The 56108-nt window shown below is 60.3% G+C and carries 58 protein-coding genes and 1 other RNA gene (1 of these 59 running past the window's edge); 38 read left to right on the top strand and 21 right to left on the bottom strand.

Going from position 1 to position 56108, the window contains the following annotated elements; translation table 11 throughout:
- Positions 1-190, top strand: the 3' end of a protein-coding gene (gene gyrB / locus L1071_RS07760) for a DNA topoisomerase (ATP-hydrolyzing) subunit B (protein WP_246971533.1). It extends 2228 nt beyond the left edge of the window; the window shows 190 of its 2418 coding nt (coding positions 2229-2418); its start codon lies off the left edge, out of view; it ends in the stop codon at positions 188-190.
- Positions 191-369: 179 nt separating this feature from the next.
- Here the strand turns inward: gyrB and gmhB are convergent, their stop codons facing one another.
- The 3 genes from gmhB to glyQ form a co-directional block, all read right to left on the bottom strand.
- Positions 370-921, bottom strand: a complete 552-nt coding sequence (gene gmhB / locus L1071_RS07755; protein WP_246971520.1) for a D-glycero-beta-D-manno-heptose 1,7-bisphosphate 7-phosphatase — start codon at positions 919-921, stop codon at positions 370-372.
- Positions 922-1254: 333 nt separating this feature from the next.
- Complete coding sequence (gene glyS, locus L1071_RS07750; RefSeq protein WP_246971517.1) at positions 1255-3321, bottom strand: glycine--tRNA ligase subunit beta; 2067 nt, start codon at positions 3319-3321, stop codon at positions 1255-1257.
- Positions 3322-3323: 2 nt separating this feature from the next.
- Complete coding sequence (gene glyQ / locus L1071_RS07745; RefSeq protein ID WP_178998856.1) at positions 3324-4280, bottom strand: glycine--tRNA ligase subunit alpha; 957 nt, start codon at positions 4278-4280, stop codon at positions 3324-3326.
- A gap of 127 nt (positions 4281-4407) precedes the next feature.
- Between glyQ and rfaD the strand changes: the two genes are divergently transcribed.
- Positions 4408-5364 (top strand): ADP-glyceromanno-heptose 6-epimerase, encoded by a 957-nt coding sequence (gene rfaD / locus L1071_RS07740; protein WP_246971513.1) that lies wholly within the window; start codon positions 4408-4410, stop codon positions 5362-5364.
- Complete coding sequence (gene waaF, locus L1071_RS07735) at positions 5357-6388, top strand: lipopolysaccharide heptosyltransferase II (protein WP_246971503.1); 1032 nt, start codon at positions 5357-5359, stop codon at positions 6386-6388. Before rfaD ends, waaF begins: the two co-directional genes overlap by 8 nt.
- Here waaF and L1071_RS07730 read toward each other — a convergent pair.
- The 3 genes from L1071_RS07730 to L1071_RS07720 are packed head-to-tail and all read right to left on the bottom strand — an operon-like array spanning position 6381 to position 9843.
- Positions 6381-7955 carry a sulfatase-like hydrolase/transferase gene (locus tag L1071_RS07730; RefSeq protein ID WP_246971492.1) on the bottom strand — a complete coding sequence of 525 codons (1575 nt, stop codon included), beginning with the start codon at positions 7953-7955 and terminating at the stop codon, positions 6381-6383. The two genes, waaF and L1071_RS07730, sit on opposite strands and share 8 nt — an antisense overlap.
- Positions 7956-8011: 56 nt before the next feature.
- Positions 8012-8773: a glycosyltransferase family 2 protein gene (locus L1071_RS07725; RefSeq protein ID WP_246971478.1), complete on the bottom strand. Its 762-nt coding sequence runs from the start codon at positions 8771-8773 to the stop codon at positions 8012-8014.
- Positions 8761-9843 carry a glycosyltransferase family 9 protein gene (locus tag L1071_RS07720; protein WP_246971474.1) on the bottom strand — a complete coding sequence of 361 codons (1083 nt, stop codon included), beginning with the start codon at positions 9841-9843 and terminating at the stop codon, positions 8761-8763. Before L1071_RS07720 ends, L1071_RS07725 begins: the two co-directional genes overlap by 13 nt.
- 60 nt (positions 9844-9903) lie before the next feature.
- On the opposite strand from L1071_RS07720, the gene L1071_RS07715 reads away from it, so the two are divergent.
- Positions 9904-11031, top strand: coding sequence for a glycosyltransferase family 4 protein (locus L1071_RS07715; protein ID WP_246971471.1), 1128 nt, complete (start codon positions 9904-9906; stop codon positions 11029-11031).
- On the opposite strand, the gene L1071_RS07710 is transcribed toward L1071_RS07715, so the two are convergent.
- On the bottom strand, positions 11013-11717 hold the full coding sequence (locus L1071_RS07710) for a 3-deoxy-D-manno-octulosonic acid kinase (protein WP_246971468.1): 705 nt from the start codon (positions 11715-11717) through the stop codon (positions 11013-11015). The two genes, L1071_RS07715 and L1071_RS07710, sit on opposite strands and share 19 nt — an antisense overlap.
- Between L1071_RS07710 and L1071_RS07705 the strand changes: the two genes are divergently transcribed.
- From L1071_RS07705 to waaA, 3 genes are read left to right on the top strand one after another with little or no spacing between them, the layout of a single operon-like run.
- Positions 11716-12828 carry a glycosyltransferase family 9 protein gene (locus tag L1071_RS07705; RefSeq protein ID WP_246971454.1) on the top strand — a complete coding sequence of 371 codons (1113 nt, stop codon included), beginning with the start codon at positions 11716-11718 and terminating at the stop codon, positions 12826-12828. The genes L1071_RS07710 and L1071_RS07705 overlap by 2 nt on opposite strands.
- On the top strand, positions 12818-14248 hold the full coding sequence (gene hldE / locus L1071_RS07700; RefSeq protein ID WP_246971451.1) for a bifunctional D-glycero-beta-D-manno-heptose-7-phosphate kinase/D-glycero-beta-D-manno-heptose 1-phosphate adenylyltransferase HldE: 1431 nt from the start codon (positions 12818-12820) through the stop codon (positions 14246-14248). Before L1071_RS07705 ends, hldE begins: the two co-directional genes overlap by 11 nt.
- Before the next feature lie 24 nt (positions 14249-14272).
- Positions 14273-15565, top strand: a complete 1293-nt coding sequence (gene waaA / locus L1071_RS07695; RefSeq protein WP_246971447.1) for a lipid IV(A) 3-deoxy-D-manno-octulosonic acid transferase — start codon at positions 14273-14275, stop codon at positions 15563-15565.
- A 22-nt stretch (positions 15566-15587) separates the two neighbouring features.
- Here the strand turns inward: waaA and rpiA are convergent, their stop codons facing one another.
- Positions 15588-16259, bottom strand: coding sequence for a ribose-5-phosphate isomerase RpiA (gene rpiA, locus L1071_RS07690; protein WP_246971439.1), 672 nt, complete (start codon positions 16257-16259; stop codon positions 15588-15590).
- Between the two features lie 182 nt (positions 16260-16441).
- On the opposite strand from rpiA, the gene ilvA reads away from it, so the two are divergent.
- On the top strand, positions 16442-18007 hold the full coding sequence (gene ilvA, locus L1071_RS07685) for a threonine ammonia-lyase, biosynthetic (protein WP_281504501.1): 1566 nt from the start codon (positions 16442-16444) through the stop codon (positions 18005-18007).
- A gap of 428 nt (positions 18008-18435) precedes the next feature.
- On the opposite strand, the gene L1071_RS07680 is transcribed toward ilvA, so the two are convergent.
- The 3 genes from L1071_RS07680 to L1071_RS07670 all read right to left on the bottom strand — a co-directional run bounded on the left by L1071_RS07680 (position 18436) and on the right by L1071_RS07670 (position 19685).
- Complete coding sequence (locus L1071_RS07680; RefSeq protein WP_246971412.1) at positions 18436-19053, bottom strand: 5-formyltetrahydrofolate cyclo-ligase; 618 nt, start codon at positions 19051-19053, stop codon at positions 18436-18438.
- Between the two features lie 8 nt (positions 19054-19061).
- Positions 19062-19244: non-coding RNA, 6S RNA (ssrS, locus tag L1071_RS07675), on the bottom strand.
- A 120-nt stretch (positions 19245-19364) separates the two neighbouring features.
- Positions 19365-19685: a cell division protein ZapA gene (locus L1071_RS07670; protein WP_246971401.1), complete on the bottom strand. Its 321-nt coding sequence runs from the start codon at positions 19683-19685 to the stop codon at positions 19365-19367.
- Between the two features lie 210 nt (positions 19686-19895).
- Between L1071_RS07670 and L1071_RS07665 the strand changes: the two genes are divergently transcribed.
- The 18 genes from L1071_RS07665 to L1071_RS07580 all read left to right on the top strand — a co-directional run bounded on the left by L1071_RS07665 (position 19896) and on the right by L1071_RS07580 (position 36760).
- Positions 19896-20501 (top strand): UPF0149 family protein, encoded by a 606-nt coding sequence (locus tag L1071_RS07665; protein WP_246971398.1) that lies wholly within the window; start codon positions 19896-19898, stop codon positions 20499-20501.
- 66 nt (positions 20502-20567) lie between these two features.
- Complete coding sequence (gene pepP / locus L1071_RS07660) at positions 20568-21905, top strand: Xaa-Pro aminopeptidase (RefSeq protein WP_246971394.1); 1338 nt, start codon at positions 20568-20570, stop codon at positions 21903-21905.
- Between the two features lie 167 nt (positions 21906-22072).
- Positions 22073-23275: a 2-octaprenyl-6-methoxyphenyl hydroxylase gene (ubiH, locus tag L1071_RS07655; protein ID WP_246971371.1), complete on the top strand. Its 1203-nt coding sequence runs from the start codon at positions 22073-22075 to the stop codon at positions 23273-23275.
- Between the two features lie 20 nt (positions 23276-23295).
- Positions 23296-24528, top strand: coding sequence for a UbiH/UbiF/VisC/COQ6 family ubiquinone biosynthesis hydroxylase (locus tag L1071_RS07650; protein WP_246971358.1), 1233 nt, complete (start codon positions 23296-23298; stop codon positions 24526-24528).
- Positions 24529-24579: 51 nt separating this feature from the next.
- Positions 24580-24858, top strand: coding sequence for a type II toxin-antitoxin system RelE/ParE family toxin (locus tag L1071_RS07645; protein ID WP_246971356.1), 279 nt, complete (start codon positions 24580-24582; stop codon positions 24856-24858).
- Between the two features lie 11 nt (positions 24859-24869).
- Positions 24870-25157 carry a HigA family addiction module antitoxin gene (locus tag L1071_RS07640; RefSeq protein WP_246971344.1) on the top strand — a complete coding sequence of 96 codons (288 nt, stop codon included), beginning with the start codon at positions 24870-24872 and terminating at the stop codon, positions 25155-25157.
- Between the two features lie 117 nt (positions 25158-25274).
- A complete protein-coding gene (locus L1071_RS07635; protein ID WP_246897827.1) occupies positions 25275-25517 on the top strand; it encodes a type II toxin-antitoxin system Phd/YefM family antitoxin in 243 nt (80 codons plus the stop codon).
- Positions 25514-25777: a Txe/YoeB family addiction module toxin gene (locus tag L1071_RS07630; protein ID WP_246971333.1), complete on the top strand. Its 264-nt coding sequence runs from the start codon at positions 25514-25516 to the stop codon at positions 25775-25777. Before L1071_RS07635 ends, L1071_RS07630 begins: the two co-directional genes overlap by 4 nt.
- Before the next feature lie 180 nt (positions 25778-25957).
- Positions 25958-26494, top strand: coding sequence for a macro domain-containing protein (locus L1071_RS07625; RefSeq protein WP_246971321.1), 537 nt, complete (start codon positions 25958-25960; stop codon positions 26492-26494).
- A 310-nt stretch (positions 26495-26804) separates the two neighbouring features.
- Positions 26805-28538 carry a methyl-accepting chemotaxis protein gene (locus tag L1071_RS07620; RefSeq protein ID WP_246971319.1) on the top strand — a complete coding sequence of 578 codons (1734 nt, stop codon included), beginning with the start codon at positions 26805-26807 and terminating at the stop codon, positions 28536-28538.
- A 205-nt stretch (positions 28539-28743) separates the two neighbouring features.
- A complete protein-coding gene (locus tag L1071_RS07615; protein WP_246971307.1) occupies positions 28744-30951 on the top strand; it encodes an OsmC domain/YcaO domain-containing protein in 2208 nt (735 codons plus the stop codon).
- A gap of 512 nt (positions 30952-31463) precedes the next feature.
- Positions 31464-31691, top strand: coding sequence for a hypothetical protein (locus L1071_RS07610; protein ID WP_246971294.1), 228 nt, complete (start codon positions 31464-31466; stop codon positions 31689-31691).
- A gap of 149 nt (positions 31692-31840) precedes the next feature.
- Positions 31841-33412 (top strand): transposase, encoded by a 1572-nt coding sequence (locus tag L1071_RS07605; protein ID WP_246971291.1) that lies wholly within the window; start codon positions 31841-31843, stop codon positions 33410-33412.
- 195 nt (positions 33413-33607) lie between these two features.
- Positions 33608-34210, top strand: a complete 603-nt coding sequence (locus L1071_RS07600; RefSeq protein ID WP_246971275.1) for a hypothetical protein — start codon at positions 33608-33610, stop codon at positions 34208-34210.
- 82 nt (positions 34211-34292) lie between these two features.
- The gene (locus L1071_RS07595; protein WP_246971272.1) at positions 34293-34637 is read left to right on the top strand and encodes a hypothetical protein; all 345 of its coding nucleotides are present in this window, start codon (positions 34293-34295) and stop codon (positions 34635-34637) included.
- A 380-nt stretch (positions 34638-35017) separates the two neighbouring features.
- Positions 35018-35248 carry a GNAT family N-acetyltransferase gene (locus tag L1071_RS07590; RefSeq protein ID WP_246971269.1) on the top strand — a complete coding sequence of 77 codons (231 nt, stop codon included), beginning with the start codon at positions 35018-35020 and terminating at the stop codon, positions 35246-35248.
- A gap of 236 nt (positions 35249-35484) precedes the next feature.
- A complete protein-coding gene (locus L1071_RS07585; RefSeq protein WP_246971266.1) occupies positions 35485-35964 on the top strand; it encodes an OsmC family protein in 480 nt (159 codons plus the stop codon).
- A 160-nt stretch (positions 35965-36124) separates the two neighbouring features.
- Positions 36125-36760: a LysE family translocator gene (locus L1071_RS07580; RefSeq protein WP_246971261.1), complete on the top strand. Its 636-nt coding sequence runs from the start codon at positions 36125-36127 to the stop codon at positions 36758-36760.
- An 82-nt stretch (positions 36761-36842) separates the two neighbouring features.
- Here L1071_RS07580 and L1071_RS07575 read toward each other — a convergent pair whose 3' ends face one another.
- Entirely contained in the window at positions 36843-37007 is a 165-nt protein-coding gene (locus tag L1071_RS07575; RefSeq protein ID WP_343315523.1) for a hypothetical protein, read from the bottom strand.
- An 81-nt stretch (positions 37008-37088) separates the two neighbouring features.
- Between L1071_RS07575 and L1071_RS07570 the strand changes: the two genes are divergently transcribed.
- The 6 genes from L1071_RS07570 (at position 37089) to L1071_RS07545 (ending at position 40830) form a co-directional block, all read left to right on the top strand.
- On the top strand, positions 37089-37586 hold the full coding sequence (locus tag L1071_RS07570) for a GNAT family N-acetyltransferase (protein WP_246971258.1): 498 nt from the start codon (positions 37089-37091) through the stop codon (positions 37584-37586).
- A gap of 257 nt (positions 37587-37843) precedes the next feature.
- On the top strand, positions 37844-38092 hold the full coding sequence (locus tag L1071_RS07565) for a GNAT family N-acetyltransferase (protein WP_246971254.1): 249 nt from the start codon (positions 37844-37846) through the stop codon (positions 38090-38092).
- 82 nt (positions 38093-38174) lie between these two features.
- On the top strand, positions 38175-38627 hold the full coding sequence (locus L1071_RS07560; RefSeq protein WP_246971252.1) for an HIT family protein: 453 nt from the start codon (positions 38175-38177) through the stop codon (positions 38625-38627).
- Positions 38628-38744: 117 nt separating this feature from the next.
- Entirely contained in the window at positions 38745-39395 is a 651-nt protein-coding gene (locus L1071_RS07555) for a DUF2268 domain-containing putative Zn-dependent protease (RefSeq protein WP_246971249.1), read from the top strand.
- 70 nt (positions 39396-39465) lie between these two features.
- Positions 39466-40011: a nucleotidyltransferase family protein gene (locus tag L1071_RS07550; RefSeq protein WP_246971246.1), complete on the top strand. Its 546-nt coding sequence runs from the start codon at positions 39466-39468 to the stop codon at positions 40009-40011.
- 183 nt (positions 40012-40194) lie between these two features.
- Positions 40195-40830 (top strand): LysE family translocator, encoded by a 636-nt coding sequence (locus tag L1071_RS07545; RefSeq protein ID WP_246971230.1) that lies wholly within the window; start codon positions 40195-40197, stop codon positions 40828-40830.
- A gap of 181 nt (positions 40831-41011) precedes the next feature.
- Here the strand turns inward: L1071_RS07545 and L1071_RS07540 are convergent, their stop codons facing one another.
- The 9 genes from L1071_RS07540 to gpmI all read right to left on the bottom strand — a co-directional run bounded on the left by L1071_RS07540 (position 41012) and on the right by gpmI (position 51486).
- Entirely contained in the window at positions 41012-42112 is a 1101-nt protein-coding gene (locus L1071_RS07540) for an ABC transporter substrate-binding protein (protein WP_246971227.1), read from the bottom strand.
- The gene (locus tag L1071_RS07535) at positions 42099-43835 is read right to left on the bottom strand and encodes a chloride channel protein (protein ID WP_246971224.1); all 1737 of its coding nucleotides are present in this window, start codon (positions 43833-43835) and stop codon (positions 42099-42101) included. Before L1071_RS07535 ends, L1071_RS07540 begins: the two co-directional genes overlap by 14 nt.
- A gap of 168 nt (positions 43836-44003) precedes the next feature.
- Entirely contained in the window at positions 44004-44891 is an 888-nt protein-coding gene (locus tag L1071_RS07530; protein ID WP_246971221.1) for a DMT family transporter, read from the bottom strand.
- Positions 44892-45013: 122 nt separating this feature from the next.
- Positions 45014-45163 (bottom strand): hypothetical protein, encoded by a 150-nt coding sequence (locus L1071_RS07525; RefSeq protein ID WP_246971219.1) that lies wholly within the window; start codon positions 45161-45163, stop codon positions 45014-45016.
- A gap of 77 nt (positions 45164-45240) precedes the next feature.
- Positions 45241-46425 carry an MFS transporter gene (locus tag L1071_RS07520; protein ID WP_246971217.1) on the bottom strand — a complete coding sequence of 395 codons (1185 nt, stop codon included), beginning with the start codon at positions 46423-46425 and terminating at the stop codon, positions 45241-45243.
- Between the two features lie 165 nt (positions 46426-46590).
- On the bottom strand, positions 46591-47118 hold the full coding sequence (locus tag L1071_RS07515; RefSeq protein WP_246971215.1) for a TetR/AcrR family transcriptional regulator: 528 nt from the start codon (positions 47116-47118) through the stop codon (positions 46591-46593).
- 122 nt (positions 47119-47240) lie between these two features.
- Positions 47241-48569: a S41 family peptidase gene (locus L1071_RS07510; RefSeq protein ID WP_246971213.1), complete on the bottom strand. Its 1329-nt coding sequence runs from the start codon at positions 48567-48569 to the stop codon at positions 47241-47243.
- A 140-nt stretch (positions 48570-48709) separates the two neighbouring features.
- Positions 48710-49879, bottom strand: coding sequence for a murein hydrolase activator EnvC family protein (locus L1071_RS07505; RefSeq protein WP_246971211.1), 1170 nt, complete (start codon positions 49877-49879; stop codon positions 48710-48712).
- Positions 49880-49908: 29 nt separating this feature from the next.
- Positions 49909-51486, bottom strand: coding sequence for a 2,3-bisphosphoglycerate-independent phosphoglycerate mutase (gene gpmI, locus L1071_RS07500; protein ID WP_246971208.1), 1578 nt, complete (start codon positions 51484-51486; stop codon positions 49909-49911).
- A gap of 269 nt (positions 51487-51755) precedes the next feature.
- On the opposite strand from gpmI, the gene L1071_RS07495 reads away from it, so the two are divergent.
- From L1071_RS07495 to L1071_RS07470, 6 genes are all read left to right on the top strand, one after another.
- Entirely contained in the window at positions 51756-52175 is a 420-nt protein-coding gene (locus L1071_RS07495; RefSeq protein ID WP_246899803.1) for a rhodanese-like domain-containing protein, read from the top strand.
- Between the two features lie 71 nt (positions 52176-52246).
- On the top strand, positions 52247-52741 hold the full coding sequence (gene secB / locus L1071_RS07490) for a protein-export chaperone SecB (protein WP_097021576.1): 495 nt from the start codon (positions 52247-52249) through the stop codon (positions 52739-52741).
- Between the two features lie 3 nt (positions 52742-52744).
- Positions 52745-53473 carry a 16S rRNA (uracil(1498)-N(3))-methyltransferase gene (locus tag L1071_RS07485; protein ID WP_246971198.1) on the top strand — a complete coding sequence of 243 codons (729 nt, stop codon included), beginning with the start codon at positions 52745-52747 and terminating at the stop codon, positions 53471-53473.
- A gap of 198 nt (positions 53474-53671) precedes the next feature.
- Entirely contained in the window at positions 53672-54046 is a 375-nt protein-coding gene (locus L1071_RS07480) for a hypothetical protein (protein WP_246971195.1), read from the top strand.
- Between the two features lie 119 nt (positions 54047-54165).
- Positions 54166-55074 (top strand): LysR family transcriptional regulator, encoded by a 909-nt coding sequence (locus tag L1071_RS07475; RefSeq protein ID WP_246971193.1) that lies wholly within the window; start codon positions 54166-54168, stop codon positions 55072-55074.
- Between the two features lie 114 nt (positions 55075-55188).
- Positions 55189-55941: an SDR family NAD(P)-dependent oxidoreductase gene (locus L1071_RS07470; RefSeq protein WP_246971190.1), complete on the top strand. Its 753-nt coding sequence runs from the start codon at positions 55189-55191 to the stop codon at positions 55939-55941.
- The last annotated feature ends 167 nt before the right edge of the window (positions 55942-56108 follow it).

Here is a 56108-nt window from a genome sequence, read left to right as displayed (position 1 = left end):
CCTGGGTGAGATGAACCCCGAGCAGTTGTGGGAGACCACCATGGATCCCAATTCTCGCCGGATGTTGCGTGTGTCCATCGAGGATGCCGTGGCGTCCGATATGATGTTCAACACCTTGATGGGTGACGAGGTCGAGCCACGTCGTGACTTTATCGAGCGCAATGCGCTGGTCGCCAATCTGGATATCTGACCCGGCTTCGCCGGGAGTCGGAAGAGCGGCGCTTTGCGCCTGGAAGCTGGAAGAAAACCGCCCCATGGCATTTGCCTGGGGCGGTTTTTTCGTTGGGTCGCTTTTCCGCGATGGATAGGCCGTAGGTGCGGTGCGGTGTTCTGGGACTCTGTCACTGGTACTGGTGCCAGGGTTTCCCGCTACTCAAGCAACCAGTCGGCGAAGTCGGCTAGATCGTCGAACAGTCGGACCTTGCTATCGATGGTCAGTTCGGGATGCTTCTCCAGGGTGCGCCGCCCCTTGCCTGTGCGCACAAGAGCGCTTTGACATCCTGCAGCGTCGCCGGCTTGCAAGTCGCGCAGACTATCGCCCACCATCCAGCTCCCCTCCAGCGTATCCAATCCCAGGTCGTCGCGAATGTCTTCTAGAAGACCCGGCAGTGGCTTGCGGCAGGAGCAGCCATCTTCCGGCCCATGGGGACAATAGGCTACGTGATCGATTTTCCCGCCAGCAGCGTTTACCAGTTCTTGCATCTTGGCATGCATCGCCTCGAGGGTATCCACTTCGAAATAGCCACGTGCGATACCCGATTGATTGGTAGCCACTGCCACTGTCCAGCCGGCTTGAGACAGACGCGCAATGGCCTCGATGGCTTGAGGGTAGGGAAGAAATTCATCGAGCGATTTTATGTAGTCATCGGAGTCTTGGTTGATGACGCCGTCGCGGTCGAGGATGACGAGTTTTGCAGGCATGAAAGCTGATATTCCTTGGGAGCTGGCCACACGTGAGTGTAGTGGCGTGTTTCACGTGGAACAATCCTTGAGCTACGAGCTGAAGAGGGAAGAGGGAAGAGGGAAGAGGGAAGAGGGAAGAGGGAAGAGGGAAGAGAACCCTTGGCGCTAGGTCTGAGTGCTGTGTTTCACGTGAAACATTTCCAGTTGTTGCTCAGGGGGCAGGGGAAAGCTGCTCTAGTGAGGAAGACAGAGTGTCGGTAGACAGTCATGATGTTCCACGTGAAACAAAAAAAGGGTGGCCCGAACTGGGCCACCCTTTTCACTACCGCGTATCCACTACCGCATGCATGATTATTGCTGCAGCTGGGCGATATCCGCGACTTCCAGGAACAGCGCCTGGAGGCTCGCCAGCAAGGCAAGGCGGTTGCGGCGCACGGCATCGTCCTCGGCCATGACCATGACATCGTCGAAGAATGCGTCGACGGGACCTCGCAGACGCGCCAGCACGTCCAGTGCTTCACTGTAGCGGGCGGCATCAAGCAGCGGGCGTACCGCTTGATGGCACTGTTCGAGCGCTTCGCTCAGCGTCGTCTCGGCTTCGGCTTGCAGCAGAGAGGCATCCACGATGGTCGAGCCGTCGTGTTGCTGCTTGGCGAGGATGTTCGAGACACGCTTGTTGGCCGCCGCCAGTGCTGCGGCTTCTTCCCGCTGACTGAAGGCATGCACGGCTCGAACCCGGCGCGCGAAATCGAGCGGCCGCGTGACCGGGCGAGAGCGCACCGCCAGGTAGACCTCGACGGCGATGCCTTCGTCTTGGGTCCAAGCGCGGAAGCGGTCGAGCATGTAATCGAGCACGTCATCGATCAAGCCGTCAGACTTGGGTAGCTCGGCATGTTGAGCGGCGGCGAGTTCGAGCAGCTCGCGCAAGTCGAGATCGAGCTCACCCTTGATCAGAATGTTGAGAACGCCGATAGCGGCGCGGCGCAGGGCGAAGGGGTCCTTGGTCCCTGTGGGGCGCTGGCCGATGCCGAAAATGCCGGTCAACGTATCCAGGCGGTCGGCCAATGCCAGGGCCAAGCCAGCTTGTGTCGTGGGCACGTCATCACTGGCGAAACGTGGCAGATACTGCTCGTGAAGCGCCTGCGCGACCTCTTCCGGTTCGCCGTCCTGGCGAGCGTAGTAGGTGCCCATGATGCCCTGAAGCTCGGGGAACTCCAGCACCATCTCGGTGACCAGGTCGCACTTGGCAAGCTGTGCGGCACGTTTGGCATGGTCGACGTCGCCACCGATTCGAGCGGCGATGAACGCGCCGATGGTCTCCATACGCCGTGCCTTGTCACCCAGCGTCCCCAGCGACTTCTGGAAGACCACGTTATCCAGCGCATCGCGCCGCGAGGCCAATGTCTGTTTACGGTCGGTATCGTAGAAGAAAGCGGCGTCCGCCAGGCGCGGGCGGATCACTTTCTCGTTACCTTCGATGACCTGCTGCGGTTCGCGACTCTCGATATTGGAGACGGTGATGAAAGCCGGCTTGAGCTGGCCCTCGTCGTCGAGCAGATGGAAGTACTTCTGATTGGCCTTCATCGACGAGATCAAGCACTCGGCGGGTACTTCGAGGAAGCGCTCGTCGAAGCTGCCGGTTAGCGCCACCGGCCATTCGACCAGGCCGTTGACTTCGTCGAGGAGGTCGTCGTCGATCACTGCTGTGGCGTCGTTGACCTCGGCCTCGGCAAGTACCTGCTCGCGGATGCGCTCACGCCGGCGGTCGTTATCGGCCAGTACGAAGGCGTTTTCCAGCACCTCGAGGTAGTCGTCGGCGTGCGCCAGCTCGATGGCCTGCGGGGCATGGAAACGATGCCCACGAGTGGTGCGGCCGGCCTGGAGGCCGAGCACTTCGGCAGGTACCACATCCTGGCCGTAGAGCATGACCAGCCAGTGCACGGGGCGTGAAAATTCGAGCCGTGAGGCGCCCCAGCGCATGTTCTTGGGTACCGGTAGAGCATTGACGGCACGCTTGAGAATGGCCGGCAACAGGGCCGTGGTGGCTTCGCCCGATTCCTGATAGCGATAGCCGAGCCAGGTGCCCTTGTCGGTTTCCAGATGGATCAGGTCCGTGACCTCGACGCCGCAGGAACGCGCGAAGCCTTCCGCGGCCTTGGTGGGCTCGCCGTCCTTGAAGGCGGCGGCCAGGGCCGGGCCGCGGCGTTCGATCTCGCGATCCGGCTGCTTATCGCCAAGCGCCTCGATGCTGACGGCCAGACGGCGAGGCGAGGCATGGGCACGGGCCGTTTCGAAGGGAACCTCGGCCTCGGTGAGGCCATTGGCGATGCCGTCGCGCAGGGCATTGGCGAGGGATTCGATGGCGCCTGGCGGAAGCTCCTCGACGCCGAGTTCGACCAGTAGAGTGTTGGATGCCATGCTTAAGCGTCTCCCTCGTTGCTTTCTCGGCTCAGCAGTTCCTGGCGGATGGCCTCGGGGGCCATGGGGAACCCGGCTGCCTTGCGCGATTCGAAGTAGGCGTGGGCGACGTCACGGGCCATGGTGCGCACACGCAGGATGTAGCGCTGACGCTCGGTGACCGAGATGGCGTGCCGGGCGTCGAGCAGGTTGAAGGTATGCGATGCCTTGAGTACGTGCTCATAGGCGGGCAGAGGCAGTCCCGCGTCGAGCAGTTTCTGGCATTCGCCTTCGCTGTGGTCGAAGGCGGAGAACTGATAATCGACATCGGCGTGTTCGAAATTGTAAGCCGACTGTTCGCGTTCGTTCTGCAAGTAAACATCGCCGTAGGTGACGGATGAACCATCGGGGGCGTAGGTCCATACCAGGTCGTAGACGCTATCGACGTCCTGCAGATACATGGCGATGCGTTCCAGGCCGTAGGTCAGCTCGCCGGTGACCGGATAGCATTCGATGCCGCCGGCCTGCTGGAAGTAGGTGAACTGGGTCACCTCCATGCCATTGAGCCAGACTTCCCAGCCGAGCCCCCAGGCGCCTAGGGTAGGAGACTCCCAGTTGTCTTCGACGAAGCGAATGTCGTGGACCTGTGGGTCGATGCCGAGACGCTCGAGCGAGCCCAGGTACAACGCCTGCAGCTCCAGGGGGGAGGGCTTCATCACCACCTGGAACTGATAGTAATGCTGCAGGCGATTGGGGTTCTCGCCGTAGCGCCCGTCGGTGGGACGGCGCGATGGCTGCACGTAGGCAGCATTCCAGGTTTCGGGGCCGATGGAGCGCAGGAAGGTCGCGGGGTGAAAGGTGCCAGCTCCGACTTCCATATCCAGGGGCTGCATGATTACGCAACCCTGTTCGGCCCAGTACTGTTGCAGGGCAAGGATCAGGCCCTGGAAGGTTTTCACGTCTGGCGTCGACTGTGTCATTGGTGAAGTACCGTTGGCCCATGAATTCACGAACCGCCAAGTATACAATTAGCGGTTAATCGGTTATAGGCACCGTGACGAAAAGCACGCGTTTCGCGTGGATGCACGACTTGAAGGAATCGACGACATGATCGTAGTGACGGGCGGTGCCGGGTTCATCGGCGCCAATCTAGTGAAGGCTCTCAATGCACGCGGCCACGAGGATGTGCTCGTGGTCGACGACCTCTCCGACGGCACCAAGTTCGTTAATCTCGCCGACTGCACGCTGGGTGATTATCTCGACAAGGATGATTTTCTGGCGCGAGTGAAGGCCGAATTGCGCGGCGAGCCGAGCGCCTTGCCGCCGATTGAGGCCATCTTCCACGAAGGGGCCTGTTCGGATACCACTGAGTGGGACGGCAAGTTCATGCTCGAGAACAACTTCGAGTATTCCAAGGTGTTGCTGCACTTCTGTCAGCACAAGCGGATTCCCTTTCTGTATGCGTCGTCGGCGGCGACCTACGGCGGCAGCGAAGTGTTCGTGGAGGCGCCGGAGCACGAGAAGCCGCTCAACGTCTACGGCTACTCCAAGCTGCTGTTCGACCAGTACGTGCGCGTCCACTGGGAGGAATTCGACGCCCAGGTCGTGGGTTTCCGCTACTTCAACGTCTATGGCCCGCGCGAGCAGCACAAGGGCAAGATGGCCAGCGTCGCCTATCACCATCATAGTCAGGTGAAGCGTGGCGAGAACCCCAAGCTATTCGGTGCCTGGGAAGGCTATGAAGCCGGCATGCAAAGCCGTGATTTCATCTATGTCGGCGATGTCGTGGACGTCAATCTATGGTGCCTCGACAATCCCGACGTGTCGGGCATCTTCAATCTGGGTACCGGCCGAGCCGAGCCGTTCAAGGCCATTGCCGAGACGGTGATCGATTATTATCAGACCGGCAAGATCGACTACATCGCCTTTCCCGAGGAGCTCAAGGGACGCTATCAGAGCTACACCCGCGCGGATATCTCGCGCCTGCGTGAGGCGGGCTATCCGGCGGAATTCAAGACGGTTCGCGAGGGCGTAAGCGCCTACCTGGATTGGTTGAATGGCTGACGACATCGCTACCGCCCCGCGCCTGCTCGTCGTCGGTCCTTCCTGGGTCGGCGATATGGTCATGGCACAGAGCCTGTTCATGACGCTCAAGGCGCGCTATCCGGATGCCTACCTCGGTGTACTGGCGCCGGGCTGGTCATTGCCGATCCTGGCGCGTATGCCCGAGGTCGACGAAACCATCGCGTTGGACGTCAAGCACGGCGAATTCGGCTGGACCACCCGGCGCAAGGTGGCGCGCACGCTCAAGGGTCGCTTCGACCGAGCGATCGTGTTGCCGCGCTCCTGGAAAGCGGCGCTGGTCCCATTCCTGGCCCGCATTCCCGAGCGTTTTGGGTTCCATGGCGAGCAGCGTTACGTGGTGCTCAACGCGCGCCGTCAGCTCGACAAGAGCGTGCTGAATCAAACCGTGAAGCGCTTCGTCTCGCTGGGCCTGCCTGAGGACGAGGCGCAAACCGGGGATTTTGCGATTCCTGCGCCGCGCCTCGAGGTAAATGCCGACGAACAACGCCGCTTGCGCGAGACGCTGGGGCTTTCTGAACGTCCCGCCATTGGCATGATGCCGGGCGCCGAGTTTGGACCGTCCAAGCAGTGGCCGCTGGCGCATTTCCGTACCCTGGCGGAACGTCTGGTGGCCGAGGGCTTCGAGGTGCGGGTGTTGGGTGGCCCCAAGGACGCCGACGCCGGTGAGACGATCAGCCAAGGGTTGAATGGCGTGCATAACCTGTGCGGGCGCACCAAGCTCACCGAGGTGGTGGACCTGCTCGCCGACTGCCAGCAAGTGGTCACCAATGACTCAGGACTGATGCACGTGGCGGCGGCGGTGGACACGCGAGTGCAGGCCATTTACGGCTCATCCTCGCCGGCCTACACGCCGCCTCTGACCGAAAATGCCGAGATTCACGATCTGTATCTGTCATGTTCGCCATGTTTCGCGCGCGATTGCCCGTTGGGACACACCAATTGCTTGCGCCAGCTCGAGCCGGCGCGGTTGTTGGCGTCGATTCGGCACACTGCGCTCAGTTGACGCCTTGCCACATGTAGGTTTGTAGTGCGTCTTCCTCCGCCATATGGTCGTTGATGGTCTCCAGGCCGTATTCTTCGACCAGCGTGGGGTCCTTGGCGAATAGCGAGCGTCCTAATCCGGCGGCGCGTGTGTCTAGTGTAAAACCCATGGCTTCGAGTACCGTCGGATAGACATCGACCATCGACCCCATGCGCTGGATACGCTTGCCGGCAGGGATAGCCTCACCCAGCATCATGAAGGTGTTTTCGCGCTCGGCATCGACCAGCTGTGGCCACTCCGAGTTCTTCATGCTCAGGTGGTCGCTGGAGATGACCACTAAGGTATTGTCGAGCAGGCCTTCCTGGTCGAGGCGCTGCAGGAAGCGGCGCACCAGCCAGCCTGTGCATTTCACCGAATAGAGGATATCGACGCCGTCGAACTCGCCCTGATGCTCCAGGCATGCTTGAGCCGGGTTGCCGAACGGCGGGTGGGTCGCCAGGGTCAGGGCGAACATGGCATAGGGCTGGCGATCGTCATTCTCGGCGAGCTTGCGGATACGCTCGGTGACCATGTCGAGCAGGGTGTCGTCGTAAAGGCCCCAGCCGTTGAGGTAATCCGGTGGCGTGACTTGATCCTCCAGCTCGTCGCGGCCCAACGCGCGATCGAAGCCGTGTCCCTCGTAGAATACCTTCTTGCCGGCGAAACGTGTGCTTGCGCCGCCCATGTAGGTGAGATCGTAGCCATTGGCATCGAGCAGATCGCCAAGGCACTGAGTATGCGGTAGCACCTCGTCGAGTGGCTCGAACTGATTGTCATGTTTCAACCCGGCGGGGATCAGCGGCACGCCACATTGAGTAGCGACCATGCCGGCGGTCGTCCAGCCGGTATTGTCGAGCTGCTTGAGTCCCTCGAAGACGGTGCCGCGCTTGCCGAGCGCGGCGAGATCCTCATAGGCGTCGCCGAACGTGTCGCGGTCGGCGTAGGTCCGCTCGGTGCTCTCCAGATAGAGGTAGATGAGGTTGGGGCGTGTTTGCGGCTCGCTTTCAATGCTTGGTACACGGTAGTGATCGCGCAACCAATCTCCCTCGGTGACCACTGAAGCACCGCGTTGCGATAGGCCGAACAGCAGCGGATTAAACGCCAGCAGAAAGAGTGCGCCGACACGCTCCCACAGCCGCCATCGATGGTCGGCGCGCACCAGCCAGGTGAAGGCCATGAGCATGACGATGGCGCACAGGGTGAATATCACCGCGGCGAAGACGCGGCCTTCGCCGCCGTGCTCGGTCATTCCCGCCTGCAAATGGAAGATTACCGCGCCCAGGTCCACCTTGCCGAAGCTATCGTCCAGGTACAGGTAGATCCACCATAGGGCTAACGGGATCGACGACCACGGCAAGACGCGTCGCTTGCTGGTGCGCTGTGCGGGGTGGCCCCAACGAAAACTCCAGGCGATGGCGACCCACACCGCTGCGACGGGAAACAAAAACCAGTGACTGATGATGGTCAGCGTGGTGAAGAGGTACCCCAGGCATAAGCCGAGGTAGGTAAGCACGCTCCAGCGGAGCGTGGTGGGTGACAGCTTCATCATAAGAACGCGTCCTTGTCTTTATGACTAGAGTATGACAGCGAAGACGCCGATCTGACTCATCGTTGCGGCAGTTGTTCGAGTTCGTAGAGTTCGTTGAGCTTGGCGTACTTCATGTAGGCATGAAATGCCGTGGTCAGGGCCACCGTCATGCCGTCCATTCCCTGGAAAAGCCCACCCTTGAAGAGCAGCTTGCGCAACATCGCGTTGATGGCATGCAGCGTCGGTTGTAGACGCGAAGGGCGCACCCCGCGCTCCTTCATTGCCCAGGCATCGCGACTGGAGAGCGCATCGATGCGCCGGATCCAGTGAGACATATCCTCGTAGGTGAAATGCCGCAGGTGCGCGGCGGTAGCCTCGACCTTGGGTGCCTCGACCGAGGAATGCGCCTTCTTGGGTAGGTAGCCAGCGGTGGTGCGGTTGTACAGGCGTACCACCGAGTCCGGGTAGAAGCCCGCGGCGCGAATCCAATGGCGGGCTACGTAGTTCTTGCGTCGAAAGCTGTAGGCGGTCTGCGGGTCGTCGAGGGCGAGCGACTCGATCAGGGCCACGGCGTCATCGTCGAGGCGCTCGTCGGCGTCCAGGGCCAGGATCCAGTCATTCTTGGCGAACGGCACGCCGTGCGCCTTTTGTGGCCCGTCGCCGAGATAGGCCTGCGCGATCACGCGGGCGCCCTCGGCCTCGGCGATGGCCACGGTGTCGTCGCCACTCAGCGAATCGACGACGATGACTTCGTCGCAGACGCGTGACAGCGAACGCACGCAGTCGGCAATGTTGGCTTGTTCGTTGAGGGTGATGACGATACCGGTCAGCGGTTGCATGGCGTTTCCTCGGTGGCCGTTGGCGTCGGCCAGGCGTCGGCGATTTGGCGTGCCACCGCTGCGATGTCGATACGCGACATATCGCTGGCGGAGGAGGCGTCGTCGGCCGGTGGGCTGAAGGCCAAGCGGCGTGTCTCGGCGTTGCAGGTTTGCCAGCGTAGCGGCGTGGCCGAGCGCTTGGCGGGGTAGAAGCCGATCGTGGGCCGGTTGAGCGCCCCGGCGATGTGCAAGGGCCCGGTCGAGCCGGCGACAAAGACATCGGCGGCGCCCAGGGTCTCGGCGAAATCGGTCAGGCTGGCGCGTGGTGGCATGAGTACCGCATCGACATCGCGTGCGTTGAGCGTCTCCACCAGTTGCTGGGCGACGGCTTCCTCGCTGGGGCCGTAAGTAAGCACCCACTTCGGCGGTACGCAAAGATTGGCGCTAATCGCCTGGGCAAGGTCTGCGTATTGCGCCACGCTAAGATTGACTGCCGAGCCGCCGCTGCCGGGATGCAGAAACCACCAGGGGCGAGTCGGGGAAAGCAACAGCTCGTTGCTCAGGCGCTGGCGCTGGATGTCGCGCGTTGCGTCGGGCAGGGGCCAGTAAGGCGGCGTCGGAGCTGGCACGTTCTGGCCGAGCGTGCGCAGCAGGGCGGCCGCCAGGTCCTGATTGTAGACGTACTCGGGTTTTTGCGATCGCGACCTACGCTGTTTAATGCGAAAGTTGTAAAATACCTGGGCCCACTTGGTGGCGGGCGCCATGCGCAGGGAAATGCCGGCGCGCCACCCCAGCCACCCGATACGTGGCGTGGAGAATAGCGTCAGCAGGGCGTCGAACTTCTCGGCGCGAAGCTGCGCGAGCAAGTTCTTCTGCTGGTGTCGCGGGGCGGCGTCGCCGGGATCGAGAATCACTTCGTCGATCCACGGGCAGGCATGCGCCAAGGGCGCCGTATAGGTGGGCACCAGCACGGCAACATGGTTGTCGGGATGGGCACTCTTCAGGCAGGCCAGGGCCGGCCAGGCGAGCATGAAGTCGCCGAGCTTGTCGTTGCGTACCACGAGGATGCGCTGTGGGCGCGACTGGGTCATCGAGTCTCCTGTGCCCGGTGGCGTCGACGCGTGAGTCGAACATTGTCCGAGGAGCTTGCCTTGCAGCACAAGGTTTTGCATATCTGTTTATCCCGCGGCTGGGGCGGGCTGGAAATGTATCCTGCGCGAATTATACCCGAGCTAGCCCGCCATGGGTGGCGTGCCTACGTGCTGACGCTTGAAGGCACGCGCCTGGCCCGAGCGTTGACCGATTGCGAGGCGACCGAGATGCGTAGTGTGCGCTCACCTACGCGCGCGCTGTGGCAATTGCCGTCACTGGTGCGTTGGCTGCGACGTCGTGGCATCGGCGTCGTGCATTGCCACAAATCGAGCGATTTGCGCCTTGGCGCGTTGCTCAAGTGTCTGTGTCCTGAATTGCGTCTTGTCTTCACTGACCATATGGGCGTCACGCGCCCCAAACACGACCCTTATCATCGCTGGGTCTACCGGCATGTCGATCGCGTGTTGTCGATCAGCGAGGCAACGCTGATGCGCAATCGCCAGGCCTTTCCGTTACCCACGTCACGTATCACCCTGCTGTATCTGGGCATCGATACGGCAGATTTCGTTCCCCAGCTCGATACCGCCGCACGCCAGGCACTACGCGACGCTTTGGGCATTCCGCGTGAGGCGGTGGTGATGGCCCTGCCGGGACGCCTGACGCCGGGCAAAGGGCAGCAACTCCTGCTGGATGCCTTTATCCGCCTGCGCGACGCCGGCGATACGCAGTCCCACCTGGTGTTGATCGGTGGTCTGGAGGCAGACGAGGGTGGCAATCCCACCTTTATCGCTTCTCTGCAACAGCAGGTCCGTGAACAGGGCCTCGAGGCACGCGTCACGTTTACGGGATTTCGGCGCGATCTGGCGCGGCTCTTCGAAGTGGTGGATATCGTCTGTGTGCCGTCGCGCAACGAGGCCTTCGGGCTCACGGTGATCGAAGCCATGGCGGCGGGCAAGGCCGTGGTGGGCGCCGACAGCGGTGCGATTCCGGAGCTGATCGGGTGCGAGGGTGGCCGGCTCGCCGATCCGCAGGATCCGGAGGCCTGGGCGGCGAGGCTCGGCGAACTACGCGATGCCCCCGCACTGCGCGAACGTCTCGGCACCAACGCTCAATGCTTCGTCAACGCACGCTTCACGCTGGCCCGTCACGTGAGCGGACTGTGTGAAATCTATGCGGATGCCGCGTAGCCGAGGCGCACCGAGGCCATGGCCTCGGGGGCATCGAACTTGATCAGCGAGCGCTCGAGGCGTGCCAGGTTGGCCGCTTGCCAGCGCCCCGGGGCGCGCAGTCGACAGCGGTCGAAGTCGATCATCCAGACGCGGTCGTCGGCATCGACGAGCAGGTTGCGGGCGTTGAGGTCGACATGGTCGAGCCCGACGTCGTGAAAACGACGCACGGTGTGGCCGACCCGCTTCAGCAGGGCGGGTGTCGCCGTCGGCAGGCGCTCGGCCAAGGCCGTGACCTCGGGAATCAGCCGCGTGATCAGCGTGGCCGTGTAGCTCGGGCCGTGTCGCCACACGCCGGCGGCTACCGGCGCGGGCACGGGCAGGCCACGCTGCTTGAGCTCGGCGGTCAGGCGCATTTCGCGAAAGGCGCGGGTACGCTCGAGCCCGGTCCACACATAGCGCGCGTCGCTGAGCCGGGCGATCAGGCCGCCGCGCCGGTAGGGACGCAGTGCCCAGCGCTCCTCGCCACAGGCGACGAACAGACTCGCTCCGCGCCCCGGCGCTTCGCCGAGCACTGCATCGCGCTCGCGCCAAAAGTCCGGGCTCAACCAGCGTGGGTCGATTTGTGGCTCTTGGCCGGCGTCACATAGAATGTCGGCATCATATAGAATGAATGCCTGTCCCGTTTGGAATGTTGCCAACCGCATGAAGCATCCTCTGCCCGTCCGCCCCGCGCATATTTGTGTGCTACGACTGTCCGCGCTGGGCGATGTCTGCAACCTCGTCCCAACCATTCGCGTGCTGCAGCGCCTATGGCCCGATGCGCACATCACTTGGATCATCGGCAAGGGGGAGCACAGTCTACTGGCCGGTCTATCAGGGGTCGAGTTCATCGTCTATGACAAGGCCTCGGGCTGGGCCGGCATGCGCGAGATCTGGCGCCAGCTCGGCGATACGCGCTTCGATGTGCTGTTGCACATGCAACAGGCGCTGCGCGCCAGCGTGCTTTCCCTGGGTCTCAAGACGGATCTGCGTATCGGCTACGACAAGGCCCGCGCCAAGGACTGGCAGCACTGGTTCACCCACCGTCAGCTGGCACCGCATGACCGTGCGCATGTGCTGGAGTCGTTTCTCGACTTCGCACGCCTGCTGGGCGGCGAGGAGCGCGTCGATGCCGAACCCTTGCGCTGGGATCTGGCGATCCCCGACAGCGCCTACCAGGAAGCGGCGCGCGTCACCGGCGAGGCGCCTTACGTGGTGATCAGCCCCTGCTCCAACCCGCGCCTGCGCAATTTCCGCAACTGGTCCGCCGAGGGCTATGCGGCGGTGATCGCGCATGCTTGGGAAGAGCACGGCCTGCGCACGGTCATGACCGGGGGCAGCAGCGCCCAGGAGCAGGAAATGGGCGCGCACATTCGTGCCCTGTGCACGGAAGACGCGGTCATCGATGCCATCGGCGCGACATCGCTCAAGGGGCTGCTGGCTATGCTCGACCGTGCGCGGATGGTGATCGCGCCGGACTCCGGGCCGGTGCACATGGCCAACGCCCTGCGCACGCCGACGCTGGGGCTTTTCGCCACCACCAATCCCGATCGCGCGGCGCCCTATTGCTGGCGGCGTTTCGTGGTCGACCGTTACCCCGATGCCGTGCGTCGTTATCTGCACAAGTCACCGGAGGCCATCCCGTGGGGCACGCGCGTGCGGCACCCCGACGCTATGAGCCTGATCCGTGCCGACGACGTCATCGCTCAATTCGATGCCTTGCTGGATGCCACGCCGTCCGCTTCGCCCCGCTCGGAGCCCGACCATGAAGCTTGATCTGACCGTTCTCGAACAGGCCCGCCTGCTGGTGGTGGGCGATGTCATGCTCGACCGCTATTGGCACGGAGGCACCTCGCGTATCTCGCCGGAAGCGCCGGTGCCGGTGGTCAAGGTCGGCGAATCGGAAGACCGCCCCGGCGGCGCCGCCAACGTGGCACTCAATATTGCCGCGCTGGGCGCGCACGTCGCGCTGGCGGGTGTGGTCGGTGAGGATGATAATGCCGACTTGCTCAAGGCGAGCCTTGAAGCTTCCGATGTGACCACTCACTTCCATCAGAGCCCTCGTATACCCACGATCACTAAGCTTCGCGTAATGAGCCGCAACCAGCAGTTGCTGCGTCTCGACTTCGAGGAATCGCTGTGGGAGATCGATACCCAAGGCCTGACCGAGCGCGTCGAGGCAGCGTTGCCCGACGCGGACGTGGTGATTCTCTCCGACTACGGCAAGGGCAGCCTCAACCGCGTCGAAACGCTGATCGCCATCGCGCGCCAGGCAGGTAAGCGCGTGCTGGTCGACCCCAAGGGTCATGCCTTCGACAAGTATCGCGGGGCGAGCATCATCACTCCCAACCTGGGCGAGTTCGAAGCGGTGGTGGGGCCGTGTCCCGACGATGCCACGCTCGCCGATAAGGGCGAGCAGCTACGCGCCGACTTGCAGCTCGAGGCGCTGCTGATCACGCGCAGCGAGAAGGGCATGACGTTGATCCGCGAGGGTCACGCGCCGCTGCACCTGCCGACGCATGCCCGCGAGGTGTATGACGTTACCGGCGCTGGGGATACCGTCATCGGTGTGCTGGGGTTGGCGCTAGCGGCGGGCCATGGCTATCCCGAAGCGATCATGCTCGCCAACCTGGCGGCGGGGCTGGTGGTCGCCAAGCCGGGGACCGCGACGCTGTCCATTGCCGAGCTCTACACGGCGCTGCATGGCGACAAGCTCGCCGAATTCGGTCCCATCGAGGAAAGCGCGCTGATCGATGCGGTGCGCGCGGCCAAGCTGCGCGGCGAGCGCGTGGTGATGACCAACGGTTGCTTCGACATCCTGCATGCTGGCCACGTGGCTTATCTCGAGCAGGCCAAGCGGCTGGGTGATCGGTTGATTGTGGCCGTCAATGACGACGCCTCCGTGGCGCGCCTCAAGGGCCCCAAGCGGCCGATCAACGCCCTCGAACGCCGCATGCAGGTGTTGGCAGGCTTGAGCGCGGTGGATTGGGTAGTGCCCTTCGCCGAGGAAACCCCAGCACGCTTGATCGCCGAGGTGCTGCCTGATGTGCTGGTCAAGGGCGGCGACTATCGCCCCGAAGACATCGCCGGCGGCGAGGCGGTCATCGCCGATGGAGGCGAGGTCCGGGTGCTTAACTTCGAGGATGGTGTCTCCACCACCGCGATGATCGGCACCATTCTCGATCGTGAAGGCTAAGGCTATGTACGAAAAGGCGGCGCAATGATGGCACCGGGTGTCGCACGTGGTCTCTACAGCGCACTGTTGTATCTGCTCTCGCCACTGATCTGGTGGCGGGTGTGGCGTGAGCATGCGCTTACTAACAAGCGTGCGGAACGGTTGGCTTTGATCGCCGATGCGGCGGATGGCCCGCCGACGATCTGGCTGCATGCCGCGTCGGTTGGCGAGGTGCTGGCGGCACGGCCCTTGATCGAAGCCTTGGCCGAGCGCCACGCCGATCATCACTTGGTGGTCACCACCATGACCGCCACCGGCGCCGAGCGCGTACGAGCGCTGTTTCCCGCCGAGCGGTACGCGCTCACGCATTACTTCCTGCCGCTGGACTTTCCGGGCGCGGCGCGGCGTTTCATCGCTCGCTTACGCCCGCGCCTGGCGATCATCGTCGAGACCGAGCTATGGCCCAACCTGCTGGCAACGTGTGAACGCCAGCACGTGCCCGTGGTAGTCGCCAACGCCCGGCTCTCGGACAAGGCCTTCCAGGGCTATCGTAAGGTGGCGCCATTGCTGCGTGGCGCACTGGGCGCGGTCAGTTGGCTGGCGGCCAAGTCATCGGCGGATCTCGAACGCTTCACGGCATTGGGGTTGGCCCGTGAGCACGGCGAGGTGGTGGGCTCGATCAAGTTCGATCTGCCCATCAATGCCGAGTTGCGTGATGAAGGTGAGCGTTTACATACCCAGTGGGGCTCGCGGTTCGTGTGGGTGGCAGGCTCGACCCATGAGGGGGAGGACGAGCAAGTGCTGGCCGCGCATGCCCGCCTGCGACGCACGCACCCTCAGGCGCTGCTGGTGCTGGTGCCGCGTCATCCACAGCGCTTTTCGGCGGTGGCCGAGCTTTGCGAGGCGCGCGGGGAACGCCTCGCGCGGCGTTCGCAAGGCGAGACGCCCAGTGCCGAGACGAGTGTCCTGCTGGGCGACACCATGGGCGAACTGATGCGCTTCTACGCCGCGGCAGATGCGGCCTTCGTGGGCGGTAGCCTGGTGCCTATCGGCGGACACAACCTGCTCGAGCCCGCCGCGCTCGGCGTGCCGGTGCTCACCGGGCCGCACCTAGAGAACTTTCAAGATATCGCCGAGACCCTGCGCGAGGCCCAGGCACTGTGCGAGGTCGATGCCGCCGAAGCTCTGGGCGAGGCCTTGGCGACCCTCGCTGACGACCCCGACCAGCGTCGCCGGCTGGGTGCCGCCGGCGAAGCGGTGGTGGCCGCCAATCGCGGCGCGCTGGAAAAGACGCTGCAAGGCATCGCGGCGCGCCTGCTGACCCGATCCAACGCGTAACGCTAGGCGCTTCCGGACGCCGTCAGGGCGTGTGGCGCTCGACGCCATTCTCCGTCCCCAACAGCAAGACATCGGCGCCGCGCTGGGCGAAGAGCCCATTGGTGACCACGCCGACGATGTTATTGAGGCGTTCTTCCATGGTTTTGGGGTCCTCAAACAGGCAATCGTAACCGTCGAGGATCTGGTTGCCGTTGTCGGTGACCACGCCGTCGCGGTAGACCGGGGTGATGCCCAGCTTGACCAGCTCGCGTGCCACGTAGGAGCGCGCCATGGGGATCACCTCGATGGGCAGCGGAAAGCCGCCGAGCACATCGACGTGCTTGGAAACATCGGCGATGCACACGAAACGCTCGGCGCAGGCCGCGACGACCTTCTCGCGCGTCAGCGCCGCGCCGCCGCCCTTGATCATGTTGAAGTGCGCATCGATCTCGTCGGCACCGTCGACATAAACCGGCACCGTGCCCACGTGGTTGAGCTCGAAAACATCGATGCCGTGGCCGCGCAGGCGCTCGGTGGTGGCGTCAGAGCTTGCCACTGCGCCTTGGAAGTCGTGCTTGAGCTCGGCCAGCAGGTCCACGAAGAAGTTGGCGGTGGAGCCGGTGCCCACACCGATGATGGTGTCGCGGCCGAGCAAGGGCTTGATATCCTCGATGGCGGCAGCAGCTACCGCGCGCTTGAGTTCGTCTTGGGTCATGGTGCGTCCGTATGGGCGTTCGTAACGAGTCGTGAAAACGTCCTGATGAAGACGTATCGGTAAATCCGTGCCCATTATAGAGCTTATGCGCGCCGTATAAGAGACATGACGGCACGCGTAGGACTGGACGCTGTGCCGCGCCCTCTGCTAACAATGGAGGTTTGCTACCGGTTGGCCAGCCCCTGGCACGCCGGTTTCACAATGAGACGCGCGAATTCGCAGGACACACCAGAATGCTAGAAGAGACCGTCAAGAAAATCCTCCAGGCACGTGTATACGAAGCCGCTCGGGAAACGCCGATATCGCCTGCTCCCTTCCTCTCCCGCCGTCTCAATAACACGATTCTGATCAAGCGCGAAGACCTGCAGCCGGTCTACTCCTTCAAGATTCGCGGCGCCTATAACAAGATGGCCCAGCTAAGCGAAGAGCAGAAGGCGAAGGGCGTGATCGCTGCCTCCGCTGGCAATCACGCGCAGGGCCTGGCCATGGCCGCCAAGCAGATGGGCGTCAAGGCGATCATTGTCATGCCGCGCATCACGCCGGAGATCAAGGTCCAGGCGGTACGCGCCCGAGGCGCCAAGGTGGTGCTCAAGGGCGATGCCTTCGGCGAGGCGCTGGCGCATGCGCGCGAGCTGATCGACGAGCATGGCTATACCTACATTCCGCCCTTCGACGACAACGATGTGATCGCCGGCCAGGGCACGGTAGGCATGGAAATCCTGCGTCAGCACAGCGGACCGCTGGATGCGATCTTCGTGCCCGTGGGCGGTGGCGGCCTGCTCGCCGGCGTGGTGGCTTACATCAAGTACCTGCGCCCAGAGATCAAGGTGTTCGGGGTCGAGGCGGAAGACTCGGCCTGCCTCAAGGCGGCCATGGAAGCCAACGAACGCGTCACCCTCGACCAGGTCGGCGTATTTGCCGAAGGCGTCGCCGTGGCACAAATTGGCGAGGCGCCGTTCGAGATCTTGCGTCACTGGATTGACGGTGTAGTCACCGTTACCACTGACGAGATATGCGCAGCGGTCAAGGATATCTTCGAGGACACGCGCGCCGTCGCCGAGACCTCCGGCGCGCTGTCGCTGGCCGGGCTCAAGAAGTACATCCAGCAAGAGCGCGTCGATGGCCAGACGCTGTTGTGCATCAACTCGGGCGCCAACACTAATTTTGACCGCCTGCAGCACATCGCCGAGCGCACTGAGCTTGGCGAACAGCGCGAGGCGATCCTGGCGGTGACGATTCCCGAGCGCCCCGGCAGCTTCAAGAAGTTCTGCAAGACCATCGGCAAGCGCATGGTCACCGAGTTCAACTACCGCTACGCCGATCCCGAGCAGGCGCATATCTTCGTCGGCGTGCAGGTCAAACCGGGCGGCGACGATCGCCAGGCGGTCATCGACAAGCTACGCGAGGCCGACTATCCGGTGGAAGACCTCACCGACAATGAGCTGGCCAAGCTGCATATTCGCCATCTCGGTGGTGGGCGCCCCAAGGAACACTTCAGCGAAGAAGTCTATCGCTTCGAGTTTCCCGAGCGCCCTGGCGCGCTGATGAACTTCCTGACGCATCTGCCCGCCGACTGGAACATCTCGTTGTTCCACTATCGCAATCACGGGGCGGCGTATGGCCGGGTCCTGGTAGGCATGCAGATCCCCAATGGCGCCCGCGCGCATGTCGAGGAACACTTCGAGCGCATCGGCTACCGTTACTGGAAGGAAACCGACAATCCCGCCTATCGCCTGTTCATGGCGTGAACAGCTCGGCGTCATGCCATGGCACCTTCATAGCTTTCGATTATGAGAATCTATATTCACATAGATTCTCATGTCAGTCGTATGTCGAATATCAAATAAGAACATCGTTCGTTAACCAAACGTTTCATTCTTGTGTCCGAGGCTAGTTGTCAACCCATACGGCTGGCCCTATAGTCGTAAGCGTTATTTGGGGTGCTATAAGAAACAGTCCTTTACGGAGCAGGAAATGAAACGCAAGCCTGATTTGGTCATGGCTTTAGTAATGTTGTTTGGCTTGGGTGTCGTGGCGACGGGTTACGCACAGACATTGATGGGCACTTGATGAGCGCCCCGGTATCTGGGCGTACTCGCCGGTCGTCATGAACGCCCGAGTGTTTGCATGGCCCGCCGAGCGGCCGACGATGGTTTCCCATCGTCGGCCGCTTGCGTTACGGACGTACGGTGCGGGCGTCGCTGACGATGGCATCGAGAGGCACGTCCCAATCCGCGACGGGCAACCGCTCGACGTGCTGACAGTCGTGGGCGAGCCCGATCAGGCGCGGATGCGGGCGGCGTAGGCGTCGAAAGGCAAAGGTGCGGTCGTAGAAGCCGCCGCCCATGCCCAATCGATTGCCCTGGACATCGAAACCGACCAGCGGCATGAGCACCAGATCCAGCGCCCAGGCCGGCAGGCGCCGTGCGCGATGCGCGCCATGGCGCGTGCTGGGTTCCGAGATGGCAAAGCGATTGGTGCGCATGGGGGTCTTTGCGTGGTAATGCACGAACCACAGGCGGTTATCGGACAGCGGGCGCAGCACCGGGAGATATACCCGGACGCCGCGGCGTCGGAACCACGCGATCAGCGGTGTCGGGTCGATCTCGCCGTCGTTGGGCAGATAGAGCGCGACGCGGCGCGCGCGCTTGACCTCTGGCAATCGGCGCAATCGGCGGCATAGCGCATAGGCGGCCTGGCGGCGCTGGGATGCGGAAAGCCGGCGGCGTCGCTGGCGCAATTCGCGGCGTAGGCTGCGTCGGTCGGATAGCTCGAGAGGGGGGTCGTGCGTCATGTTCGGTGAGGTTCCCCAAAGTGCCGCTGTCGTTCTGGCCCTGAACCTAAAGGTTCAAGGTGGGTGGCCGCAGACGAGTCATCAGGCTTTCCGTCGCACGGACATGCACACAGACCCGTCTAGCAATTGGCCCCCTAGTAATGCGCATAGGCTCGAGGGACTATAACGACTGGCGAACACCTCAGGGAACGCCTCTATCCTAGCAGAGACCGGGGCGCGGCCAAAGCGCCCGGCGCTTTTCGTATAGAGTCTTGTCCCGTATAGAGCCTTTTCGTCACGAACCTAAGCGCGTGTCGGACAACGCCTGAACATCAGCCCGAGGGTTTGCTGTCATCCGGGGATGGCGTATCGGCCAGGGCCTGTTCCAGACGCTCGCTAAGGCGCGTCAGGCTGGACTCGCTCTCGCGCTGGGTGTCGAGCGCTTCGAGAAGTTCATGGGTGATGTTCAGCGCTGCCATGATGGCGATCTTCTCGGCGCCTTGCACCTTGCCCTGGGAATGGATGCCGTTCATGGCGCGATCCAGATAGCGCGCCGCACGCTTGAGATCGTCTTCCTGATCGGGCGGGCAAGCGATCACGTAGGGGCGTCCCAGCAACGTGATCTCGGTCGTCTGCCGCGAGGCGTCGTTCATGGATCGCTCCAGAGCGGGCCAAGGTCGGGCCCGATGCGGTAAGATGGAACCAAGTTTCCGCGTCATGCGCGGTGGAGGGAACGGTCTCGACGACATTGGCATCCTGCCGTCGCGAGCCTACGTTCGCCGCCATGTAAGCCATTGATCACTATAAAGAGCCGCCCGGTCGCGGTCAACGCGGCCCGGCGGCCTGCAGCACAGGACCGTATCATGTCCCTCATCGACGAACAGCTCGATTTTTCTCGTGTCGCCGACACCTTTCTCGCCCACGGTAGCATGCAGTCACCGGCGTTTCTCGACGGTCGCCTATGCGCACGCCTGGCACTGGCCGACATCACTGCCGATACCTGGCTCGAAGAAGTCTGCGCGACCCTGGGTGTCGAGCAGCCCCATAGCCGCGAAGACGGTGAAGTCCTTCTCGCCTGGCGGCGCCAGGCGCTGGACGCCTTGGCCGCGCCGGAGCTCAACTTCGAACCGCTGCTGCCCGATGATTTGTTCTCCCTCGCCGAGCGCGCGCACGGCCTCCAGGAATGGACCCAGGGCTTCCTGGAAGCCATCGTCGAGGCCGGCGGTCAGAGTGATGACTGGTCGGCAGCCCTGCGTGAAGTGCTCGAAGACCTTGGCTCGCTCGTCAACCTGGAGATCGAACTCGAAGACAACGCCGAGAACGAGAACGACCTCTTCGCCTTGACCGAGCATGCGCGTATGGCCGCCATGTTGCTCTACACCGAGCAGCACCCCGGCCAGCCCCAGGTCGAACGCGTCGAGAATTCCGAAGGTGACGACGCCATCACGCCGCCGTCGCAGACCCACTGACGAACCTCTTGGGCCGGGCGTGCTCCGGCCCTCTCCCACCTTCCTCCTGCCATCCGAGGAGCGCCCATGCCTCGCACTGTCCTGCCGCGTCCGGCGGCGATTGCTTCCGCTGAATACCGTACCCGCCGCCAGTCGTTGATGGCGGCCTTGCCCGCGCACAGCGCCGTATTGATCTCTGCGGCCTCACTGGTCACGCGCAACCGCGACAGTGAATACGCCTTTCGCCAGGATAGCGACTTCCACTACCTGAGCGGCTTCCCCGAACCCGACGCACTGCTGGTGCTGCTGCCCGGCCGTGATGCCGGCGAAAGCGTGCTGTTCTGCCAGGAGAAAGACGCTTTCAAGGAAGCCTGGACCGGAATACGCATTGGCGCCGAGGTCGCCGTGACGGAATACGGCGTCGATGAGGCTTACGAGAACGATGACCGCGATGCTCTGCTTCCCGAGCTTCTCGAGGGCCGTGAAACGCTGTATCTGCCCCTCGACGACGGCGAGATGCTGGCCCTGGCCGAGTCGCTGCGCACCGAACTGGCGCCCCAGGCCCGGCGTGGTGAACGCACACCCAGTGCCTTCGCCGATGTTGCGCCGCTGATCCACGAACGGCGCCTGATCAAGAGCGAGGCGGAACTGGGCCTGATGCGTCACGCCGCGCGCATCTCGGCGCAGGCACACCGCCGGGCGATGCAAAACGTGTCTCCGGGCCTGCTTGAGTATCAGCTACAAGCAGAGCTCGAGCACGAATTCTTCTGGCACGGCGCCCGTGCCCCGGCTTATGCCACGATTGTCGGGGGCGGCGCAAACGCCTGTGTGCTGCACTATATCGAGAACACGGCGATGCTTCGCGATGGTGACCTGGTGTTGATCGACGCCGGCGGCGAGTTCGATCTCTATGCCGGCGACATCACGCGCACCTTCCCGGTCAACGGCCGCTTCACGCCCGCGCAGCGTGAGCTTTACGAGGTCGTCCTCGAAGCGCAGCGCCGCGCGGTGGCCGCCGTCGCGCCAGACGCCACCCTGAGCGCGATACACGATGGCGTCGTGCGCGATCTGACTGCCGGCCTCATTCGTCTGGGCCTGCTTGAAGGCCCGCTCGAGGCGCGAATCGCCGATGACGGCTACCGGCGCTTCTTCCTGCACGCGACCTCGCACTGGCTGGGGCTCGACGTGCATGACGTCGGCACCTATCGGGTGGACGGCGAACCGCGTGCGCTGGCGCCGGGCATGGTGCTGACCGTCGAGCCAGGGCTCTATATTCCCGACGCTGAAGATATTCCCGAGGCGTATCGCGGCATGGGTATTCGTATCGAGGACGATGTCGTGGTGACCGCCACGGGGCACGAAGTGTTGACGACGGACGTTCCCAAGGAAGTGGCGGAAATCGAGGCGCTTATGCGTGAAAGTTGATCATTTCTTGATCGCCTGGATTATGTTTACGTAATTACGTTATGGATACGTAAAGATCCATAACGGCTGTCACCACGACTGCCGTCGATGTCCTTAACGTGGTACAAAACAGCGTGTCTCGCCATCGCGGATGGCAAGACCTTCGAAGTCGACAGGGAGAGTGTCCGATGCCGTCAAACCGGGTCGATATCGCCATCGTGGGAGGCGGACTGGTCGGCGCCAGCCTGGCATGTGCCCTGGCGCCACTGATCGAGCGCCACGGGCTGCGCGTGGCGGTGATCGAGGCCGCGCCGTTGAACGCGACGCAGCCGACGACCTTCCAGCCCAGTTTCGATGCCCGCGCCAGTGCCATTGCACAAGGCTCGCGCCGGCATTTCGAACGGCTCGGGGTGTGGAAGTCGATGGCCGAGCGCGCCACACCGATTCGCCAGATCCACGTCAGCGAACGCGGGCGTTTCGGGGCGACGCGGCTGACGGCCGATGAGTTCCATCTCGATGCCCTGGGGTATGTGATTCCCAACGCCTGGATGGGGCGCGTGCTGCACGCTGGCCTCGAATCGTTACCGCTGACTTGGCACTGCCCGGCGCGGGTCGAGGATATCGTGCCCATCGCCGATGGCCACCGCCTGACCCTCAGCGACGGGGCCTGTCTCGAAGCCGGTTTGACGGTGCTCGCCGATGGTGGCCGCTCGGGGCTCAAGGAGCGCCTGGGTATCGCCAGCCAGGCGCAGTCCTATGAACAGCACGCCTTGATCGCCAACGTCGAGATCGGTCGCGACCACGCCGGCGTGGCCTTTGAGCGCTTCTCGACCTTGGGCCCGATGGCGTTGCTGCCCCTGGCCGGGCGCCGCATGGCGCTGGTCTGGACCCACGCCAAGGCGCCACGCGAGGAAACGCTGGGATGGAGCGACGCCGAATGCCTGCGGCGGCTGCAAGAGGCCTTCGGCGACCGCCTGGGGCGCTTTAGGCGCATCGGGCAGCGTGACGCCTATCCGCTGTCGCTGGTCACCGCCAACGAGCCGGTGCGCCCGCATCTGGCGATCATGGGCAACGCCGCCCACTCGTTGCACCCGGTCGCCGGGCAGGGTTTCAATCTCGCCTTGCGCGGCGTCATGGATCTGGTCACGTCGCTGGAGGCCGGGCTGGCGCGTGGCCAGGCCATCGGCGGCGCGAGTCTGCTGGGCGATTTCGAGGCCCGCCGCGCCGCCGACCGGCGTAACGTCATCCGCTTCAGCGATGGCCTGATTCGCCTGTTCGGCATCGAGCATGCCGCGTTTTCCCACCTGCGCGCCGCAGGCCTGGTGGGATTCAATATCGTGAGTCCGCTGCGACGCACCCTGGCGCGCCGCGCCATGGGGCTGGAGCGATGAAGGCCGACGAGGAAACCAGCATGGATGAGACAACACACGATGACGTGATCGTCGTCGGCGGCGGCATGGTCGGCAGCGCCCTGGCGGCGCTGCTCGGCGAGGCCGATATCTCGGTGACGGTGCTCGACGCCCGCCCTGCGCCGCTGACGCGTGAAAACGTCGGCAATGGCCTGCCTGCGCCACGGGTCAGCGCCCTGACGCCGGTATCGCAACGCCTGTTGACGCATCTCGGCGCCTGGCCGTGGATCGCCGAGCGGCGCGTGTCGCCCTATCAAGGGATGCGCGTCTGGGATGGGGAAGGTAGCGGCGAGATCGCCTTCGCGGCGGCGGATATCGGCCTGCGCGAGCTTGGTCATATCGTCGAGAACGACGTCATCCTGGCTGCCCTGGAAGCACGCCTAGAGGCCTTGCCGAGCGTCACTCAGCGCTTCGGCGCGCGCGTGACGGACCTTACTCGCGAGGCAGACGCGCAGGAGGTCACCCTCGATGATGGCAGTCGCTGGACGGCGCCGCTGGTAGTCGCCGCCGACGGCGCACGCTCACCGCTTCGTCACCTGGCGGGCATCGACGTCAGCGAGCGCGACACCGGCCATGTGGCGTTGGTCACCACGCTACGCTGCGAGCATGGCCATGGCGGCGTGGCGCGCCAGGTTTTCCTGCCCGACGGGCCGCTGGCCTTTCTGCCGTTGCGCGTCGATGAAGACGACCGGCACTGCTCGATCGTCTGGTCGACCCGCCCCGAGCATGCCGAGCGGTTGCTGGCGTTATCGCCGGAGGCGTTCGCCCAAGCCTTAGGTGACGCCATGGAAGGTCGGCTGGGCAAGATCGAAGTGCTCGACGAGGTACACCATTTCCCGCTGACCCAGCGCCATGCCCGCGAGTACACCGCGCCGGGCCTGGCCCTGATCGGCGACGCCGCGCACAGCATCCACCCGCTCGCCGGCCAAGGCGTCAATCTCGGCTTCCTGGATGCGGCGGTGCTGGCGGAAGAAATCATCCATGCCCGCCAACGTGGCGTGGCACTCGGCGACGCCCGCACGCTGGCGCGTTACGCTCGTCGTCGACGCGGCGACAACGCTGCTATGCTGGCGCTGATGGACGGCTTCCGCCTGTTGTTCGGTGCCAAGCACCCCGCATTACGGTTGATACGTAATGTCGGTCTCTCCAGCACCGACAAACTCATGCCACTCAAGCGCATCATGATCCGCCAAGCTGCCGGCGAACGCGGCGAACTGCCCGCCGTGTGCCGTTAAGGCTGTGCTGCACGTATTGATACCCGGCACGTTACGGGTTACGCTTGGTGAATGATACGAAGCTTCAAACACAAGGGCCTGGCCAAGTTCTTCAAATCTGGTAATACCGCAGGGATTCAGGCTGCTCATGCAAAGAGGCTTCGGCTGATTCTTGGTAGATTGAGCGCCGCTTCTGATGCCAAGGACATGGACTTGCCCGGTCTTCGACTACATGAACTCACGGGCTCACGTAAAGGCATTTGGTCGGTTACGGTAAGCGGTAACTGGCGCGTGACGTTCCGGTTCGAAGACGGTGATGCCGAGATCGTGAACTATGAAGATTACCACTGAGGTACCGCCCGATGTTGATGCACAACCCGCCTCATCCAGGTGAAGTCATAAGAGAGCTATGCCTTGAGCCCCTTGGCCTGTCTGTCACTGCCGCTGCTGAAGCGCTAGGGGTAAGTCGTAAGAGCTTGAGCGCGGTACTGAACGGCAAGGCCGGCATCAGTCCCGAAATGGCGATCCGTCTCTCCATCGCGTTTGAAACATCGGCGGAAAGCTGGCTCAACCAGCAGTCTCAGTATGAGCTATGGCATGCCGAGCAGCACCGCAAGGACCTGCGGGTCAAGAAGCTTGTGGCAGCATAGGAATGGCACATAGCCAGGCTTGCTGGCGAGCGCGACGCACTGCTTATCATGAGGCGTTCGTTTTGACGTACGTTCGAGATAGCGTACACTCTAGTTAGCCAAGTAAGGAGGTGTGCCATGACCGGAATTACTGCAACAGAAGCGCGCAGCAATCTATATCGGTTAATTGATGAAACCGCCGAGTCTCATCAGCCGATTGTCATCATGGGGAAACGGAACAAGGCCGTGTTGATCTCTGAGGAGGACTGGGCTGCTGTTCAGGAAACGCTTTACCTGCTTTCTGTGCCGGGTATGCGTGACTCGATTCGCGAGGGGATGGCTGCCCCTGTCGATGAGTGTGATGAGGAGTTGGACTGGTGACATGGAAGCTGGTTTACACCAAGCAAGCCCAGAAAGATGCAAAAAAATTATCCTCAAGTGGCCTGAAACCAAAAGCACAAGAGTTGCTGACGCTGATCTCAGCAGACCCATATCGAAAGCCTCCTCCATTTGAAAAGCTCGTCGGTGATCTTGCAGGGGCTTATTCACGCAGAATCAATATCCAGCACCGCCTTGTTTACCAAGTGCTTGATGATGAGAAAGTGGTGAAAATTCTTAGGCTCTGGAGCCATTACGAATAGTGCTCCGTTTCTTTTGCAGCAGCACCGCAAGGACCTGCGGGTCAAGAAGCTTGTGGCAGCGTGACACCACACCTAACCTTCCTGGTATCTCCAAAGAACATGTGTCATTCGCGAAGGTACTTCCTTCGCTCATGAACCGTGCGTGTAGACAACGGATCAGATACCCATGGAGGTAAGTTCATGACGAAACGCAATCTTCAGGGCGTGACGCTTGAGTGCGTGCAAGGTGATATCGCGCGCCAGCCGGATATGGACGCCATCGTGAACGCGGCGAATGCGGAGTTGCGTATCGGCGGCGGCGTGGCGGGTGCGATTCACCGTGGCGCCGGGCCGGAACTGGAGCGGGAATGCCAGCCGCTGGCGCCCATTCAGCCGGGGCAAGCGGTGATCACCGGCGCTCATGACTTGCCTAACCGCTCGGTGGTGCATTGCCTGGGGCCGGTGTACGGCGTCGAAGAACCCGCCGAGCCGCTGCTGGCCGCTTGTTATCGCAATGCGCTCGAACTGGCCGAGCAAAACGGGCTGGCCTCCATCGCCTTCCCGGCGATCTCGACCGGGGCCTTCGGGTATCCGCTGGAGCCAGCGGCGCAAGTGGCATTCAAGACGGTGCTCGAGATGCTGCCCCAGCTATCCTCGGTCAAGCATATCCGCTTCGTGCTGTTCCAGGAGGCGGACGTCCAGGTCCATGAAGAGGTTCTCGAGCGCTTGCTCGATTAAGACGATGTCACTGCGGGGCGCCGGATGGTCTAGCCTTCGGCGCCCCTGCCTTTCTCTCCTCCCCCGCCTTTCCTTCCCAGGACGCCTCCTGTTCATTCCGTTCCATCCCTGTGCAGCGCTTACCCGATATCTAGCATCCGAAGGTCATGCTGCTCAGCAGTCCCCAGGTATGGACTAAAAGGATTTGTAGCATTTTCTTGTACGGATATTTATTTATTGTACAAGTATTGTATGCTTGCGTCTTGTCGCTGGGCGCAAGGTCGTCTTCGGTGCATGTGATTTCTCCGATTCGCCAGATAGGAATAACATCGTGAAAACCATATTTTCATGGCTCCAGGGAACGTCGATTCGTGCCCGAATGACGGCCGGCTTTGCCAGTGTTCTCTTGCTGATGGTCATCCTGACTGCCGAAGGGATACGTGAGGTCAACTTGATCGACCACAGCATGAAGGTCATCAACGACGTCAATAGCGTCAAACAACAGTACGCGGTCGATTTTCGTGGCAGCGTCCACGACCGCGCCATCGCCGTGCGCGATGCGGTACTGGTCGACGACGAGGCCGGCCTCGAGCCGATCCTGGCGGATATCCAGCGCCTCGAAGGCGACTACCGCGAGGCGGCCGCCGGCATGCAGGACATCTTCTCGCGCGGCAATATCACCACCGATGAGCGTAATGAATTGGCCGCTATCCAGGAGATCAAGGCCACGACCATGCCGTTGATCGATGAAGTGATCGAGCGTCGCCAGGCAGGCGATATCGACGGCGCCAAGCAACTGTTGCTCGAGGAAGCGGCGCCAGCCTTCCGTACCTGGCTGAACGACATCAATGCTTTCATCACGCTGCAGGAGCGGCTCAACGCAACCGAAACCGGCTTTGCTCGCAACATCGCCGAGAATTTCCAAATCACTATGCTGTTGCTGTGCTTAGGCGCTCTGGTGATCGGTGGGCTGGTGGCGACGGTGCTGACCCGGTTGCTGTTGCGCGAGTTAGGCGCTGAGCCTTATGAGGTCAAGGCCTTCGCCGAAGCGGTGGGCAATGGCGACCTGACACGTCAGGTATCGTTAAAGCCACAATATCGAAACAGCATCATGGCCGCCCAGGTGGCGATGGCGGAAAAGCTGAAAACAACAGTGTTGGAAGTGCGTGGTTCGGCGGAATCGGTGGCGACCAATAGCGAGCAGATCGCCGAGGGAAATAACGAACTGTCATCCCGCACCGAGCAGCAAGCGAGCTCCCTGGCCGAGACCGCCTCCGCCATGGAAGAGCTGGGCAGCACCGTTCAACAAAACGCCGACAATGCCGTTGAAGCACGCAAACAGGCCGCTAACGCCTCGCAAATCGCCGAAGAGGGTGGCGAGGTCGTCACGCAGGTGGTGCAGACCATGCACGACATCGATGGCAGCTCCAGAGAAGTAGCCGAGATCATTTCGATGATCGACGGCATCGCCTTCCAGACCAATATCCTGGCGCTCAACGCCTCCGTCGAGGCGGCGCGTGCCGGTGAACACGGCCGAGGCTTTGCCGTGGTCGCGCAGGAAGTGCGTGAGCTGGCCAGCCGCTCCGCATCATCGGCCAAGGAGATCAACGCCTTGATCACCGCCAATCGCAAGCGTGTCGAGCAGGGGACGGAACTGGCCACCCAAGCCGGTAAGACCACCGAAGACATGGTGGCCTCCGTCAAGCGCGTGACCGAACTGATGGAAGAAATCAGTAACGCGACCGCTGAACAGCGCGATGGAGTTCAGCAGGCCGGTGAAGCCGTTACCCAGATGGATCAGGTCACGCAGCAGAACGCGACCTTGGTCGAGCAAAGCGCCAGCGCTTCCAACAATCTCAAGGAGCGCGCGCACAAGCTGATGGAGCTGATGTCGGCCTTCCAGCTTGGCGAGGTCGCGTCACAGGCCACGCGCCAAGGGGGTAACCGGCCCCAGATGAGCTCGCACAACGCAGGCCAGCAGCGGGCGCAGACATCCTCGCTGCGTCTGCCGAGCACTCGCAGCACGGCGCGTCATACGACAGAGGAAGAGTGGGAAGCGTTCTAAGCGCTGTTTGAAAAATCGACGGCCGTTCGCGTGTAACGACATGCCACAACGACCGCCACTGGCGGTCGTTGTGCTTCGCGGGTCCGCTCGCCTCGATATTACACCACTCGACTCTTTTCCCACCCAAGACACACCCGCTTGAAACCCGGATAATGGCGAGCAATTCGCCTATGGGCGCACCCCGACACCAACCCGGTTTTTGTACATGGAAATCAAGGTCAACTTTCTCGAAAATCTGCGGCTGGCGGCTAAGTTCGACGATTTCACCGTCGAGACCGATCAGCCCATTCGCTACAAGGGCGACGGCTCGGCGCCGAGTCCGTTCGACTACTTCCTGGCCTCGTCGGCGTTGTGTGCGGCGTATTTCGTGCGCTTGTACTGCAACGCGCGGGACATCCCCACCGAGAACATCCGGCTATCGCAGAACAACATCGTCGACCCGGAGAACCGCTACAACCAGATCTTCAAGATCCAGGTGGAGCTGCCGGAGGATCTTTCCGAGAAAGACCGCACCGGCATCCTGCGGGCGGCGGAGCGGTGCAGCGTCAAGCGCGTGATCCAGAACGCCCCCGAATTTCAGATCGAGACGGTCGAGAACATCGACGAGGACGCCCAGGCGCTGTTGATGGGCACGAGCGCCAAGGACGGCGGCGCAGGCGGCGAAACCTGGATCGAGGGCAAGGACCTGCCGCTGGAGCGTACCATCGCCAACATGACCCAGATCCTCGAGGATCTGGGCATGAAGATCGAGATCGCCTCGTGGCGCAACATCGTGCCCAATGTCTGGTCGCTGCATCTGCGTGACGCGGCCTCGCCGATGTGCTTCACCAACGGCAAGGGCGCGACCAAGGAAGCGGCACTCTGCTCGGCGCTGGGCGAGTTCATCGAGCGCCTCTCCTGCAACTTCTTCTACAACGACCAGTTCTTCGGCGAGGAGATCGCCGATAGCGCCTTCGTCCACTACCCCAGCGAGCGCTGGTTTCCGTTGGAAGACGACGACGCCCTGCCCGCGGGCATCCTCGACGACCATTGCCGGGCGATCTTCGACCCGGACGGCGAGCTGCGTGGCTCGCACCTGATCGACACCAACTCCGGGCGCACGGATCGCGGCATCGTCTCGCTACCGTTCGTGCGGCACTCGGACGGCGCGACGGTATATTTCCCCTCGAACCTGATCGAGAACCTCTACCTCAGCAACGGCATGAGCGCCGGCAACACGCTCGCCGAGGCCGAGGTGCAGTGCCTCTCCGAGATCTTCGAGCGTGCGGTGAAGAAGGAAATCATCGAGCAGGAAATCGTCCTGCCCGATGTGCCGGACGAGGTGCTGGCTAAGTACCCCGGCATTCAGGAAGGCATCGCCGCGCTGGAAGCCCAGGGCTTCCCGGTGTTGGTCAAGGACGCCTCGCTCGGCGGCCGCTACCCGGTGATGTGCGTGACCCTGATGAACCCGCGCACCGGCGGCGTGTTCGCCTCCTTCGGCGCGCACCCGAGCTTCCAGGTCGCGCTGGAGCGCAGTCTCACCGAGCTTCTCCAGGGGCGCAGCTTCGAGGGCCTGAACGACCTACCGCAGCCGACCTTCAGCTCGCTGGCGGTCTCCGAGCCCAACAACTTCGTCGAGCACTTCATCGACTCCTCCGGCGTGATCTCCTGGCGCTTCTTCAGCGAGCGCACGGATATCGACTTCCACGAATGGGACTTCGCCGGCACCACCGCGGAAGAGGCCGAGCGTCTTTATGGGTTGCTCGCCGATCAGGGCCTGGAAGCCTACGTGATGGAGCACGAGGACCTGGGCGCGCCGGTATGCCGCATCCTGGTACCGGGCTATTCCGAGGTGTATCCGGTCGAGGACCTGGTGTGGGACAACACCAACATGGCGCTGGAATTCCGTGCTGACATCCTCAATCTGCATTCGCTCGAGGATGAGCGCCTGGCCGACCTGCTCGAGCGTCTGGAGGAAAGCCAGCTCGACGACCATATCAAGGTCGGCACGCTGATCGGCATCGAGTTCGACGACAACACCGTGTGGAGCGAGCTGGCCATCCTCGAGCTCAAGCTTCTGATCGAGCTCGCACTGGGCGAGTACGACGCCGCGCTGGAGCACGTCCAGATGTTCCTGCAGTTCAACGACAACACCGTGCAGCGCGGCCTGTTCCACCAGGCCATGCAAGCGGTGCTGGAGATCGTCCTGGACGACGACCTCGACTTCGACGACTACCACCGCAACCTCACGCGGATGTTCGGCGAAGAGACCATGCGCCAAGTGATCGGCGCGGTGAATGACGAGGTACGCTTCCCCGGGCTGACGCCCACCAGCATGGGGCTGGAAGGCATCGACCGCCACCAGCGCCTGATCGAAAGCTACAAGAAATTGCACGCCGCGCGCGCCGCCAAAGCCGGCATCGCCACCGCGTAAATCGCGCCTCCCCACCCTCTCCGTCACCGCCACCTACGGCGCCCCGACGGAGAGGGCATTCAGCCCCGTCTAATGCGTTAATACCAGAACCCCCACCTCTACGACCAACCGCCGCTTTGCATCCATCACCACACTTGAATACTCTGAATCACTAAAGCTGCTTAGACGGCCAGACTGAAGAATGACAACGACACAACGCAGGGACTACCTCATGGATGGCAAGGTCGCATCACTGCTTGCAGGTAGGTGGCGGTAGCGTGCCTGAAATTCATGACCTGCCGTTATTTCTCATTCCGAATATTGGCCCCGGTAAAACGCGCAAGCACGCAAATTCTGCATAGATTGCCGGATTATACTGAACTTTATTTAAAATCAATCACTTGGGTGCGAAGTAACGGGCTAGAGAAGATTTATTGAACGCGCCCGCGCGTTCAAGTGGAAAAATGAGCGTGCTATTTAATACGCTTTAGCACTCATAAATCAGGTGATTGAAAATTAAGGGAGTAGGAATAGTGTCTGAATATGTGACTGAATGCACGAAAAGAGCTTTAAAGTCAGCGGATGAGTTGAAAGCCAAAGGTAAGGATCCTGATCTTTTGGAGATTAGCTCTGATGTATGGACTCTTATCAATATGGGAGGCATTAATATGTTCTCAGGGGAACAAGTATTTGCAGGTTTCAAAGTTGTTGTGCGAAGTGATTTAGAAAATCATATCGAAGCAATTGAAAGCTCTGAGTAACTAAGATGCTAACAAGGCCAAGCAGCATCGCCCGTACGAGGCTGGACCTCGCTACGCTCGGCCGCTGTTGGCAGCGTTGAGGCTGTAGAAAAACCCCACTGACGGCGACGTTTTGATAGGATCGGGTAAACAGATGAGGAGTGGTCGGCATGCCCCGCTTCAAGCCCTATAACCACAATCAGAGCGCCATGGTGGTGATCAACTACCAAGATCAGCTTCAGCCCGGCACTTTTGAGCACGCGGTACACTACCTGATCGAGCACAAGCTGGACCTGTCGATTTTCCATCCCAAGTACCGCAACGACGCGACTGGTCGGCTGGCTTATGATCCGGCCATTCTTTTGAAGATCATCCTGTTTGCCTACTCCAAAGGCATCACTTCCAGCCGTGAGATGCAGTGGTGCTGCGAGACCAATATCATTTTCAAAGCTTTGTCTTGCGATACCGTGCCCCACTTCACCACGCTGGCGAGCTTTGTCAGCGGCCATGCCGAAGAAATCGAAGCGCTGTTCGAGCAAGTCCTGCTGGCATGTCATAAAGAGGGATTGCTGGGTAACGAACTCTTTGCCATTGACGGATGCAAGATGCCCTCAGACGCCTCAAAAGAGTGGTCGGGCACTTTCAAAGAATTGAGCGAGAAGCGGGAAAAGCTACGCCGTCTCATTCGCCATCACTTGGTAGAGCACCACGCTCGGGATGAAGCCGAGACGGAAGCCGACCTGGATCGGGATATCCGCCGCGCCAAGACGATTCTCTCGCTAGATGCTGCCATGAACAAAGTGGATCGCTTCCTAAAGATGCACAGCCCAAGGATGGGCCAAGGGAAGCAGCGCAAGGAAGTAAAGAGCAACGTCACCGATAACGAAAGCGCCAAGATGACCACCAGCAAAGGGACGATCCAGGGCTATAACGGCGTCGCCACGGTGGATAAGAAACACCAGATCATCATTGACGCTCAGGCCTTTGGCGAAGGCCAAGAGCATCACACTTTGCAGCCGGTGTTGGAGGCCGTCGATGCTCGCTTCAAGACGCTGGGCATCGCGGACAACATCTACCAGCAAGGCACCGTTGTGACCGCGGATACCGGCTTCGCCAACGAAGCCAATATGAAGTACCTGCACGAACACCAGATCAATGGTTACGTACCCGACAACCAGTTCCGTAGCCGGGATCCGAAGTTCACCGATCAGAAAAATAAATACGGCAAGCGCCACCAAAACTTACCCGATAAAGGCAGGAGAGAGACGATGCCGGCCAGCGCGTTCCAGTTCGATCCCGTGGCGCTAACCTGTCTCTGTCCAGCGGGCGAGAGCCTGACCTATCGAGGTCAACGGGAAGCCGAGAATGGCAAGGTCCGGGTGCACTTCGAAGGGCGTTTACTGCAGTGTCGACATTGCCCAAAGAAATACCGATGCATGCAGAATCCGAGCGCGGCCGACCATCGCAACGGTGCCGGCCGACAGGTATCCTTTATTATCGAAAACAAACGCCTGCCCAATTACACCGACTGGATGAAACACCGCGTAGACAGTCCTCAGGGCAAGGCAATCTACAGCCATCGCATGTCGGTCGTGGAACCCGTATTCGGCAACATTGGCACGACGAAAAGGCTGAGCCGCTTCAGCCTGCGGGGCAAGAAGAAGGTGCAAGGTCAGTGGCAGCTCTACTGCCTGGTGCATAACATTGAGAAGTTAGCGAATTACGGCCAATTGGCCACGTAAGGAAGGCCTTTGGGCCGACAACGTCGCTGTATGAGCCCCAAGTACCGCTTTTAACGGGTCTCTTCAATGGGTGACCAGCGAGGGCTAGATGATCGGCCAGATTAATGGCTGAGACAATAAATTAAGGCAGCAGGCGGTAGAAGCGGCCCGAAATTAGGTTTTTCTACAGCCTCGTTATGTTCGAAAAGGAATAGCATGAACTCTGATTTCCATATTGGCATTTCCTACCAAGAGGATTTGCCCAGCGAGCTCATTGAAGAATATATAAGTAGCATTTCTGAGCCTGAACTGAAAATCAGAGCAGATTCCAGAGAAATAGGTTTTTATGCATCAATTGAGTGGGCACTTCCAACAATAGTAATTGTATATCTATCTAAACCCTATTTTGAAGCCTTTTTGCAAGAGGCAGGGAAAGATCACTATCAATTGCTGAAAAAAGGAACTCTAAAATTATTTAACCGCCTGTATGGTAGTAAGCCTGAGAAAAGAGATAAAAAGCGATCCCAACTTTTCTCAGCTATGGTGCAACTAAAAGATGACAGATCATTGAAATTTGTATTTCCTGAAGGGGTTGGCATCGAGCAATATGAAAAATCTCTGGAATTAATGCATGAGTTGCTTTTAAAGCATTACGTAGATTATCCTAATGACCAAATTACCGAAATGGCTAGTCAATTAAGTGCACCTAGTCGATCATTGTACATTGAGTACAAAGCTGAAAAGGAAGGTTGGGTGTTAATAGATCCTCTCGTCGAGGCTCAAAAGGCGCGAAAAGCACAAAATGAACATAACAAGTAGCTCCACCGGGAAAAATACTCGCTGCGCTCGCATTTTTCCGGTGAGCTATGCGTTATGAACCACCAAGCACAAGGAGATTATGATGAAAGTTTCAGCACTCACTCTGTTAATTCTCCATATTAATAGCCTTATTGATTCTGGGAAGTACTCTGACATATCAATTGATGACATCCATCAAGCTATAGAAGGAAGGCGGATGTTACGCTTTCTAAAAGAGCGTGCTGGAGCTGATATAGACTTGAGCGTTCACTTGGAAAGTAACGCATATGGCGACTTTGAATCCTACTATGAGAGCCAGCTAGAATATATATACGGTGGCTACGCAGGTCAAGAGCGTAGGAAATGGGGTGTAGAAAATTCTGGCCTTTGCTTGTTGTTAGCTTGGACGAATGAAATTATTCAACAAGGCCAAGGCCTAGAGTGGTAGAACAGGAATTCATAACAAACGGCTGTTGTCGCCCCTGGACTTCCCCCACTCTAGTGGATACTTTTGACCTATGATGAGTGCATAGGAGGGAGCGCCATGAGCAACCAACGTTATACCCCGGAATTCAAGATGAAGGTGGTGCGTGGAAATTTAAGGTTCATCTAGGTGTTCAAGCGGCCGCGGAAGCGCTGGATATTCACCTATTAATGCTGTCACGCTTTCGAAAAGAATACATAGAGGGAAAATGATGCCCTAAAAAGAGCGAGGTAGAGTAGCTATGGAGGAGTATCGTTTCCGCGAAGCGCGATCAGATGATCTTGCATCACTAGTCGAAATGCCTTGCTGATGATGAACTTGGGAAAACCCGTGAGTCGCCGGGGATGCCGTTGAAAGTCGGCTACACCAGAGCATTCGAAGCTATACAAAATGATCCAAATAACGAGCTTGTGGTTTGTGAATCGGGTGGCCAGTTGCTTGGTATGTTCCAAATTACGTTTATCCCTTACCTGACTTATATCGGAAGCTGGCGAGCGTTGATCGAGGGCGTTCGTGTTGCGTCGTCTAATCGAGGAGATGGGATTGGTGCCAAGCTTTTAGAGTGGGCAATATAGCGAGCTAAGGAAAAAGGCTGCCTGACCGTCCAATTAACCAGTGACAAGAAAAGGCCAGATGCAATTCGTTTTTACGAGAAGCTTGGTTTTAAAACGTCGCATAAAGGGATGAAGTTTTGGTTGAAATGGAGAGTGTTTAATAGCTCATTAGAAGCGATCGCTAAAAGTGCTGCCGCGTTTCAACAAGAAACTTGGCTTCGGCGCTAGGCGAGCCATTTATTAAGGGGGATACAGAGGTGGCGAAAAAAGGTGAACACAACTATTCCGCTACCGTCGTCTGGACGGGTAATTCAGGCGAAGGTACAAAGAATTATCGTGCCTTCTCGCGCGACCATGAAATCAGTTGCGGTGAGAAACCAATAATAGCCGGGTCGGCGGATCCGGCATTTCTTGGAGACTCGTCCCGCTATAATCCGGAGGAGCTGTTGCTGAGCTCGCTCTCTGCATGCCACATGCTCTGGTATCTACATCTGTGCGCTGACGCCGGTATCACGGTGTCGAGTTACGAGGACAACGCCGAAGGTCGCATGATTGAGACTAAAAGTGGTGGCGGTTGTTTCGATGAAGTGATACTCAAACCCATCGTTAGCATCGGCGAAGAGGACGATAGCGAATTAGCTCAGTCCCTTCACAAGAAAGCGCATTCGCTCTGTTTTATTGCAAATTCGGTGAACTTTGAAGTCGCGTGTGAGCCCGAAATTCGTTGCGGTAATTGAAGGCCTGGTAGTTCGCTGCGCGTGTAAGGCGCGGCTTAGGTGGTGTGGTTCAAGCTGACAATATTGAAAATAAACCGGTGTTGGCTCCGCGCGTAAGCACGCGAATTTTCTGCTGGCATCTACAACTCACTGATTCGACCCATAATGGAATGGTTGCGATATGTTCGATTATACATTGATACATTGGCTGGCGTTTTTGTCAGCGGCGGTGCTTCTGAACCTTTCCCCTGGGCCGGATATCGCGTTCATTTTAGGCCAGACATTACGTAGCGGTCGTCGGAATGGGGTTGCTGCGATGCTCGGGGGGTGGTCGGGGACTGCGTTGCATGTAGTGATGGCGGCGGCGGGTCTGTCGGCGATTCTGGCTACATCAGCCCTGGCGTTCTCGGTGGTCAAGTGGGTTGGGGCGGCCTATTTGATATGGCTCGGCGTCAAAATGCTCTTGTCGAAAGGCGACTCTTTTGTCTCCAGTGGTGGCAGCAATGATGTACGGGTGCAATCGGTCTATTGGCAAGGTGTGCTTGTTTCCGCCTTGAATCCCAAAGTGGCTATCTTCTTCCTCGCATTCTTGCCGCAATTTGTCGTGGAAGGTGCCGGGCCGGTGGGCGCCCAACTGTTCTTGCACGGCAGCTTGATTATCGTGGTCGCGGCGTTTATTGAGCCACCCTTGGTGATGATGGGAGCAAAGCTGGGCGCTTTCTTGAAGACAAGCCCGCGAGTGTGGATGTGGATGGATCGTGGTCTTGGCGCCTTGTTCGTTGCTTTAGGGGCGCGTCTAGCCGCCAGCACTAGGTGACATCAGGATGGCGGCATGCCCTTCCACTTGCTGCATTTCCATATGTACTGGATGCCAAAACTTTCGCTTTGAGAGGGGCCGGTTAGGGTAACGTGAATTCCCCCTCAACTCGCTCCTTGGGGCTGGTGTAGACGCTCAACGTTGTCACCGTGACGAGGAGCAGAACCGTCCCGACGATTTGGATGTTCATCAGGCTTTCACCGAGAACCACGACGCCGAAGAGCGAGGCGGTGATGGGTTCCATCATTGTCTACTGCGCCTTCGGCCCCATTCAAAGGGGGCTCATGCTACAAGCGCTATACTCCATAATCTGGAAATGAATACCATTATGAAAATTAGAAAGATATCTCAAGCTGATCTCATGGAAATTTCTCGCATTCAGCGCGAGTGCTATAGTGAGGATCTCCTTGAGTCTGTTGATTCATATTCTGCAAAATTGTCTGCTAATTCAGACTTCAGTTTCATCGCTATGCAGAACGAAATGGTTGTAGGGTACGTGGTGGCTTTGCCATGGATGTATGGTGAACTGCTTGACCTGGATGGTGTTGATTATTCTGTTCCGGTAGATGCAGATAGTCTTTGCATCCACGATATTGCGGTGAGCTGTAACGCACGCAATGGCGGTACTGCGAAATATTTGCTGAACGCAGTATTGGAGTCCGCAAAATCACGGGGGTATAGGCAGTTGTTCCTAGTGGCTGTGCAGGGGGCGTCATCTTATTGGAAGCGCCAAGGGTTCGAGGCTGTACAAGTGAGTGAGGAGTTAAAGAGCCGTCTTTCCGCCTACGGGGAGGATGCAGAATATATGACAAGAATCTATGAATAGGTATACTAAGCCATGCACTAGATGTCGAGCCCTCCGGCTTGCTCAGGCTTCACCATCGGTGATGGCCGAAGCTAGGGAGACTACATGAACCCCACGTTCCGGAAAGCGAGCGACAAATATTTTATCGAGCAACTGACTCGACGGAATATGGAGTCTTACTATAAAAAATTAGGGGTTAGCTGGGACAAAAAGCATTCGATAAAAACTGGTGCGAATTTGAAAGCTACGAAATAGCCATAAATGATTGCCCAGTTGGAGTGCTTCGGCTGAGTCATGATGATGCGGCCTACTATATTCGTGACCTCCAAGTTGAGCCTAGCTGGCAGCGTCAAGGGGTGGGGGCGCAGGCGATAGATCATACATTCAAGCTGGCCCAGAAAGCGGGATTTCAACTACTTAGGCTTCGTGTGTTTTGCGAGAATCCGGCAGTAAATTTATATAAACGGATGGGGTTCAGTATTTGCAAAACTTCAGATGATACTCACTATATGGAGCGGGAAATTTAGTTTTCCTGACCAGTGCATACAAGTGGCACCCTGTCGTCGTGTCCCTGCTGCAAGTGCTATGCAGTAAATCTGAGGGTAAAAAATGAGCTGTATTTTTTGCGAGATCGTGGCAGGTAACGTTCCATGCCACAAGATTTGGGAGGACGATGATCATTTGGCGTTTCTTTCTATTTATCCCAATACGCCTGGTTTCTCAGTGGTCATACCGAAGTGCCATTTTCCAAGCTATTTGTTCGCTCAAGATGATGAAGTTGTGGCAGCATTGGTGCTGGCTTCAAAGCGTGTAGCGCTGCTGCTCGATGAAAAATTGGATGGTGTTGCGCGTACTGGAATGATGTTCGAGGGCTACGGAGTGGATCATTTGCACGCAAAATTATTCCCTATGCACGGTACAGGCGAAGACTCTGAATTTAAACCTGTGGCGTCTAGCGTTGAAAAATACTTCGATCATTACGAAGGTTATATTTCGTCTCATGATTATAAGCGTGAGGATGATAGTGTCTTGTCGGCACTCGCGGCTAAAATCAGGTGTTAGGCGACTGTATGATAAAGGAAATAGCGATGAGAATTTTTTCACCATGGCTTCATGTTTACTACAAAATCGTGCGTATTGAGCGCCTTGAACCGACAGGTCTCACTGAAGGAATCACTGATGATCGTTCCTCTATTCCTTGATACAAATAATTGTCGACATTTTTCACAGGATGCCCGTCGAACTATTGAAGAGGTGTGTGCCGATGCTGAACCGGAGATTCGTTCTTTCCTCGGTGACTTAAATGAGGATATTGAGCTGGCATGTCAGACGGGGCCTTTCGTTATCCCGGAAACGGGTGAGATGGGCATGGCAATCGCGCCAGGTCGCGTGGAGTGGACCGTTGATGCGAGGTTGCCGGGCGGTGTGGCCGCCGTTGCTCGCGCCCAACTGCATTTCACGTTGTTTCATGAGCTTCATCACTTGGTAAGAGGATGGGTCATGCATGGTGGGGCGGCTCGTGTCTCCTTTATGGAGGGAGTCGTCAGCGAGGGCCTTGCGACCGTATTTGAGCGAGATTTTGGGGGCCGTAAGACGCCTTGGGGGCAATATCCTGACGAGGTCGAGCAATGGGTGGCTGAGTTGCTAGAGCTCCCGGTTTCGGCCTCTTACGACCATTGGATGTTCCAGCACCCGGATGGGCGGCGTTGGATTGGTTATCGTGCGGGAACCTACATTGTAGACCAAGCTATCCTAGCGTCTGGGTTATCGGCTGCCGACTTGGCTCTTGTTCCAAGCGACGAGATATTACGGATGTCTGGTATCCGCTAGCATCGATACGAGAGAACCCAACAACGTCATGCACGTGATAACTGCGTGATGGCTGATATCAGATATCGATATGAACTACGAATCACAGATCAAGGATTGGTTGGTGCGCGATCCTATACGCATGAAGGCGCTTGCCATCGCTTCTGAGAAAAAGCTGCCGGAGTGGTGTATCGCTGCGGGGTTCGTTAGGAACTTGGTTTGGGATAATCTTCATGAGCTTTCATCGGCTACCGATCTGAACGACGTTGACTTGATTTACTACGATCCACGCGATTGTAGTGAATCTCGTGACCGAGAAATTGAGAATGATTTAAAAAGCATTTCGACGCTTCCATGGTCGGTGAAGAATCAGGCAAGAATGCACGAGCGGAATTCGGATACTCCGTACATTTCGACTGAAGATGCCATGAGTTTCTGGGTAGAGATGGAAACTGCCGTGGGGGCCGCATTGGATGAAAATGGTGAGATAACGATTGTGGCGCCTTTCGATGTTGAGCGGCTATTCGACTTCACCATTACCCTGAACTCAAAACGGCCAAAGCGAACTGATTTCGAAGCTAGGATAAAGTCCAAAAGATGGCTGGAGATTTGGCCAAAATTGGTGGTGAATGCCTGATGAATCGCTGCCAACCTAGCTAGGATAAGAACCGTCCCGATGACCTTAATGCTCACCAAGGGGCTCCGAGAAAAGCGACGCCTAAGCGCGATGCGAGGACAGCTTCCACCATGGCGATGATGGAGGCGACGGCGGGGTTCTGTGACGCAAGCCTTTGACGTAGAAAATAAAGGAAATTTCGATATGTTCGATTACACGTTGGTACATTGGCTGGCGTTTTTGTCAGCGGCGGTGCTTCTGAACCTTTCTCCAGGGCCGGATATCGCGTTCATGCTAGGCCAGACGCTACGCAGCGGGCGTCGATATGGGTTCGCTGCGATGCTCGGGGGTTGGTCGGGGACGGCATTACATGTGGCCATGGCGGCGGCGGGGCTGTCGGCCATTTTGGCCACATCGGCTGTGGCGTTCTCGGTGATCAAGTGGGTAGGGGCTGCCTATTTGATATGGCTCGGCGTCAAGATGCTGTTGTCCAAGGGGGATTCTTTTATTTCCAATGGCGGAGGCCGAGACGCAAAGGAGCAGTCGGTCTATTGGCAAGGTGTGCTGGTGTCCGCCTTGAATCCCAAAGTGGCCATCTTCTTCCTAGCCTTTTTGCCGCAATTTGTCGTGGAAGGTGCCGGGCCGGTGGGCGCCCAACTGTTCTTGCACGGCAGCTTGATTATCGTGGTCGCGGCGTTTATAGAGCCTCTCTTGGTAATGATGGGGGCGAAGCTGGGCGCTTTCTTGAAGGCAAGCCCGCGAGTGGGCATGTGGATGGATCGCGGTCTTGGCGCCTTATTCGTTGCCTTGGGCGCGCGTCTAGCCGCGAGTACCAAGTGATATCGGCATAGCGGCACGCCTCCCCACTTGCAGCCTGAATACCCCACGCACCGGATGCCATGATTTTTGCTTTGCAATGATTCTGGTTCCAATACGGGCGGCGCTAATCTCTACGAATCATCAGCCATGTCCTTTAGGGCTGCAATGGCCACTATGGAGGTGAGCGCTTGGGTTGGAGGTGCTAGTCCGGTGTGTCGTGCCGGTTCATCCAGTGCTCAAACAATCGCCAGCGCAGGTCAAATGTCTGGGTGTACCACTGCTGATCACGGTGTATGGCTTTTTCCAGATGCGCGGGCAGGGTGGGCAAATAGGGGCGCATGGGGGTGGAGGTCTCTTTATGTAACCCCACTCGCTCGCGGGCCGAATGACGCGAGGGGCTGTAGCTGATCAGACTGGCTTGATGGGCCATGGGCTCGGCGCGCGTAGCGTAGCGGATGAAGCGTTCAGCAAGCTGGGGTTGATCCGCTTGGGCGGGGATGGCCCAACTGTTGTAGTCCAGTAGTTGGCCATCCCAGATAATGGTGATAGGGGCACCGTCGTTGACCTGGGCATCGAAAAAGCGTCCGTTGTAGCCGGAGGCCATGGCGACTTTGCCTTCGGCCAGCAGCCGGGCCGGCTCGTTGCCACCGGTCCACCAGGTGAGCTGCCCGCGCAGTTTATCCAATTGGTTGAAGGCCAGGTCAAGGCCGCGCTCGGTACTTAGAAGATCATAGAGCTGACTGCGGGGCACGCCTTGGCTCATCAGCGCCCATTCAAACAGTCCCACTGGCGCGCGGCGCAGGGCGCGCCGGCCGGGGAAGCGCTGGGTATCGAAAAAGTCCTCGACGCGACGGGGTTTTACACCGGGGAAGGCCCGGTCGTCATAGGCGATCACGGTAGAGAATACCAATTGCGTCACCGCGCAGCGGCCAATGGCGCCTTTTATAAAGTCCTCGCTCGCGGGGGTGCTGTCGGGCGCGGGGGCAAGGATGCTGGGGTCCAGTTCGCGCAGCAAGCCCTGCTCGCAGGCGGTGTCGGCGTTGGCCTTGATCATGTCGATCACATCCCAAGAGTGATTGCCCTTGGCGTAGGCTTCTTTTAGGGCGTCCAACCCGCCGTTAAAACGTACGGTTTCTACCTCGATGCCGGTTTTTTCGGTAAAGGATTCGAAGTAGGCTTCGTGCTGGCTACGCTCGTAGGCGCCGCCCCAGGTGACCACCGTGAGCGTGGGGTGGTCCGTATCCGCCAGCGCCGGTAGCGTCAGCACGGTGGTGAGTAGCCACATCAGATTAAGCGGTCGCATTTTCCTCCCGTCGCAAGTCATCGACGATGCCCAGGTAGGCACGGATCACCGCTTCCTCGGAGACACTGCCAACGGGGCGGCCGTCGTCGTCCAGAATCGGAACCGATTCGCCCACGAAACCCTCCAGCGCGTTCATGGCGTCCCAGACACTGGTGGCGTGGGTAAACGCGGGATCAATACGCCAATGCTTCCGGGGCACCGGCTCGGCATCGGGCAGGGTGAGGAGTGTCTGCAGGCGCACACAGCCGACAAAATAGCCCTGAGCGCCGGTGAGTACGGCCTCGGCCCGCTGCTGTTCGACAAGTAGTGTGCGGATGGCGCCAGCGGTATCGGTGGCATCCGCGCGCGTGACATCAGTCGAGGCGTAATCGGCAATCGCCAGGCTCTGGAGAATCGCCCGGTCGCGGCCCTGGCGAAGATCGAAACCCCGTGCACACAGTTGCCGATCAAACAGCGAGCGGCCCACCATCCGATAGGAGACCAGGTTGCAAAACACTACCGTTACCATCGCCGCAATGGTCAAGTCGTAATTGCGGGTCAACTCAAACACGATCAGTATGGTCGTCAGCGGCGCGCCGATCACTGCGCTCGCCAGCGCCATCATGCCCCCAATGGCGTAAGCCACCAGGCCGGACAACTCCAGCGGCACGATCGTTTGTGCCGTCATGCCGAACAATGAACCAAACAGTATCCCGATCAACAGCGCCGGACTGAATACCCCGCCCACGAAACCGAAGCCCACGCACAAGGCCGTGACCAGCAGCTTCAGGGTGACGAGTAAACCCAGCTCTCCAGCCCCGAAAGCGCCGGGAATGGTCGCAAAGCGCAGACTCTCCTGGCCGATACCCAGTACCTCCGGTATCCACAACGCCACCAGCCCCAGCGCCAATCCGGCACCGGCAGGCTTGATCGTTTGTGGCAACCGGACCAGGGCGGCCAGTTTGCCGGCCTTCTCAATCAAGCGGATAAATACCCAGGCCAGCAGCGCGCACAACATTCCCTCAAAAGCGAAGAGCAAAAACTCGTAGCTATGGCTAACGCCGGCAAAATCCACCAAGAACAAAGGCTCAAGCTCAAACACCACATTGGCCAATACATATCCCGTGGCTGCCGCCACCGTGACTGGTGCAAAGGCGCGCAGCGAATAGTGACGCAGTATTACCTCGTGGGCGAACACCAGTCCGGCAATGGGTGCATTAAACGCCGTCGCAATCGCGGCGGACACGCCGCAGGCAATGGCAATGGCTTTCAGATCCTTGACGCCCAATTTCAGCTTGGCAGCCAGCGCCCCAAACAGCGTGCCCAGGTACACCATGGGCCCGTACTGGCCCACACTGGCGCCACTGCCTAGCGAGACAATCGCCGCCAGGGTGGAAACGATACCATCGCGCAAGCTCGGCAGCGGTTGATCGGTCTGCACCGCGAGAATGGCGTCCGGCGGCGCTAGTGCCCGCCGCACACTCGAGCCATAGCGCATCAAAAGCCCCACGACTAGGCCGCCCAGCGTGGGCACCAGTACCGTCGCGGCCATCACCAGTCCTGGTCGCTCGCCCCATTGAATCCGTGCGTAAGGTGACACCAGCAGCCGGTGGTTCAACCATGCTACCGCCTCCACAAAACCGATGGCGCACAGAGAAGCAACCGCACCGACGGTCACCGCCACCAGGGAAATGGCGCTAATGCGGTAGCTAATGCTTAGCCAGTGTCGGGCGGTAGAGTGCATAGGTTTGATTGTGAGGCTTGTTGAGCGTCAGGTGACTGAGAAAATAGCGCTTCGAGAATCAATCTCATGATAGATCAGCGTTGGCGTTTATGTTTTCTTTCTCATTTCACTTTTCGCCGCCTGTGAATGCCAATCTGATATTTCTGCTTCCCCAATCAGGCAGTGGCTCTAATCCTCGGCCACGCTTTGCTTGGGACTGGAGTAGACGCTCAGTGCCGTCACCGTGGTGAGGATCAGCACCATCCCGACGATCTGGATGCTTACCAAGTTTTCGCCGAGGACCACGACGCCGAAGAGCGAGGCGGTGACGGGTTCGACCATGGCGACGATGGAAGCGACGGCGGGGGCGGTGTGTTTCAGGCCGGCGATGTAGAAGATGAACGAGAGCCCGGCGCCGAGTATCCCCAGTGTGACGAACAGCGGCCAGTCCGGCGTGTGCAGCACGTCCAGGGTTTGGCTGGTGTCGCCAAGGCCGACCAGGAGCACGGCGAGGACCGCGAAGGCAATCACCAGAATGGCCTGTGGGCTGCCGTGCGGCGCGGCGTACTTGAACCCGAAGATGAACACCGCGTAGGAGACCCCGGCCAGCAGCCCGGCACCCACACCGAGTAGGGTGATTCCACCTGCGCCGACGTCATAAATACGCGTCAGCAGTACGATACCGAGCATCACCACCACGATGGCGGCCCATTTTATCGGCGTGGGTTGTTCGAGCTTCAGCACGAACGAGAGCAGATAGACGAAGATCGGCGCCGAGTACATCAGTGTCGCCGCCACCGCGACGCTGCCCTGCGAGATGCTGAGGAAGTAGAACGCGAAGTTGCCGGCGACCCCCAGGCCGGCCACTGCTGACCAGCCCCACAGACGGCGATTGCGTAACCCACTATGGCGCGGGCGGATTGCCAACCAGCCGAGAACGAACAGCAGGCCGATGGCGCCCCGGTAGAATGAGACGACGAACGCATCCCAGTCGTCCGCCATGAGCATGCCGCCGATGCCGCCGGATAGACCCCAGCAAAGTGAGGCGAGAACCACGAGTGCCGTTGCACCTGCCATTGAGAGCTCCTGATGTCAGGGTGAAGTGAAAAATCGAATCATAGACTGCCGTAAAAGAACGGCATCCCCTGCGGGCCACGCCAACAGGGGATGCCGTCTCATGCTGCGTTCCTCCAAGCGCATCAGGCGCGTACCTTTTCCAGGAGCCGCCGGAGCGTCTTCTTGCTCCATACGAAGAGTCCGAGAGGCGGCATCGCCGGCATATATATCACTTTCAGAGCCTTTTCATGTTCGGCCTGATCGCTGTTTCGATACTGCTCATCGTTACGCATATCTTCTCCTTATCGCGTTGCCATCAAGAACCTGACATGTCCCGTGAGTGCCGCTGCATCTGCTGGGAACGTAGATGTCAGGGGGAAGTGGAAGCCGGTTGGAGCGCCGCGCGCTCGGCGGTCCTGTAGCCGATGAGGGCCGTGGCCACCGCGATCAGCGCGAAGGCGATGAAGCAGACGAGATACCCTCGGCTGCCGATCAGGTAGCCCGCGAGGGGCGAGCCGACGATTTGGCCGACGACGATCATCAGGAAGGGCAGTCCCAACCCGATGACGGGGCGATCCGCATACAGCCGGATGCCCCAGACGAGATAGACGCCGGTCAGCATGATGTAGGCCGCACCGAAGAGTGCGGCCGCGACCAGCACCGCTGCCAGGTTCGAGGGGCTGAGTACCAGTAAGCCGAGCGCGCCAGCCATGGCCGCGAGACTGCCGCGATGCACGACGTTGAGGCCAAAGCGTGCGATCAAGTCGCCCGCCGCGCCGCCGGCCAACCCCGCGACGCCGATCAGAATCCAGACGATGTTGGCCGTCGCCTGCTCGAAATGCCCCAGCGTGATGACCACATCGCTCGAGAAGGTCCAGAAGGCGGCGCTGGCCGTGCCCATCCCGGCGGCTGCTACCACGAGCGTCAACACACGAGGGCGCCAGAGCCCGCCAGGACGATCGGCGTCTTGGTGACTGTCGGTCGAGGCGGCGTCATGGGTGCCCGCGCGAGGCATGCTGATCAGCAACAACAGCGCATTGAGCAACGCGGCAATGGCAAAGGCGGCGTAGGCGAGCCGCCACTGGCCGGTGGCGATGAAAGCGACCGGTCCGGAAACCGCGACACCCAGGCTGGTACCGGCGTTGATGACGGTGTTGGCTCGCCCTTGCCGTGGCGCGGTGATCGCGCGGGACACTGCCTGCGCCATGGGCGGCGATGCCAGCCCGGTGCTCGTCCCCGCGAGCAGAATGGTGCCGGCCAGCCACAATGGCTGCGTGCTGAGGGCGACGCCTGCCATGCCGGCCGCTGCGATCAGGGCGGCGGCGACAGCGATCCGGCGCTGCCCGAAGCGCTCCACCAGCAGCGCGCTGAGCACGATGGCGAGGCAGTAGCCGACATAGGCGCCGCTACCGATGACACCGGCCAGGGCCGGGCTCAAGCCGACATCGTCGCGCATACCGGGCAGGAAGAGCCCATAGGCGAAGCGTGCCAGACCGTAGGTGGTGCCGATCAGCATGGTGCCGGCGACGATCAGGCGGAATTCGATGCGCGTCATGCGGTGTACTCCCTTCGGCCTGTGGCCGGGATCGTGTTAACGAAATGTAAAACGATCGTTTTCACTATGGGCGTAATGTATCCGCCGGTCCGAGCCGGTTAAAGTTACTAGTTGTGGGCTATGCTGTGTGTCGAAGCGACAAGCGTGTCGCTGAACTCGGCGACGCTATGACGCCCGCACGGCATTTGCCAAACGCTGCGCCGCCCGGCGCGCGACATCGACGGCCGCGACGCCGCGATACGCCGCCATGTGGGTCGCGCCTTCGAACAGCAGTTGCATCGTCTCGACGAGTTCGTCGTCGTGCCGGCCGATCTCCGCGACGACGATGTTGCCAATCCGGTCCCGCAGGCGCTGCTTGTGGCGTTCCATCGCCTCGGCGATCTCCGGCACGTCGCCGCCGGTTTCCCCCCAGGCACGCAGGAACAGGCAGCCCCGCACGGCCTCCTGGGCCAACCAGGTCTCCAGTGCACCGAACAAGGCATCGATGCTGTCCTCTTCCACCAAGCGATGGAAGCGGCGATCCCGTTCGTTCAGAACGGCCGCGATCAGGCCATTCTTGTTGCCGACGTGCTTGTAGAGCGTGCGGCTCGAGATCCCCGCGCCCTCCGTCAGCCTGTCCATGCCGGTGGCGTTAAAACCGTGACGGTCGAAGAGCTGCTCGGCGGTCGCGAGCAATCGTGTGCGAATATCCATGCCCGCAGTGTAAAACGATCACTTTACACGTGCAAGGAAGACATCAAGCACAACGCCCCCGCGCCGTTTATCTCAAAAACACGGCGCGGGGGCGTTTGCGTTGCAGTGGTTAGTGCGAGGCGTCAGTCGCTGGATTGCGCGCGCGGCAGGACGTTGAGGGCCCTGAGCAGGTTGAGCGCTTCACCGAGTTGGTAGTCGCTTTCGGCGAGTGAGGCTTCACGCTTGGCGCGTTCGGTGTCGCCGTTGATGTTGCGCAGGTGGTTCTCGAGGTCGGCTTCGCGGATGTTGAGGCCGCTGCCTTCGGCGACTTCGAGGCGGCCACGCACCACGTCGACATCCGGCTGGATGCCTTGGGCCTGGATCGAGCGGCCATCCGGTGTGTAGTAGAGTGCGGTGGTCAGTTTCAGGCCATCGCCGTTGTTGAGAGGCAGTACCTGTTGGACGGAGCCCTTGCCGAAGCTTTCGGTGCCCATCAGCACGGCGCGTTGCTGATCCTGCAGGGCGCCGGCGACGATCTCCGCCGCTGAAGCGCTGCCGCCGTTGATCAGCACCACCATCGGTACGTCCGGGGCGCTGGTTTGGGGAGAGGCCGAGAAGCGCATGTCGCTGTCCGGCAGGCGGCCTTCGGTGTAGACGATCAGGCCGCTGTCGAGGAACAAGTCGGCGACGTCGACGGCGCTGTCGAGCACGCCGCCGGGGTTGTTGCGCAGGTCGAGGACCAGCCCTTTGAGCTCGCCTTCGTCACGCATCTCGTCGATAGCGTCGCGGGCCTGCTCGCCGGTACGGTTCTGGAACTGGCTGATGCGCAGGTAGCCATAGCCCGGCGCCAGCAGCTCGTGCTTGACGCTTTCGGTCTGGATGGTCTCGCGCGTCAGGGTGACATCGCGCGGCGCATCCTCGCCCTCGCGCATGATGGTCATGCGCAGTTCTTCGCCCTCGTCGCCGCGCATCATGTCCACGGCTTCCTGTAGCGACAGGCTTTCGGTGGGCGTGTCGTCGATGCGCAGGATGCGGTCCTGGGCCTGAAGGTCGGCGCGGGCGGCCGGGGTGTCGTCGATGGGGGCGATGATCGTCAACTGGCCGTCCTGCATGCCGACTTCGATGCCGACGCCGCTGAATTCGCCCTCGGTGGTCTCGCGCAGGGCCTCGAAGGCGTCCTTGTCGAGATAGGCGGAGTGTGGATCGAGCTCGCCGAGCATGCCGCGAATGGCGTTGCGCATCAGGGTGGTATCGTCGACTTCATCGACATAGGTGCGCTTGATGCGCTCGAAGACCTCGGCGAAGGTCTGCACGTCTTCCACGGGCAGGGCGTCATTGTCGGCCTGAGCCTGGGCGCTTTGCTGGGCGTGCGCCGGCAGCGACAGGGTTAGCGCACCGATCACCAGGGCCATGCCCATTGCTAGAAAGTGGCGAACGATGAGACGTGGGGAACGGGGTTGGCTTGCGGTCATGCTGTCTCCACAACGCGGCGGAACGGGCTCATGTCAGTCGCGCCGGAAGGGGCGACCAGGTGGCGGAACGCAGGCGAACCCACGCGTGCCGAGGCCCAGCATAGCCTTTATGGGTCGGCGCAATCCAGCGCGGCGCACGTTCAGCGCCGGGCGATCCAGTCGCTGGGGTCGATGGGGTCGCCGTTTTTGCGGACCTCGAAATATAGCGCGGGGCTGTCGCGGCCGCCGCTGTCGCCGACGGCGGCGAGGGTGTCGCCGCGCGTGACCTGGGCGCCGACGCCGACATCGAAGCGTTGCAGGTGGGCGTAGAGCGTCATGACGTTGTCGCCGTGATCGACGATCAATAGATTGCCGAAGCCGCGCATCCAGTTGGCGAACACCACGCGGCCGGCATGCACGGCGGTGACCGGTGTGCCCGCTGCGGCGCCAATGAGCATGCCGTTGCGGTCGACGCCGTCGCCGTTGCCGTAGGTGGCGAGCATGTCGCCCTGCACGGGCCAGGGTAGATCGCCCCGGGTCTCTTCGATATCCGTGGAGGGCGGCGCTTCTTCGAGACGATCGAGCTTGGCCTGCATCTGCTCGAGCAGTTGCTGAGCGTCCTCTCGGTCGCCGTTGAGCGCGGCCAGCTTGGCCTGCTGAGTCGTATAGCGTTCTTTGTACGTCGCGAGGATGGCTTCGCGCTCGCTACGCTGATCGCTGAGCGTCTCACGGCGTTTGCTCAGCTCGCTGGCGAGGCTGTCCAGACGTTCTTGGTGCGACTGTAGCGCGCTTTGCGTTTCGTTGAGTTGGCCCTCGAGCTTGGCCAGGGCATCGAGGCGCTTCTCACGCGCCTGGTTGAGATGATTGAGATACTGCTGAAGGCGGTCCAGCCGCGCGGGGTCGGTCTGGTTGAGCAGCAGCTTGAGCTGCGGCGTGGGGCCGAGCCGGTATAGTGCGTTGAGCTGCTTGGCCAGGGCGGTGCGTTGCTGGCGACGTTCTTCCTCGAGGGTCTGGCGCTGCTGTTTGAGCTCGGCGACTTCCTGATCGAGTTGATCCTGTTCGCGCTGCAGGCCGGTCAGCCGCTGTTGGGTGTCGGCCAGTTCGGTTTCCACTTCGCGCAATGCGTCCTGCGCGCTATCGCGTTCGTCACGAGTGCCCTCGAGGTTCGACTGGGTATTCTCGATGTCGCTGCCCAGGGCCTCGAGTTGACGTTTGACGTCCTCCGGCGAGTTCTGTGCCCAGGCGCTGGAAACGCCCAGCGACAGCCACGCACACGAGAACGCCATGGCGCAGGCCATGGCGATTCGCTTGCCGGACGTCGGCGCGCTCATGCGCCGACGCCGCAATACACGCACACCTATCAGGGGGTATCCACCAGCACGCGGCCGGTCATTTCCTCGGGAATCGGCTCGTGCATCATGGTTAGCAGGGTCGGCGCCAGGTCGCACAGGCTGCCGTCGTCCGCCAGGGTGGCGCCGGCGCGCGGCGTGACATAGACCAGCGGCACCTGGAAGGTAGTGTGCGCCGTCTGCGGATTGCCCGTTTCGGGATGCACCATTTGCTCGGCATTGCCGTGGTCCGCGGTGACCAGGCATTCGCCGCCGGCGCGTTCGATGGCCTCGATTACTCGGCCCAGGCAGACATCCACCGCTTCGATGGCTTTGACGGCGGCATCGAAGTCACCGCTGTGGCCGACCATGTCGCCATTGGCGTAGTTGCACACCACTAGATCGAACGTGCCCGCGTCGATGGCCGCGACCAGCTTGTCGGTAAGCTCATAAGCGCTCATCTCCGGCTTCTCGTCGTAGGTTTTGACGTCCTGCGGTGAGGGGATCAACTCGCGGGTCTCGCCGTCGAACTCGTCCTCGCGACCACCGGAGAAGAAGAAGGTGACGTGGGCGTATTTCTCGGTCTCGGCGATGCGTAGCTGCTTCAAGCCGCGCTTGGCGACGGTCTCGCCCAGCGTGTTGACCAGATCGTGAGGCGGAAAGGCGCACGGTGCTGGAATGTTCGCGGCGTACTCGGTGAGCATCACCAGCCCTTCGTGGGCCAGCTTGGGCCGGGCCTGGCGGGTGAAGCCACTGAAGTCGTCCTCGGCGAAGGCACGCGAAAGCTCACGAGCGCGGTCGGCGCGGAAGTTGAGGAACAGCGCGGCGTCGCCATCGGCCATGCGTACCGGCTCACCGTGCGGGCGAATGCTGGTGGCGGCGACGAATTCGTCGCTTTCTTCGCGCTCGTAGGCGGCGTCCAGCCCGGCCTCGGCGCTGGTGGCAACCTGCTTGCCTTCACCTTCGACGATGACGCGATAGGCCTGCTCGACACGGTCCCAGCGATTGTCGCGATCCATGGCGTAGTAACGGCCGATGATCGAAGCGACGTAGGCGTTGTCGGCGCCGAATAGCTCGGCGAGGCGTGCATTGGCACGTTCCAGCGAGGGACGGGCACTCTTGGGCGCGGTGTCGCGACCGTCGAGGAAGGCGTGCAGATAGACGTGTTTGGCGCCGCGTTCGGCGGCCAATGCGGCCACGGCGAGGATGTGATCCTCGTGGCTGTGCACGCCTCCGGGCGAGAGCAGACCAAGCAGATGCACGGCGCGGCCAGCGGCCACGGCGGCGTCGATGGGCGCCGTCAGCGCGGTGTTGGTGGCCAGCTCGCCGTCTTCGATGGCCTTGGTGATACGCGTGAAATCCTGGTAGACGATACGCCCGGCGCCGAGGTTCATGTGGCCGACTTCGGAATTGCCCATCTGGCCGTCGGGCAGCCCGACGTACTTGCCATCGGTGTGCAGCAAGGCGGAGGGGTAGCGTTGTTTCAGCGCGTCCATGACCGGCGTCTTGGCCGAGTAAACGGCGTTGTGCCGAGTGTCATCGTTCTGGCCGTAGCCATCGAGAATCAACAGCGCAACGGGCCGGGGACGCTGGGTGTGGGTATCTGCCATAACATGCCTCGCGGGAATCTGTTGGGCGTCGCATCGGCGCATCCGGCCGATGACCCCATGAAGCGGCAGTGCCGCCGGGGGTTCGCGACTCACGTCTCCTTGCGGCATCATAACGCAGTCACGAGAGAGCGTCAGCCGCGTTGGTGGGGCCGGACGCTCGCGCATGGCTCATGTATACTAAGGCGCCCGCCGGGGCATGCGACGTTCGCCGAGCGCACACGACGCCGACAGACACGTCGATAGACACACAACGAGAGTTATCCGCACCCATGATCGATCAGTTATTCGAATTCGTGCAAAACCACCTGCTACTGTCAGGCGCTTTTCTGGTGGTACTGGTGGCATGGATCGCCTACGAGCTGAAAGGCTCGAACAGCGGCGTCTCGCCGTCCGAAGCCACCTCGCTGATCAATCGCGAGGAGGGGCTGTTTCTGGATATTCGCGAGGTCAAGGACTTCAAGGCGGGGCATATCGCCGGCGCGCGCAATATTCCCAAGGGCCGTTTGGGGGATCGCCTCAAAGAGCTCGAGGACTACAAGGAAAAGCCGGTGGTGGTGGTATGCCAGCATGGTCAGCACTCCGGCGCCGCCGTCGGGCAGTTGACCCAGGGCGGTTTCACCCGCGCGGCCAAGCTCAAGGGCGGTATGACCCAGTGGCAATCCGATGAGTTGCCGGTGGTCCGCAAGTAAGCGCTACACTGGCGGGGCGGCGCACGCCGGGCCCCGCGTCTCATGCATAGATAAGTCAAAGGAAGTGCAACATGGCGGAAGACAACAATCAGGCCGCTCAAGGTGGCAACGACACGCAGAACCAGCTGCAATTTTCCATGCAGCGCATTTACGTCAAGGATGTCTCCTTCGAGTCGCCCAACGCGCCGAGCGTGTTCCAGAATGCGTTCAAGCCCAAGGTGGGGCTCGACCTCAACACCACCAGCGAGCAGGTCGGTGAAAATCTCTACGAGGTCGTGGTCAAGGTAACGGCGCAGGTCACCAACAACGAAGACGGCGCCACGGCGTTTCTCGCCGAAGTGGAGCAGGCCGGTTTGTTCCGCATCGCCGGCTTGAGCGACGACCAGCTCGACCACACGCTGGGCGCGTTCTGCCCCAACATGCTGTTCCCCTATGCGCGTGAGTGCATCGACAACCTGGTCAATCGCGGCAGCTTCCCGCCGCTGATGCTGTCACCGGTCAACTTCGAGGCGATGTACGCCCAGAAGAAGAAGCGCGAAAGCGAAGCCGCCGAGAACGTGCAGTAAACGATGGCTGGACCGCGCATTCATGTGGCGGCCACGCTGGTCGCCGCAGCGGAAGTCACTCTGCCCGAAGGTGCCTCACGCCATGTGGCGGGTGCGCTTAGGCTGCGTGAAGGCGCGGCGCTGCGCCTGTTCGATGGCGAGGGTCTCGAAGCCGAGGCCGAGATCGTCAGCGTGGGGCGCCGCGAGGTACGCGTACGGGTCACCACTGTGACCGAGGGCGGCGCCGAGTCACCGCTGGCGGTGCATCTCGGCCAGGCGATCTCCAAGGGCGACCGCATGGATTACGCAATCCAGAAGGCCACCGAGCTCGGCGTCGCGGCGATCACGCCGCTTTATACCGAGCACGGCGACGTGCGCCTCAAGGGTGAGCGCGAAGCCAAGAAACTCGCCCACTGGCAAGCTGTCGCGGTCAGCGCCTGCGAGCAATGCGGGCGCAGCCGCGTGCCTACCGTGCATCCCCCGCAAACGCTCAGTGCCTGGCTGGCGGCACGCGACGAAGCGCTACGTCTCGTCCTGCATCCCGCCACCGACACCGCCTGGCAACACGCCAGCGACATCTCCCGCGCCGCACTCCTCGTCGGCCCTGAGGGCGGTTTATCCCCCACCGAAATCGACGCCGCCTACACCGCCGATTTCACCGCCCTGACCCTCGGCCCCCGCATCCTGCGCACCGAAACCGCCCCCGTCGTCGCCCTTACGCTGCTGCAGCATTATTTTGGGGATTTGGGGTAGGTAGAGCGTTCGCGTCTTATTTTCGATGCGGATGTGGCTCAAGCCCCAATTAAGATCGAGCTAGCCCTGCGAGTGGCTCCAGGTGGAAGCCTGATCACTGGACCGTTTTCTCTATGAGTGATCATACACTCAAAACCAGATGGCCAAACTCACTGTGCCACTACAGAGTGGCCTTTAATCATGAAATGGAGAAGGTGGATGGGCTATCTATCTTATTTTGTCATGGGGGGTGTTTTGGGAGCGCTCAGCTGGGCCGTTTGCCCAGTAGTGTCGGGTCAGTTCGAGCCCTTTGATACGCTGATCGGGTTTGTCATTGGGCAAGCATTGATGCTCGCTTTCGCCATTTATACCGGCTGGACGAAAAGGGTGATGCTTCTCTTCCTGCTGGTGGCGGGTATGTATGTGGGGCAAAACGTGTATGCCTATATATTCAGTCCTGCTTTTGGCTCCAGCGATACGAGGGAATGGTTCCTGCTGGGGCTCGTGACAAGTGTGTTCCTCTGCATCCTTCCTCTCGTGGGTGGTGGTGTGGCCAGATGGATTGTGGTGTGCTCGCAACGTGCCCGTAAGTAAGTGATCATAGAGACTTATCTATCCACTATCACCGCTAAACTCATCTGTCTTTGGCGGTGTGCGTTTTTCTCGACGACGGTTATCGCTATTTATCATTGAACTATGTGAGAGCCAACGACATGCGTGGATCTGAATTCGCAGAGCTGCAAAGCTTCATGGCAATCGTGGAGCATGGCAGCTTCGTGCGGGCTGCCGAGTCTTTAAATGTGACGGCTTCTGCGCTAAGCCAGAGCATGAAAACGCTGGAAACCCGCATGCGTGTTCAGCTCCTGCACCGGACGACGCGACGCGTCCATCTGACGGAAGCTGGCGGACACTTGGCCGCTCGCTTGCAACCAGCGCTGGATGAAGTGTCTGCGGCAGTGGCTGATACGTCACAACTCGCTACTCGACCCCGTGGGCGGATTAAAGTGCATGCCATGCGACTCGGGTCACGGCTCTATCTTGAGCCGCACCTGCCTGCCTTTCTCGAGGCGTTCCCCGACATTCGCGTTGATATCACGCTCGATGACGCCTCTCTGGATGTCGTCCAGCAGGGCTACGATGTTTCGATCCGTCTTGGAGAAATGCTCGATCAGGATTTCGTGGGGCTACCGTTGGGGCCGCGCATTCGGCAGATCGCCGCAGCGTCACCGGCCTATCTGAAAAACTTGGGTTACCCGGAAGTCCCTGCCGACCTGGGCAAGCATCGGTGCATCACCTGGCGGTGGCCGGGCCAGCTCGGCAGTTATCAGTGGGAATTTTTCAAAGACGGTCAGTGGCAGAAGGTGTCGCTGGATGGCGTCCTCTCGTTCAATGACCAGCGCGTCGCTTTAGAGGCGGCGGTAAGGGGCGCGGGCGTCGCCTTTTGGGCGGAAGATCAGATCCAGCCCTATGTCGATCGTGGCGAGCTCGTACCGCTGCTGACTGAATGGAGTGCGCCCTTTGAAGGGTTTTATCTCTGCTTTCCTAAACAACATCAACATTCGGTAGTGATGCGAGCCTTCATCGACTTTTTGAAGCAGAGGGTGCCCGCTAGCTTTGATTGATTATTTCCACTAAACAGTCCTTTCAGTTAAATCGCGATTATTTAGCTTTTTGGAGTCCCTATTATTCCCTCGTGCCGTCGCCGACGGCGAATGCCTATGACCTAGAGGGAAAATATGAGTGATTTGAATCGAGAATTTGAGGGCCAAGTGGCGATCGTGACAGGCGCTGCAGGTGGCGTCGGCGGTGCCTTGGTCAAGCTGTTGACGGATCGCGGCGCCAGTGTGGTGGCCGAAGACGTGAAGGCCGAAGTCGAAGAGCTCGAAGCGTATTCTGATCGTATCGTGACGCTGACCGGCGACTTGGCAGAGGAAGAAACCGCGACTCGGGCCGTTGATCTGGCGCTGGAGCGTTTTGGCAGCCTGGATATTCTGGTCAACAATGCGGGACGCATCATCAACAAGCGTGTGGCGGACATGTCACTCGAAGACTGGGATTCCGTACTCAACGTTAACTTGCGAGGGACCTTCCTACATTCACGCGAGGCGATGAAGGTCATGAGCGACGCCAAGCGTGGCAGCATCGTGAATGTCGGGTCTTACGCCTGTCATGTCGCGTTCCCGACGATTGGCGCCTATGCCGCATCCAAGGGAGCTATCGCTCAGTTAACACGCGTCTTGGCGCTGGAGGGAGCCGAGCATGGTGTGCGGGCGAATGTGGTCGCACCCGGCGATGTTGTGACCGGTATTCTAGACGACATCATGCCGAATGGCCGCGACTTTTTGGCGGAGCATGGCGAAAGCTCTCCCGCCGGTCGTGCAGCACAACCTGAGGAAATAGCCGAGGTGATCGCGTTTGCCGCCTGTGATCGGGCTAGTTACATGACGGGCTCCGTCGTGATGGCAGATGGCGGCTACACTTCCGTTTAACGCATCACTGTTTGACGCGCGTCGTCAGTGTTACTGGCGGCGCTATTGATTCGTGAGTGGCGGGTCTCAGCAGCGCCCGAGACACGTATTCGGACATCACGTCGTGAGGCGAAATAACCGCTTTTCCTGAAAAGATACCGAGTAGGCTGGTACCACGTTCACTCAGG

The organism is Chromohalobacter sarecensis (assembly GCF_023061135.1).
Classification (GTDB): domain Bacteria; phylum Pseudomonadota; class Gammaproteobacteria; order Pseudomonadales; family Halomonadaceae; genus Chromohalobacter; species Chromohalobacter sarecensis.
This window is presented reverse-complemented; position numbering and strand designations above follow the sequence as displayed.

What these genes read in the sequence shown, in the direction of transcription:
- gmhB (WP_246971520.1), bottom strand. Translation starts at nt 921, where the DNA reads ATGCCTGCAAAACTCGTCATCCTCGACCGCGACGGCGTCATCAACCAA.
- glyS (WP_246971517.1), bottom strand. Translation starts at nt 3,321, where the DNA reads ATGGCATCCAACACTCTACTGGTCGAACTCGGCGTCGAGGAGCTTCCG.
- glyQ (WP_178998856.1), bottom strand. Translation starts at nt 4,280, where the DNA reads ATGACACAGTCGACGCCAGACGTGAAAACCTTCCAGGGCCTGATCCTT.
- rfaD (WP_246971513.1), top strand. Translation starts at nt 4,408, where the DNA reads ATGATCGTAGTGACGGGCGGTGCCGGGTTCATCGGCGCCAATCTAGTG.
- waaF (WP_246971503.1), top strand. Translation starts at nt 5,357, where the DNA reads ATGGCTGACGACATCGCTACCGCCCCGCGCCTGCTCGTCGTCGGTCCT.
- L1071_RS07730 (WP_246971492.1), bottom strand. Translation starts at nt 7,955, where the DNA reads ATGATGAAGCTGTCACCCACCACGCTCCGCTGGAGCGTGCTTACCTAC.
- L1071_RS07725 (WP_246971478.1), bottom strand. Translation starts at nt 8,773, where the DNA reads ATGCAACCGCTGACCGGTATCGTCATCACCCTCAACGAACAAGCCAAC.
- L1071_RS07720 (WP_246971474.1), bottom strand. Translation starts at nt 9,843, where the DNA reads ATGACCCAGTCGCGCCCACAGCGCATCCTCGTGGTACGCAACGACAAG.
- L1071_RS07705 (WP_246971454.1), top strand. Translation starts at nt 11,716, where the DNA reads ATGAAGCATCCTCTGCCCGTCCGCCCCGCGCATATTTGTGTGCTACGA.
- L1071_RS07710 (WP_246971468.1), bottom strand. Translation starts at nt 11,717, where the DNA reads ATGCGGTTGGCAACATTCCAAACGGGACAGGCATTCATTCTATATGAT.
- hldE (WP_246971451.1), top strand. Translation starts at nt 12,818, where the DNA reads ATGAAGCTTGATCTGACCGTTCTCGAACAGGCCCGCCTGCTGGTGGTG.
- waaA (WP_246971447.1), top strand. Translation starts at nt 14,273, where the DNA reads ATGATGGCACCGGGTGTCGCACGTGGTCTCTACAGCGCACTGTTGTAT.
- rpiA (WP_246971439.1), bottom strand. Translation starts at nt 16,259, where the DNA reads ATGACCCAAGACGAACTCAAGCGCGCGGTAGCTGCTGCCGCCATCGAG.
- L1071_RS07680 (WP_246971412.1), bottom strand. Translation starts at nt 19,053, where the DNA reads ATGACGCACGACCCCCCTCTCGAGCTATCCGACCGACGCAGCCTACGC.
- L1071_RS07670 (WP_246971401.1), bottom strand. Translation starts at nt 19,685, where the DNA reads ATGAACGACGCCTCGCGGCAGACGACCGAGATCACGTTGCTGGGACGC.
- L1071_RS07665 (WP_246971398.1), top strand. Translation starts at nt 19,896, where the DNA reads ATGTCCCTCATCGACGAACAGCTCGATTTTTCTCGTGTCGCCGACACC.
- pepP (WP_246971394.1), top strand. Translation starts at nt 20,568, where the DNA reads ATGCCTCGCACTGTCCTGCCGCGTCCGGCGGCGATTGCTTCCGCTGAA.
- ubiH (WP_246971371.1), top strand. Translation starts at nt 22,073, where the DNA reads ATGCCGTCAAACCGGGTCGATATCGCCATCGTGGGAGGCGGACTGGTC.
- L1071_RS07650 (WP_246971358.1), top strand. Translation starts at nt 23,296, where the DNA reads ATGGATGAGACAACACACGATGACGTGATCGTCGTCGGCGGCGGCATG.
- L1071_RS07645 (WP_246971356.1), top strand. Translation starts at nt 24,580, where the DNA reads ATGATACGAAGCTTCAAACACAAGGGCCTGGCCAAGTTCTTCAAATCT.
- L1071_RS07640 (WP_246971344.1), top strand. Translation starts at nt 24,870, where the DNA reads ATGTTGATGCACAACCCGCCTCATCCAGGTGAAGTCATAAGAGAGCTA.
- L1071_RS07635 (WP_246897827.1), top strand. Translation starts at nt 25,275, where the DNA reads ATGACCGGAATTACTGCAACAGAAGCGCGCAGCAATCTATATCGGTTA.
- L1071_RS07625 (WP_246971321.1), top strand. Translation starts at nt 25,958, where the DNA reads ATGACGAAACGCAATCTTCAGGGCGTGACGCTTGAGTGCGTGCAAGGT.
- L1071_RS07615 (WP_246971307.1), top strand. Translation starts at nt 28,744, where the DNA reads ATGGAAATCAAGGTCAACTTTCTCGAAAATCTGCGGCTGGCGGCTAAG.
- L1071_RS07605 (WP_246971291.1), top strand. Translation starts at nt 31,841, where the DNA reads ATGCCCCGCTTCAAGCCCTATAACCACAATCAGAGCGCCATGGTGGTG.
- L1071_RS07600 (WP_246971275.1), top strand. Translation starts at nt 33,608, where the DNA reads ATGAACTCTGATTTCCATATTGGCATTTCCTACCAAGAGGATTTGCCC.
- L1071_RS07595 (WP_246971272.1), top strand. Translation starts at nt 34,293, where the DNA reads ATGAAAGTTTCAGCACTCACTCTGTTAATTCTCCATATTAATAGCCTT.
- L1071_RS07590 (WP_246971269.1), top strand. Translation starts at nt 35,018, where the DNA reads ATGCCGTTGAAAGTCGGCTACACCAGAGCATTCGAAGCTATACAAAAT.
- L1071_RS07580 (WP_246971261.1), top strand. Translation starts at nt 36,125, where the DNA reads ATGTTCGATTATACATTGATACATTGGCTGGCGTTTTTGTCAGCGGCG.
- L1071_RS07575 (WP_343315523.1), bottom strand. Translation starts at nt 37,007, where the DNA reads ATGATGGAACCCATCACCGCCTCGCTCTTCGGCGTCGTGGTTCTCGGT.
- L1071_RS07570 (WP_246971258.1), top strand. Translation starts at nt 37,089, where the DNA reads ATGAAAATTAGAAAGATATCTCAAGCTGATCTCATGGAAATTTCTCGC.
- L1071_RS07560 (WP_246971252.1), top strand. Translation starts at nt 38,175, where the DNA reads ATGAGCTGTATTTTTTGCGAGATCGTGGCAGGTAACGTTCCATGCCAC.
- L1071_RS07555 (WP_246971249.1), top strand. Translation starts at nt 38,745, where the DNA reads ATGATCGTTCCTCTATTCCTTGATACAAATAATTGTCGACATTTTTCA.
- L1071_RS07550 (WP_246971246.1), top strand. Translation starts at nt 39,466, where the DNA reads ATGAACTACGAATCACAGATCAAGGATTGGTTGGTGCGCGATCCTATA.
- L1071_RS07545 (WP_246971230.1), top strand. Translation starts at nt 40,195, where the DNA reads ATGTTCGATTACACGTTGGTACATTGGCTGGCGTTTTTGTCAGCGGCG.
- L1071_RS07540 (WP_246971227.1), bottom strand. Translation starts at nt 42,112, where the DNA reads ATGCGACCGCTTAATCTGATGTGGCTACTCACCACCGTGCTGACGCTA.
- L1071_RS07535 (WP_246971224.1), bottom strand. Translation starts at nt 43,835, where the DNA reads ATGCACTCTACCGCCCGACACTGGCTAAGCATTAGCTACCGCATTAGC.
- L1071_RS07530 (WP_246971221.1), bottom strand. Translation starts at nt 44,891, where the DNA reads ATGGCAGGTGCAACGGCACTCGTGGTTCTCGCCTCACTTTGCTGGGGT.
- L1071_RS07525 (WP_246971219.1), bottom strand. Translation starts at nt 45,163, where the DNA reads ATGCGTAACGATGAGCAGTATCGAAACAGCGATCAGGCCGAACATGAA.
- L1071_RS07520 (WP_246971217.1), bottom strand. Translation starts at nt 46,425, where the DNA reads ATGACGCGCATCGAATTCCGCCTGATCGTCGCCGGCACCATGCTGATC.
- L1071_RS07515 (WP_246971215.1), bottom strand. Translation starts at nt 47,118, where the DNA reads ATGGATATTCGCACACGATTGCTCGCGACCGCCGAGCAGCTCTTCGAC.
- L1071_RS07510 (WP_246971213.1), bottom strand. Translation starts at nt 48,569, where the DNA reads ATGACCGCAAGCCAACCCCGTTCCCCACGTCTCATCGTTCGCCACTTT.
- L1071_RS07505 (WP_246971211.1), bottom strand. Translation starts at nt 49,879, where the DNA reads ATGAGCGCGCCGACGTCCGGCAAGCGAATCGCCATGGCCTGCGCCATG.
- gpmI (WP_246971208.1), bottom strand. Translation starts at nt 51,486, where the DNA reads ATGGCAGATACCCACACCCAGCGTCCCCGGCCCGTTGCGCTGTTGATT.
- L1071_RS07495 (WP_246899803.1), top strand. Translation starts at nt 51,756, where the DNA reads ATGATCGATCAGTTATTCGAATTCGTGCAAAACCACCTGCTACTGTCA.
- secB (WP_097021576.1), top strand. Translation starts at nt 52,247, where the DNA reads ATGGCGGAAGACAACAATCAGGCCGCTCAAGGTGGCAACGACACGCAG.
- L1071_RS07485 (WP_246971198.1), top strand. Translation starts at nt 52,745, where the DNA reads ATGGCTGGACCGCGCATTCATGTGGCGGCCACGCTGGTCGCCGCAGCG.
- L1071_RS07480 (WP_246971195.1), top strand. Translation starts at nt 53,672, where the DNA reads ATGGGCTATCTATCTTATTTTGTCATGGGGGGTGTTTTGGGAGCGCTC.
- L1071_RS07475 (WP_246971193.1), top strand. Translation starts at nt 54,166, where the DNA reads ATGCGTGGATCTGAATTCGCAGAGCTGCAAAGCTTCATGGCAATCGTG.
- L1071_RS07470 (WP_246971190.1), top strand. Translation starts at nt 55,189, where the DNA reads ATGAGTGATTTGAATCGAGAATTTGAGGGCCAAGTGGCGATCGTGACA.